Origin of the sequence: Streptomyces flavofungini, from assembly GCF_014650815.1 — a bacterium.
GTDB classification, from domain to species: Bacteria; Actinomycetota; Actinomycetes; order Streptomycetales; family Streptomycetaceae; genus Streptomyces; species Streptomyces flavofungini.
The window spans coordinates 112658-168674 of the sequence record NZ_BMVR01000005.1 but is presented as its reverse complement, the minus strand read 5'-3'; the positions used below and the strand labels follow the sequence as shown (position 1 = coordinate 168674).

Here is a 56017-nt window from a genome sequence, read left to right as displayed (position 1 = left end):
CCGGTCCGGCCGAAGGTCAGGCGGTGTCCAGGGTGCGCCGCCACGCGGCGACCGCGTCGGAGGAGACCGGCGCGTCCCACCCGTGCGGCCGGGCCGCCCCGCCGATGTGGAACGCGTCGAGCCCGGCGGCGCGGAGCCCCGGCACATGGTCGAGGCGGAGTCCCCCGCCGACCAGGATGCGGGGCTCGTACCCGGGCTCCCCCGCGCGCGCGGCCTCGGCCCGCAGCGTCGGCAGCCCCGCGTCGACCCCGGCGGCGGCCCCCGCCGTGAGGTACGTGTCGAGCCCGGGCAGATCACCGAGCTGCTTGCGCAGGGCGTCCCGGTCGGCGGCCCGGTCGATGGCCCGGTGGAACGTCCACCGGCACCCGTCCAGGACCTCCACCACCGCGTCGACGGCCGCGACATCCGCCCCGCCCGCCTCGTCGAGGAACCCGAGCACGAACTCGTCGGCCCCCGCGTCCCGCAACTCCCGCGCCCGGCGCACCAGCACGTCCACGTCCCCGGCGGCGAACCCGTCGGCGAGCCGCAGCATGACGCGCAGCGCGATGTCGACGGAGGAACGGATCTCCTGGAAGGTCGCGACGGACGGCGTGAGCCCGTCGGCGGCCATGTCGGTGACCAGTTCGAGGCGGTCCGCACCTCCGGCCTGGGCGGCGACCGCGTCCTCGGCGTCGAGGGCGATCACCTCCAGGAGCGCGCTCTTGCTCATGGCTGTCTTCCTTCTGGAGTCGGGGCCGGCTGTGGGCTGACGTCGTGCGGAGCGCCGACTACAGAAACACAGGTCTAGTCCAATTACCAGGGTACGCGCAGATCACCCCGGCGCGAATCGAACCGCACCGGGGTGATCAGGCCACGTACCGAGTTGATCAGGCCATGCGCCGCCGCACAATGCCTTGGGGCGCCGCACCATGTCCTGCGCGCCGCGCAGTGCCCGATTCCCCCACCGGCGTCAGCTCAGCGGCTGAAACCCCCGCAGCCGCAGGCTGTTGCCGACCACGAAGACCGACGAGAAGGCCATGGCGGCCCCCGCGATCATCGGGTTGAGGAGGCCCGCCGCGGCCAGCGGCAGCGCGCCGACGTTGTACGCGAAGGCCCAGAACAGGTTGGACTTGATGGTGCCGAGCGTGCGGCGCGAGAGCCGGATGGCGTCGGCCGCGGCCCGCAGGTCGCCCCGGACGAGGGTGAGGTCGCCCGCCTCGATGGCCGCGTCCGTGCCGGTGCCCATCGCGAGCCCCAGGTCGGCCTGCGCGAGGGCCGCCGCGTCGTTGACGCCGTCGCCGACCATGGCGACCGAACGCCCCTCGCCCTGGAGCCGCTTGACCACGTCGACCTTGTCCTGCGGGAGGACCTCGGCGATGACGTGCTCCGGCGCGATGCCGACCTCGGCGGCGACGCTCCGCGCGACAGCGGTGTTGTCGCCGGTGAGGAGGATCGGCGTGAGGCCCAGGTCGCGCAGGCGGCGGATGGCCTCCGGGCTGGTCTCCTTGACGGCGTCGGCGACTTCGAGGACGGCCCGCGCCTCGCCGTCCCAGGCGACCGCGATGGCCGTACGCCCGGCCGTCTCGGCCTCGTCCTTGGCCCGCTTCAGCGCGGCGGGCAGCTCCATGGCCCACTCGGCCAGCAACTGCTCACGACCCACGAGCACCGCGTGCCCCTCGACGATCCCCTGCACCCCGAGCCCGGGGACGTTCGCGAAGTCCTCCGGCACCGGCAGCGCGCCGACCCGCTCGGCGGCGCCCGCCGCGACGGCCTGGGCGATCGGGTGCTCCGAGGCGTGCTCCAGCGCGCCCGCCAGCCGCAGTACGTCGTCCTCGGTCGTGCCGTCGGCCACGTGCGCGGCGAGCAGCGTCATCCGGCCCGTGGTGACCGTGCCGGTCTTGTCCAGGACGATCGTGTCGACGCGGCGGGTGGACTCCAGGACCTCCGGGCCCTTGATCAGGATGCCGAGCTGGGCGCCGCGCCCGGTGCCGACCATGAGCGCGGTCGGGGTGGCGAGGCCCAGGGCGCAGGGGCAGGCGATGATCAGTACGGCGACGGCGGCCGTGAACGCGGCGGTGAGCCCCGCGCCGTTGCCCAGCCAGAAGCCGAGCGTGGCGACGGCGAGCGCGATGACGACGGGCACGAAGACGCCCGAGATGCGGTCGGCGAGCCGCTGGGCGGCGGCCTTGCCGTTCTGCGCGTCCTCGACGAGGCGGGCCATGCGGGCCAGTTGGGTGTCGGCGCCGACACGGGTGGCCTCGACGACGAGGCGGCCGCCGACGTTCAGGGTGGCGCCGGTGACGGCGTCGCCGGGGGCGACCTCGACGGGCACGGACTCGCCGGTGAGCATGGCGGCGTCGACGGCGGACGAGCCCTCGACGACGCGCCCGTCGGTGGCGATCTTCTCGCCGGGCCGGACGAGGAAGTGGTCACCGGCCTTCAACTCACCGACCGGAACGGTCTCTTCCCGCCCGTCCCGCACCACGGTGACGTCCTTGGCGCCCAGTTCGAGCAGCGCCTTCAGGGCCGCGCCCGCCTTCCGCTTCGACCGGGCCTCGAAGTACCGCCCGGCGAGGATGAACGCGGTGACCCCGGCCGCCGCCTCCAGGTAGATGTTCGCGGCACCGTCGCTGCGCTCGATGGTCAGCTCGAAGGCGTGCGTCATGCCGGGCGTCCCGGCGGAGCCGAGGAACAGCGCCCACAGCGACCACAGGAACGCCGCGGACGTACCGACCGATATCAGCGTGTCCATGGTGGCCGCGCCGTGCCGGGCGTTGGTGACGGCTGCCTTGTGGAAGGGCCAGGCCGCGTACGTCACCACGGGCGCCGCGAGCGTCAGGGACAGCCACTGCCAGTACTCGAACTGCAGCGCCGGGACCATCGCCATCGCGATGACGGGCACGGAGAGCACCACGGCGGTGATCAGCCGCTCCCGCAGCGGCCGCAGCGCGTCGGCGTCGGCGTCCGCACCGGCGCCCTCGCCCCCTCCCCCGCCGGGCTCCGCGCTCGGCGGCGCGGGCTCCTGGGCGGTGTACCCCGTGGCCTCCACGGTGGCGATCAGGTCGGCCACGGCGACCTCGTCACCGGCGTACGTGACCTTGGCCTTCTCGGTGGCGTAGTTGACGGTCGCCTCCACCCCGTCCATGCGGTTGAGCTTCTTCTCGATGCGGGCCGCGCACGAGGCGCAGGTCATGCCGCCGATGGCGAGTTCCACCTGCGTGGACTGCGGGATCTGCGTGGTCGACATGTCAGCCGCTCTCCTCCTGCCCGGCATACCCGGGCCCGGTATCGCTTACGAGTCCATGTATACCCCTGGGGGGTATAGCCGCGCAAGCAGCGAAGGCAGGAAAAAGACATCGGGGCGACCGCTTGACTTCATACCCCCAGGGGGTATCGTCAGTGCCATGAGGACCGGACTGAGGATCACCGCGTACGCCGCGGCCGTAGCGGCCGCCTTCACCGCCGCGTACGGCGTCGGCACGAACGTCGACACCGTGAGCAAGCCCGCGGCACACAGCGAGAAGAGCGAAGGGGGGCACGGGAAGGAGGGCGGCGGCCACGACGAGCCACCCGGCGGGGAAGCGGGCGGGGCGGCGCCCGCCGGACTCCAGGTCTCCGCCGACGGGTACGCGCTCGACCTCAAGACCCCGCGGGCGAGGGCGGGCGAGCGCACCGACCTGCGCTTCACCGTCCTGAAGGAGTCCTCGGGGGCGCCCCTGAAGACGTACAAGAAGGAGCACGGCAAGGAGTTGCACCTGATCCTCGCCTCACGGGACCTGACGACCTACCGCCATCTGCACCCCGCGCGGGCCGCCGACGGCACCTGGTCGGTCCCGGCGACGCTGCCGAAGGCCGGGGACTACCGCGTGTTCGCGGACTTCACGCCGCGGGGCGCCGACGCGAAGGTCACCCTCGGCACGGACCTGGCCGTGACCGGCCCGTACGCACCCGGGAAGCTGCCGCCGGCGACCGCGACGGCGAAGGCGCCCGACGGCTACGAGGTGCGCCTGACCGGCGGGTTGACCCCCGGAAAGCCTCGCGAGGTGACCCTCCGCGTCACCCGCGACGGCAAGCCGGTCACGGACCTCCAGCCCTACCTCGGCGCCTACGGCCATCTCGTCGCCCTGCGCGCCGGCGACCTCGCCTACCTCCACGTCCACCCGAACGGCGAACCCGGCGACGGCACCACCGAGCCCGGCCCCGAAGTGTCCTTCACGGCGACGGCGCCGAGCGCGGGGGCGTACCGCCTGTTCCTGGACTTCCGGCACGAGGGCGTGGTGCGGACGGCGGCGTTCACGGTGCGGACGGGCGGAGCGGCGCAGCCTTCGGCGGGCGAGACGGAGTCACCCCACGAGGAGCAGCCGCACGGCCACTGACCGGCTCCCGCCCCCGCCTGCGCCCCCTCAACTGAAAATGCTCAACTCCGCCCGCGTCGCCCCCGCCAGCTCGAACTCCGAGCCGGCCAGGGGGCGGCCCGCGTACAGGCGGACCAGGGTCGGAGCGTCCCCGATGTACCGGGCGGGCGGGCGGCCGCCGTCCGTCACGCCGAGGAACAACGGCTCGTCCAGGCCGTCGACATCGGCGTGCAGGGGCAGGGCCGCGCGCTGCTTGCTGAACGCGGTCAGCAGCGGCAGCGCGTCGGCGAGGCCGGCACCGCCGTACGCGCCCGGCAGGCCCCATGCGTCCCGTACGTCGCCCGCGTGCACCCACTCGCCCAGCGCGACGCCGTCGAACAGGCCCTTCGACGCGGCGATGGCCGCGCCCGCGTTCGTCATGCCGTGCTCCAGCTCGTCCACGATGCGGGAGTGGGGCCAGTGGGCGCGTTCGGCGATGTCCCGGTCGTTGCCCTCCGCCGTGAAGACCCCCTTCTCGAAGCGGCTCTCGATCACCCGGCTCAGCGCGGCCGAGCAGTGCGCGAGCACGTCGCGGACCGTCCAGCCGGGACAGCAGGTGGGGGCCTTGAACGCCTCCTCGTCGGCGGCGCGCAGGAGGGGGATCAGCGCGTCCCGCTCGGTACGCAGGAGCCGACCCGGCCGGTCGGATTCGTACGCTTCGTCGGATGTGGTCACGTCGTCGTACGTCATGGCGGCCAGCCAAGCGGGCGCTGCCGCGAATGGCAACGTCTGGGAAGGTCTCGCCTCGGCCCGCGTGCGGGTGGGTGCCCCCGCGGGCGGGCCGGATCCACGCCGATCGGCGCTCCGCGCCTCGTCCTCGATCGCCGGACAGGCTCTCCCCACCCACCCGCGGCAAGGGGTGGGGTCGGGGTGCCTCCGGCGGGGGGGCGGTCGGCGGGGGCGGTTAGGGTCGGGGGATGGGTGCTGAGGGTGTCGAGGAGCTGCGGGCGCGGTGGCGGGACGCGCTGGTCGGGGCACGAGGGACGGGTGCGGGGCCGGACCCGGCCCCGTACGGGGAGAATCTGCTGGGCCGGTGGGCGGAGCCCCACCGGCGCTACCACACCACGGAACACCTCACCGCGGTCCTCACCCACATCGACACCCTCCACTCCCACGCGACATCCCCGCACCTGGTGCGCCTCGCCGCCTGGTTCCACGACGCGGTCTACGCCCCGGACCGCTCGGAGAACGAGGAACGCAGCGCCCGCCTGGCCGAGCGGGCCCTCCCGGAGGCGGGCCTCACGCCGGCGGCGACCGCCGAGGTGGCCCGCCTGGTCCGCCTCACGACCACGCACGACCCGGCGGAGGGCGACGCGAACGGCGAGGTCCTGTGCGACGCGGACCTCGCGATCCTCGCCGCGCCCCCGGACCTGTACGCGGCCTACGCGGCAGCCGTCCGCGAGGAGTACGCCTTCGTCCCCGACGAGGCGTTCCGCGAGGGCAGGGCGAACGTCCTGCGCCAACTCCTCGCCCTGCCCCGACTGTTCCGCACGGAGTACGGCGCCACCCACTGGGAGCCCCGGGCCAGGGAAAACCTCACGACGGAGCTCGACCTGCTCACGTAGCCTCGCGCCATGCTTTTCAACGGCGGGGAACGTATCGAAGAGGCGACGGCACACGCGGTGGCGGCGCTGCGCGCGGTGGCGACGACGGAATACGACTGGACGGTGCCGGCGGGCGGCCTGGAGTGGAGCTGCCTGACCACGGCGGAGCACATCGCGAGCGACTTCACGGCGTACGCGGCGCAGCTCACCGGCCGCACGGCGGGCACCGGCGCGTACGTGCCGATGGACATCCGCCTGGACGAGGGCACCGACGCGGACGGCGCGGTCCGCGTCATCGAGGCGTCGGCGGGTCTGCTCGCGGCGGTCGTACGGACGACGCCGCGGGGCGTGCGCGGCTACCACCCGTACCCGTCCGGCAGCGCCGACGCGGCGGCCTTCGCGGCGATGGGCGTCGTGGAACTGCTCCTGCACACGTACGACGTGCTGCGCGCCTTCGACGTCGCCTACGAACCCCCGGCCGAGCTGTGCGAGGCCCTGCTGGCCCGGCAGTTCGCGGACGTGCCTCCGGCGCGCGACGGGGAGGACCACTGGCGGGTCCTGCTGTGGGCCACCGGCCGTGGCCCCCGCGAGGGGCACGGCCACCGGGAACGCTGGCGCTGGCACAACCCGCTCCATCTGCCCGCCGGGCCCGTCGAGTTGGTCGAGGTGGCCCCGGACGCCGCCGCGGATCTCGCCGAGGGCGGCACGGGTGGGTTCGTGTGGGCGGAGGGCGGGCCGTACCAGGGCTCGCGCGGGGCCGCCGGGCGCACCGCGAAGGGGTACGCCGCCGGGACGCACCGCCCCGAGTGGGGCATGTTCGCCGTCGTCCGCACCGAGGACCAGCTCGCGGTGGGCGCCATGGGGTTCCACGGGGTGCCCGGCGAGGACGGCTGGGCGGAGGTCGGCTACGACCTGGTCCCGGCGGCCCGCGGCAACGGCTACGCGACGGCCGCGTTGCAGGCACTGTCCACGTGGGCCCTGTCCCGGCCCGCGGCCCCCGACGCCACCGGCACCTCCGCAAGTCCCGCCGGTCCCGCCGGTCCCACCGTGAAGGGCCTGCGCGGCCTCGCCGACCCCGGCAACGCCCCGTCCCACGGCGTCCTGACCCGCTCCGGCTTCACCCGGGTCGCCGACCGGGGGGACGCCGCCACGTTCGAGCGCCCACGCGAGGCCTGACCCCACTGCCCCGGCCACCCGCACCGGCCACCCGGCATCCGCACCGAGCCCCCGCCCGAAAGGGAATTCCCCCGCCCCCGAACACGTTGGCGAAATTCGTGCCCTCTCGCATGCCCATAGCCGTCCACACCCTCGGCGTAGCCGTCTTCGCGCTCGGTACGAGTGAGTTCATGCTGTCCGGGCTGCTCCCGGCCGTCGCGGACGACATGGACGTCTCCGTGCCGCAGGCCGGTCTGCTGATCTCCGCGTTCGCCATCGGCATGGTCATCGGCGCCCCGCTGCTCGCGGCGGCGACCCTGCGCCTGCCCCGCCGGGCCACCCTCATCGCCCTCATCACGGTCTTCGGCCTCGGCCAGATCGCGGGCGCCATCGCCCCCTCGTACGCCGTCCTCTTCGCGTCCCGCGTCATCAGCGCCCTCGCCTGCGCCGGTTTCTGGGCCGTCGGCGCGTCCGTCGCCGTCGCGATGGTGCCGGTGACGCAGCGGGCGCGGGCCATCGCCGTGATGCTCGGCGGCCTGTCCCTCGCGAACGTCCTCGGCGTCCCCGCGGGCGCCTTCCTCGGCGACCACTTCGGCTGGCGCTCCGCCTTCTGGGCGGTCGCCGGTGCCTCCGCCCTGGCGCTCGTGGGCGTCGTCCTCCTCGTGCCCCGCATCGCCCCGCCCGCCGAACAGCCCGTCCTGCGCCGCGAACTCGTCATCTACCGGGACCGGCAGGTGTGGCTCGCCGTCGCCGTCGTCGCGCTCGCCGCGGGCGGGGTCTTCTGCGCGTTCAGCTATCTCGCGCCGCTGCTCACGGATGTGGCGGGGCTCGCGGAGGGCTGGGTGCCGGGGGTGCTCGCGCTGTTCGGGGTGGGGGCGTTGATCGGTACGGCGATCGGGGGGCGGGTCACGGACGGGCGGTTGTTCACCGTGCTGTTCAGCGGGATCGCCGCGTCCACCGTGTTCCTGGGCTCGCTCGCGCTGCTCTCCGCGAGCGCCGTCGCCGCTGTGCTGCTCGCCTTCCTGCTGGGGGTCTCCGCGTTCTACACCGGGCCCGCGCTGAACGCCCGCGTGTTCGAGGTGGCCGGGGCTGCGCCCACCCTGGCGGGGGCCACGGCCACGGCCTCCTTCAACCTCGGGAACACCGTGGGGCCCTGGATCGGGGGCAGCGTCATCGACGCGGGGCTCGGGTACGAGTCGGCCGCCTGGGCCGGGGCGGGGCTCACCGCGTTGGCCTTGGGGGCTGTCGGGGTGTCGGTGCGGGTGCGGGGGGCTGCCGGGGGCTCCCCCGTCCCGCCCCTTCCCGAAACCGGGGACCCTGCCCCCAGGCCCCCGCTCCTCAAACGCCGGAGGGGCTGAATCCCCCCGGATACCTCCCGCATACCTCCCTCACACCTCCCGGCCGGGAACGTACGGCTGTGCCTACTTCAGGAAGTCCGAGCACACGTACGTCCCGGGGCTGCCCTCGCCCTTCGGGCGGATCGAGACGCGGACATCATCCGTCCTGGTCGTACCGCTCCGGTCCGCCACCGCTCGCGCCCGCGCGATGCTGCACACGAGTTGGCCCGTGAGGTTCCGGTCCTGCACGGGTGAGCCGATGAGTTCCCCCGGCGGGACGTGGACGGTGACGTCGTCCCCGTCGACGGTGGCGTCGTAGCTGCCGTTCCGCCCCAGCAGGGTGGTGAGGCCGGAGTCGCGTTCCGCGTCGTCCGGGCCGCCCAGGAGGAGCTTGATGACGCCCTTGGGGTCGGTGACCTTGTACGCCGGGAGGTCGGGGCGGGAGACGCCCTCCAGGCGGCCCGCCTGGGAGACGAAGTACAGGCGCAGGCCCTTGGTCAGGCCCCCGGCGGACTCGCCGCCGTCCAGGACTCCGGTGGGGCGGACCCCGCATCCGGTGAGCAGCAGCACGAGCGTCAGGCCTGCCAGCGCGGCCCGCAGGGGCTCGGGCCGCGCGGACCTCGTCTCGGGCTGCGCGGACCTCGTCTCGGGCTGCGCGGACCTCGTCTCGGGCCGCGGGGATCTCATGAGGCCTCCTCTCGTGGGCGCCGCCACGGCACCCGCAACGTGAACACCGCCCCGCCCCCCGCCCTGTTCGCCGCCTCGATCGTGCCCCCGTGCAAGCGGGCGTTCTCCAGGGCGATGGCCGTGCCGAGGCCGCTGCCCTCGGAGCGGGTGCGGGCGGAGTCGGCCTTGTAGAAGCGGTCGAAGACGTGGGCGAGGGTCTCGGGCGGCAGGCCGGGGCCGCGGTCGGCGACCTCGATGGTCAGCCAGTCGCCGGACGGGTCGGTGGCGAGAGTGAGGGTCACGGGGGCGGCGCCGTGGCGCAGGGCGTTGCCGACGAGGTTGGCGACGATCACGTCGAGGCGGCGACGGTCGACCATGACCCGGATGCCGGGGCGCGGTTCGGTGTGCACGCGGTCGGTGAGGGCGCGCAGGGACAGCGTGGCGGAGACGGCTTCCGCGAGGTCGGTGGGGGTGAGGTTGAGGCGGGCGGCGCCCGAGTCGAAGCGGGACATCTCCATCAGGTCGTCCACGAGCCGGGAGAGCCTGGCGGTCTCCGCGCTGACCGTGCGGGCGGCGTGGGCCGTGTCGGGCGGCAGCGCCTCCGCGTCCTCGTCGAGGACGGTGGCGACCATCGTCATCGCGGCGAGCGGGGTGCGCAGTTCGTGCGAGACGTCGGCGACGAAGCGCTTCGCCCGTGCGTCCTGTTCGCGGAGTTCGGCGACGGACGCCTCCAGGGCGTCGGCGGTCTTGTTGAAGTCCCTCGCCAGGTCGGCGAGTTCGTCACGGCCCCGGACGCGTACCCGGGAGGTGAGGTCACCGGCGGCGTGGCGGCGGGTGGCGCGGCCCAGTTCGCGTACCGGACGAAGGACCGTACCGGCGGAGAGCAGCGCGAGGACCGCGGCGAGCAGCACCACCGGCACGATGCCGTCCCGCACCGCGTCCAGGACCCCTGCCGTGGCCTCGCTCTCCGCCCGCAGGGACGTGATGGCGAAGACGTCGAGGCCGGACGGCGCCGCGCCGTCGAAGGTGACGGGAGTGCCGACGACCAGGTACGGGCGGCCGTGCCGGTCGACGCGCTGGAAGCTCATGCGGTTGCGGTCGCGTACCGCCGCGCGCAGGGCGGGGGTGATCCGGGAGCGGTCGGCGGACGCGTCGGACGACACGGTGAGGGAGCGGTAGCGGGCCACGACCACGGCGTCGTCGCCGAGCCCGTCCGCGATGCCGGTCGCGAAGCGGGTGAGGGACAGCTCGTCGGCGGGGACGTCGAAGTCCGCGGCGGCCTGTTCGACGCGGTTCTTGAAGGCGGCGCGGACGGCGTCCTGCTTGCGTTCGAGGACGGCGGTACGGGACTCGCGGTACGCGAGGGCGGTCGCCGTGACCGCGCTGATGAGGGCGATGAGGACGAAGGCCACGACGAGGCGGGTGCGGAGGCCGACGAGACGTCGCAGCGCGCCCCGCACGCGCCGCTTCCCGGGACGGGCCACCCTCACACCGGCCCGAACCGGTAGCCGAAGCCCCGCACCGTCTGGATGTACCGCGGCCGCGCCGGAATGTCCTCGATCTTGGCGCGCAGCCTCCCCACCGCCGCGTCCACCAGGCGTGAGTCCCCGAGGAAGCCGTGCTCCCACACGGACTCCAGCAACTGTTCGCGGCTGAAGACGTGCGCCGGGGACGCCGACAGCTCCAGGAGCAGGCGCAGTTCGGTGGGCGGCAGCGCGATCCGCGCCCCGCGCTTGGCGACGGTGAGCCCGGCCCGGTCGATGACCAGGCCCGCGTGGTCCTCGCCCCGCGCCGCCTGGGACGGTTCGGCCCGCCGCAGCGCCGCCCTGATCCTGGCCTCCAGGACCGGCGCGGTCACCGGTTTGACCACGTAGTCGTCGGCACCCGCCTCCAGGCCCCGCACGATGTCGCTGTCGTCGCCCCGCGCGGTCAGCATGATCACGGGCACCGTCGAACCGGCGGCGCGCAGGCGGCGGCAGACCTCGAACCCGTCGATGCCGGGCAGCATCAGGTCGAGCACGGCCAGCTCGACGGCCGGGCCCGCCGGGTCGGCGAGCAGCGCAAGGGCGTCCTCGCCGGTGGCGGCCGTGGCGACGTCGTAGCCGTGCCTGCGCAGCACCAGCTCCATGCCGTCGCGCACGGACACGTCGTCCTCGATCAGCAGTACATGGGCCATGCGGCCGATTATGCGGGAGGGTTTGCCCTGTTCAGGCCTGGTGGCAGCGGCCGGGACCCCCGTTCTCGCGCATTGTTACGTGCTCATCATGCGGCCATGGACCGGCCACCATGTACGGGCCCGACGGTGGTCCGCATGACCTTCCACACCGCTTCCCGGAGCACCGCCCGCCGCCGCGTCGCCGCGGCCCTCGCCGCTCCCGTCCTCGCCCTCTGCGTCGCCTGCGGCGGCGGGGACGACGGCGTCAAGGACGAGGGGATCGCCTCCGCCCCCGACGGGCCGACCGCGGACGGAGCCTCCGGCAAGGACAAGGCCAAGGACAAGGGCAAGGACGGCGGCAGCGGCTCGTCCAAGCCCGCCGCCGAGGGCAAGAGCGCCTTCTACGACGCCCAGTTGACGTACGTCCGCTGCATGCGCACCAAGGCCGGACTCAAGGACTACCCCGACCCCAAGCTGAGCGGCTACCTGGACTGGCCGAAGATCGAGAAGCTCGTCGACCCGAACGGCAGGGGCGAGGAGTACAAGGGCGGCAAGAACGGCGTCTGCGCCGACGAACTCCGCGCCGCCATGAACCAGGAGCCCGAGCGCGACGCGCAGAAGGACTACGAGTCCATGCTCGCCCACGCCAAGTGCATGCGCGACAACGGCGTCTCCAAGTTCACCAACCCCACGATGTCCGGCGGCAACGTCATCCCCGGCGGCGACCCCAACCCCGCGAACCCGGCGCTCGACCAGGACTCGCCCGCCTACGAGCGGGCTGAGCAGGCGTGCGCGAGCAAGCTGCTCGAAGGCCTGGACGGGATGCAGTAGATGAGGCGGCGTACCGGACTTCTTGTCGGCGGTGCCGCCGCGGCCGCCGTCGCGGTGGGCGCGGGTGCCCTGGCGTACGACGGCGGCGACGCCGAGGGCGACCGGTCCGAGCGGCCGCCCGCCACCGCCACCATCACCCGGACCGACCTCGTGCTGTCCAAGACGGTCGACGGGAAGATCGACTACGCGCGGCGGCGCGCGGTGAAGTCCGCCGTCCCGGGCACCGTGACGGTCGCCGCTCGCGAGGGCGCCACGGTCACGCGCGGGCAGGCCCTCTACGAGCTGGACGACAAGCCGGTCACGCTCCTGTACGGACCGGTGCCCGCCTTCCGCGAGATGAAGGTCGGCGCGCGCGGCAGCGACGTACTGGAGTTGGAGCGCAATCTCGTCGCGCTCGGCTACGGCAGCGGCCTGTACGTCGACCCGCGCTACGACCGGGCGACGGCCGCCGCCGTCAAACGGTGGCAGCAGTCCCTCAACCGGACGCCGACCGGCAAGGTCGGCAAGGGAGCTGTCGTCTTCCAGCCCGAGCAGGTCAAGGTCGTCCGCGCGGACGCGGCCCTCGCCGACCAGGTCGGCCCCGACACCGCCGCCCTCACCGTCGCCTCCACCAAGCCCGTCGTCCGCGCCCGGCTCGACCAGACCGACGCCTCGCTCACCGCCGAGGGCACCAAGGTCGAGGTGGCCCTGCCCAGCGGCACGACCAGGCGCGGCCGGGTCACCGGCACCGTCAAGCCGGAGGGCTCCGGCGCGTCGGACGGGGCCGAGGACGGCATCACCGTCGAGGTCACCCTGGACGGCGGCGCCCCGGCGTCCGGCGAGGACGCGAAGGCCACGGCGAGCGTGAAGTTCGTCAGCGAGAGCCGCGAGGACGTCCTCACGGTCCCGGTGGAGGCGGTCGTCGCGCTGCGCGGCGCGAACGGCGGCTACGGACTCCAGCTCGTCCGGGGCGGTACCTCCCGGATGGTGCGGGTCGAGACGGGGATGACGGCCGACGGGCGCATCGAGGTCAGCGGGTCGGGGATCAGGGAGGGGTTGCAGGTGGGGGTGGCGACGGAATGACAAGCTCCGCGTCCGGACCGGCGCCCGACGCCCCGTCCGGTCCCCTGCCCGCACCCGACACCCACCCCGGCGCCCTGCCCGCGCCCGCACCCGACGCCCCGCCAGGCACCGCACCCGACGCCCCGCCCGACGCCCCGCCAGGCACCGCGCCCGGCACCGCTGCCGCCGTCGTCGAACTGCGCGACGTCACCAAGTCCTACCCCGGTGGCGTCCACGCCCTGCGCGGCGTCACCCTCACCGTCCGCGCCGGCGAACTGCTCGCCGTCGTCGGCCCGTCGGGCTCCGGCAAGTCCACGATGCTGCACGTCGTCGGCACCCTCGACGCGCCCACGGCGGGCACGGTCCGCGTGGCCGGGTACGACGTGGGGCGCCTGTCGGACGCGCGGCTGTCCGCGCTGCGCGCCCGCCACATCGGCTTCGTGTTCCAGCACTTCCACCTGGCGGCGGGCCGCGACGCCGTCGACAACGTCGCGGACGGGCTCCTGTACGCGGGCGTCCCCCGCACCCAGCGCCGCGCCCGCGCCCGCGCCGCCCTGGAGCGGGTCCGGCTCGGCCACCGCCTCGACCACCGGCCCGCCGAGCTGTCCGGCGGCGAGAAGCAGCGCGTCGCCATCGCCCGCGCGCTGGTCGGCGAGCCGGACCTGCTGCTCGCCGACGAGCCGACCGGCGCCCTGGACAGCGCGTCCGGCGAGGTCGTGATGGAGCTGCTGCACGAGCTGAACGCGGCGGGCACGACGGTCTGTGTGATCACGCACGACCAGGAGATCGCGGACTCGCTGCCGCGCCGGGTCCGCTTCCGGGACGGCGAGATCGTGTCCGACTCCCGCTGCCAGGAGGTGAGTTCGGCGTGAGGCCCCCGCGCGGGGACGGGCCCGCCCGCCGCCGACCCGCCCGCCTCAGACCCACCCCCCTCGCCCCCGGCGACATCCTCCGCCTCGGCGCCGTCGGCCTGCGCGCCCGCCGCGCCCGCGTCGTCCTGTCCGCGCTCGGCATCGCCATCGGGATCGCCACGATGGTCGCCGTGGTGGGCCTGTCCCAGTCCAGCAAGTCGGACCTGATGGCGCGGCTCGACCGGCTCGGCACGAACCTCCTCACCGTCGAGGCGGGCGAGGACCCGCAGGGCAACGAGCTGAAACTGCCCAAGTCGGCGGTGGCGATGGTCGAGCGGATCGGGCCGGTGCGGCACGCCACGGCGACGGCGAACGTCGACGCCCGGATCCGCCGCAGCGACGTCGTGCCCGAGGAGCGGACGGCGGGCGTCACCACCCAGGCGGCCCGCACCGACCTCCTGGCCGCCCTCAACGCCCGCGTGGCCAAGGGGACCTGGCTGAACAGGGCCAACGAGCGCCTGCCCGTCACCGTCCTCGGCGCGGTCGCCGCGCAGCGCCTCGGCATCACCGAGCCCGGCGGCAAGATCATGATGAACGACGAGTACGTCGTCGTGGTCGGCATCCTGGAGCCGGTGGAGCTGGTCCCCACCCTGGACCGGGTCGCGATGATCGGCTTCCCCGCCGCCGAGCGGCACTTCCGCTTCGACGGCCACCCCTCGATGATCTTCGAGCGCTCGCCGGACGGCACGGTCGAGGACGTCCGGGCCGTGCTCGCCCGCACGGTCAGCCCCGGCTCCGAGGGTTCCGTGAAGGTCTCCCGGCCCTCGGACGCGCTCGCCGCGAAGGCGGCCACCGACAAGGGCCTGACCACCCTGATGCTGGGCCTGGGCGCGGTGGCGCTCCTGGTCGGCGGGGTCGGCGTGGCCAACACCATGGTCATCTCGGTGCTCGAACGCCGTCAGGAGATCGGCCTGCGGCGCGCGCTCGGCGCCACCAGGAACGCGGTCCGGCTGCAGTTCCTCACCGAGTCCCTGCTGCTCTCGGCCCTCGGCGGCGCGGCGGGCGCGGCACTCGGGACGACGGCGACGTTCGGCTTCGCCCTCGCGCAGGGGTGGACGGCAGTGGTGCCGCCGTGGTCGGTGGCGGCGGGGTTCGGGGCGACGCTGTTCATCGGCGTGCTCGCGGGTCTGTATCCGGCGGTACGGGCTTCGCGGCTGCACCCGACGGTGGCACTGAACGCCACGTGAGGCGTCCGCGTCGGCCGCGTCCGGGGGGGGTGCGGCGGGAGGCCCGGGGGTGCGGCGGGAGGCCCGGGGGTACGGCGGGAGGCCCGGGGGTACGGCAGGGCGGCGGGAGGCCCGGGGAGTGCGGCGGGACGGCCGTCACCGCCCGGGCGCCGCCCCCGCCCCGCCCTTGCGCCGCCGCAACCCCGCCTCCGTCAGCCGCCGCACCAGCTCCTTGGACCCGATCTCGACCGCCCCCGCCCGCACGGCGTCCCCGTACCGGTGCGCGGGCAGGTCGTAGTGGTCCCGCTCGAAGGCCCGCTCCGGCACCCCGATCCGGGCGGCGAACGCGTGCAGCTCCTCGTACGACACATCGCTGACCAGGTGCGACCACAGGCGGCCGTGACCGGGCCAGACGGGCGGGTCGATGTAGAGGGTCACCGGGGCACCGACCCGAGCGAGCCGACGGCCGCGACCACCACGCCCGCCTTCCCGCACACCCAGTGCGGGTCGGGGCCCAACTCCGGCTCCACGTCGAGCGCGTGCGGGTCGCCCGAGCCGCACACCGGGCACAGCGGCCACCGTCCGTACCGCTCCAGGAGCGCGTCCTGTACGTCCTGCGCGACCAGCCCGGCAACGAAGTCGACGCCCTCCGGCCACTGCTCGACCCACCAGCGCCGCTGCGCCACCGAGTCCTCGACGAACGAGACGACGTCCGGCTCGGCCACCTCGTCCGCGACCAGGTCGGCGAGGACCAGCGCGCGGGCCGCGTGCAGCGCCCGCTCCAGTGGGCCGACGGGGACGGAGGATGCGGAGGAGTCCATACAGCCATTGTGCGCCCCGCCGCGCGCTGGACCGTCCGGGGCGGGCCCGGCCCGGGACGTCGGGGGTCTTGACCCCCACCCGCGCCGAAAATATCTTTCAGGAGTGACCCATGACGTGAAGGAAATTTTCGCGGGTGGCGCGCCCCCGGCCCCGGCCGCCCTCGCGGCCAAGGTCCGCACGCTCGCGCCGTCGATGACCCGCTCCATGCAGCGGGTCGCCGAGGCCGTCGCGGGCGATCCGGCCGGCACCGCCGCCCTCACCGTCACCGGCCTCGCCGAACTCACCGGCACCAGCGAGGCCACGGTGGTCCGCACCGCCCGCCTCCTCGGCTACCCCGGCTACCGCGACCTGCGCCTCGCCCTCGCCGGGCTCGCCGCCCAGCAGCAGTCGGGCCGCGCCCCCGCCGTCACCGCCGACATCGCCGTGGACGACCCCATCGCCGACGTGGTGGCGAAACTCGCCTACGACGAGCAGCAGACCCTCGCCGACACCGCCGCCGCGCTCGACACCGTCCAGCTCGGCGCGGCCGTCAGCGCGCTCGCCTCGGCCCGGCGCGTGGAGGTGTACGGCGTCGCCGCGTCCGGGCTCGTCGCCCAGGACCTCGTACAGAAGCTGCTGCGCATCGGGCAGGTCGCGCACGCGCACTCCGATCCGCACCTCGCCGTCACCAACGCGGTGACGCTCCGCGCGAAGGACGTGGCGATCGCGATCACCCACTCCGGGTCGACCGGGGACGTCATCGAGCCGCTGCGCGTCGCCTTCGAACACGGCGCGACCACCGTCGCGATCACGGGGCGGCCCGACGGCCTCGTGTCCCAGTACGCCGATCACATACTGACCACGTCCACTGCTCGTGAGAGCGAGCTGCGGCCCGCGGCGATGTCCTCGCGGACGAGTCAGCTGCTGGTCGTGGACTGCCTGTTCGTGGGCGTCGCCCAGCGGACCTACGAGACCGCGGCGCCCGCGCTCGCCGCGTCCTACGAAGCGTTGGCCCACCGGCACAGCCCCCGTGGGGGCACCGGCCGCTGAGCGCACCCCCGCCGTTCGCCGTACCGCCGCCGATCGGCCCTCGGCCTCGTCCGCAAGCGCCGGACGGGCCGAAATCACGCACCCGCCCCCCGTCCGCACCCTCCCCCGAAAGAGCCCCTCTCCATGACCTCCACCACCGACGGCTACGGCGAACTCCGCGCCCAGTTGGAGACCCTCACCACCGAGGCGTTCCGGCCCGAGCTCTCCGAGATCGACCGGCTGCCCACGGCGGAGATCGCGAAGATCATGAACGGCGAGGACGCCAGCGTGTCCACGGCCGTCGCCGCGCAGCTGCCGCGGATCGCCGCCGCCATCGACGCGACCGCGGAGCGCATGGCGCGCGGCGGGCGGCTGATCTACGCGGGCGCGGGCACCGCCGGGCGGCTCGGGGTGCTCGACGCGTCCGAGTGCCCGCCGACGTTCAACACCGACCCGGGTGACGTCGTCGGCCTGATCGCGGGCGGTCCGGCCGCCGTGGTCACCTCGATCGAGGGCGCCGAGGACCGCAAGGACCTGGCGGCCGCCGACCTGGACGCGCTCGGCCTCACCGCCGACGACACGGTGGTCGGCGTCTCCGCCTCCGGCCGCACGCCCTACGCCGTCGGCGCCGTCGAGCACGCCCGCGCCCTGGGCGCGCTGACCGTCGGCCTGTCCTGCAACGCGAACAGCGCGCTGGCCGCCGCGGCCGAGCACGGCATCGAGGTCGTCGTCGGGCCCGAACTCCTCACCGGTTCCACCCGGTTGAAGGCGGGCACGGCCCAGAAGCTCGTCCTCAACATGCTGTCGACGATCACGATGATCCGGCTCGGCAAGACGTACGGGAACCTGATGGTCGACGTGCGCGCCTCCAACGAGAAGCTGCGCGCCCGCTCCCGCCGCATCGTCGCCCTCGCCACGGGCGCGTCCGACGAGGAGATCGAGGCCGCGCTCGCCGCCACCGACGGCGAGGTGAAGAACGCCATCCTCACGATCCTGGGCGATGTGGACGGCCCCGCGGCGGCCCGCCTCCTCGCCGCGTCCGACGGGCACCTGCGGGCGGCGCTCGACAACTCCCGCAAGCAATAAGGCTTTCGCGGCTCGACTACGGCGTAAAACAGACCTTCCGGAACGTACGGGCCATAACGAAGATGCCCTTGACCGTCAGCCGGTGACGATCGAGGGAGGGAACGCGCATGCCCGAGCAGAACGCGCCCACCGAAGCCCAGGTCCAGCAGGCCCTGCGCGCCGCACCGCCGATCACGCTCGCCCCGGGTCCGAGGGAGGCCCCCACCCAGCTCCCGCCCGTGCCGCACGACGTCTGGGACCTGCCCGGCGGCACCGCCTGGGTCTACCGGGGTGAGGGCAACAGCACCCTGACCCGGCCCGTGCTCCTCGCCGACGGCTTCAACACCGGGCCGAGCACCCCCGACTTCTCCTGGGACGCGCTGGAGTACAGCGCGGCCTACCCGCTCCTGAGCGAGCTGCGCAGGCGCGGCCGGGACGTCGTCCTGGTCGGCTTCCACGAGCGCAGCGCGTCGATCCTCGACAACTCGCAGGCCGCGATCACCGCCATCCGGCGGGCCAACGACGAGCGCGTGGGCGACCACCCGCTGGCGGTCGGCGGCTTCAGCATGGGCGGCCTCGTCACGCGCTACGCCCTCGCCCGCATGGAGTTCGACGGCGCCGACCACCAGACCCAGCTCTACTTCTCGTACGACAGCCCGCACCGGGGCGCCTGGATCCCCATCGCCCTGCAGGCGTTCGCGCACTACATCCGCAAGCTCGACGCCCGCTTCTCCCACCAGATCAACAGCCCCGCGTCCCGCCAGCTCCTCGCCCAGCACATCGCCGAGTGGGAGGACATCGCCGCCCCGGACAAGGAACGCGAGGAATTCCTCGCCGAGTTGGGGCGCGTCCGCGGCTGGCCGCGGCGGCCCCGGACCATCGGCGTCGCCAACGGCGTCGGCACGGGCACCGGCAACGGCATCCGGCCCGGCGTGGACGCGGTGAAGGGCAGGGGCCTCGGCATCACCGGCACCGACCTCAACACCCAGTCCGCGGGCGACGGGCAGGTCGTGGCCACGCTCCGCGTCATCACCCTGCGGAAGCCCGACATCAAGACGTCCGGCCTGCCCGAGTTCGACGGCGCGCCCGGCGGCACCCTGGAGGGCTTCGGCATCCTCGCCGACGCCCTCAACAAGATCGCCGGACTCGGCGTCGACGTGCCCGTCCGCGAGCACTGCTTCGTGCCCGCGGTCAGCGCCGTCGCCATCCGCGACGTCACCACCCAGGACGACCTCTACGCCGACATCGGCTCCCTCGCCGCCGAGGACAGCGAGCTCGACGAGTTCAAGGTCGCGTCGCAGAACGAGCCCCACACCCACATCACCGAGGAGCTCAGCACCTGGATCCTGGACCGCCTGCCGTAGGCGGGCACCGGGGGTGGCGGCCGTCGCGGGGCGGCTGCCTCCCCCGGCACGGGGGCCCGGCGTCAGCCCGCCCATCTCCCCGACAGGAACGTCACCGCGAACAGCGTGCTCAGCGGCGCGAGCACGCAGAGCCCCGCGTACGCGCGCCACGGCGCCCGCAGGCTCCACACGGCCAGGCCCGTCCACAGCGGCCACCACAGCAGGGTGGCGCGGGGGACGGACGTGTACCAGTACGAGGTCCCGAGCGCCCAGAGGTTCAGGGCGATGTACACCGCCTCCGGCCAGCGACGCCGCCACAGCAGCCCGCCGAGCAGCGCCAACCCCACCACCATGGCGGCGAGTTCGGCCTGCGACATCAGGGCGTACCCGGTGGCGTAGCGGCCGTCGAACGCCGCGCCCCAGGTGTTGCCCCAGGCCTCCCACGGCGGGTGGAAGGTGCGGTACCAGCCCCGCTCCTGCGCGTGCTTCCACGCCATCCAGTCACCGGTGCGGTCGTACAGGTACAGCGTGTACGCGAGGGCGGGCAGCGCGGGCAGCGTCAGCCAGGGCAGCCGCCGCCAGTCGCGGCGGCCGTCGCGGGCCAGCAGGAAGTCGACGGCCAGGGCGGCGGCGAGGAAGAGCCCGCTGACCCGGGTCGCCGTGGCGCACGCGGCGAGCGTCGCCGCGAGCGGCCAGCGCCCCGACCGGGCGGCGAGCCAGGCGGGCAGCGCGAAGGCGAGGAAGAGGGACTCGGAGTAGCCCGCGGCGAGGAAGACGGCGCAGGGGGAGAGAAGGACGACGAGGACGGCACGCCGGGCGACGGCGTCGACCCCCACGCCCACGCCCGCTCCCACGCCCGGCAGCGGGACCGCGGCGCCCTGGCCCGCGCCCCTGCCCGCGCCCGCGAGCCGCGCCACGCGGGCCAGCGCCAGCATCGCGACCGCCCCCGACCCCAGTGAGATCACAAGCCCGGCCGCCACCCAGTCCGGCACGACCGCGTGCACCGCCCGCAGCGCCAGCGGGAACCCGGGGAAGAACGCCTCCTCGTTCTCCAGGCCGTCCGCATACCCCGGCGCGGGCCCGAAGTAGCCGTACTCCGCTATGTGCCGGAAGTGCGTCCAGTCCCACTGCTCCCACACCGACAACAGCCCCGGCGCCCGCTTGGCACGGGAGTTCGCGGGGAACAGCCACCCCACGCAGTACCCGGTGACGAACAGCCCGACCCGAGTGCACACGTACACCTGGAGCACGAACCGGTCGGTGCCGTCGAGCCGCCCCACGAGCCGCCGCAGGACCGCCCGGCCGCCGCCGGGCAGCCGCCGTCGCCGTCGCTCCGGCGCGCGGACGTCCGGCCAGGGCGGGCGCGGGGAGGGCCGGGTGGCGGTGCTCGCCGGTGCCGGTGCCGCGGGCATGCGTGGTCTCCGTTCGGGCGTGCGGGATCGCCCGGCGGCGCGGGGTGCGCCGCCGGTCAGGAGTGCTGCGGGGAGGGGCCGCTCAGGGGCGGGGAATCTAGTCGGGGCCGTCCGTCGACGTCGGGGGCGGCGAACTCGTGACGGCGCCTCGGTACGGGGGCGAGGTCGCGCCCTGGGTACCGGTCGTCGGGGGCGCGGTGGTCGGGTCCGGGTCGCCCGAACCGCTGGTGGCTCCCGACGAGTCGGGGGCGGTCGGGAAGTCGGACGAGCCGGGGGGCCCGCTGGACTCGGGCGGTTCGGTCGTGCTGGGGGACGAAGAGGGGGCGATGGAGTCGGTCGGGTCGGGGGCCGGGTCGCCGGACGAGGGGGCGGGCGCCGGGTCGCGGGTGTCGGCCGGGGACACCTGCTCCTCGGACCCGCCGATCCCGGCGGCGACCGCGCCGCCCATCCCGCCGCACAGCAGCACGGCGCTGGCCGCGAGCACGGCGAACCTGCGCCGCCGCACGCGCTCGCCGCGGGCGGTCACCAGGGGCGCGGGCGCGGGGGCGCTGCCGCGCTCCCCCGCCGCGGCCAGCTCCCTGAGCGCGTCCGCCAGCGGATCGTCGTGGTGGTGCTCAGTCACCGTGCGCCTCCTGGGTACGAGGGTCCTGCAAGCGGTCGGCCAGTGCGGCCCGCCCCCGGGACAGATGCGTCTTGACCGTGCCGGTGGACAGTCCCGTCTCGACGGCGATCTGCTCCACCGACAGATCGCAGATGTAGTGCAGGGCCACCGTCCGGCGCTGCTGCGGGGACAGCCCCTTCAGCGCCTCGACGAGGACCACGGAACCGGGGTCGGGGGCGCCCTCGGGCGGCGCGCCCCCATGCCGCTGCCAGGCCAGCTCGGACCGCCGCCGCCCGTGCCACCGGCGCACGGCGAGCCGCCAGGCCACGGTCCGGATCCAGGCCTCGGGCGAGGCCTCCTTGACCAGCCGCCCCCGCCTGCTCCAGGCCTTCACGAAGGCCTCCTGCACGACGTCCTGCGCCTCCTGCAGATCGCCGAGCATCACATAGAGCTGACCGGTGAGCCGCCGGACCGCGTGGGCGTAGAACTCCTCGAACTCCTCAGCGGTCAATGACGTGCTCCCCATCTGGTCGGTACATCCTCTCTAGACCAGCGGGGGTGCGTTCGGTTGACACCGGGAGGCGGATCTTTTTCGAGCGCGACGTCCCGGTGCCGTCCGCGGCGTCCCGGTGCCGCGTCCGGTGCGTCCCGGTGCCGCGTCCGGTGCGTCCCGGTGCCGCGTCCGGTGCGTCAGCTGAGCGCCGCCAGCGTCGCCGGGTCGTACGCCGTCAGCTCGTCGAAGGCGCCGCCGAGCACCTTCGCCGCCCACCGCGGGTCCGCGAGGAGGGCCCTGCCGACCGCGACGAGGTCGAACTCTTCGCGCTCCAGGCGGTCCAGGAGGTTGTCCAGGCCCCGCACCGGGGCGCCCTCGCCCTGGAAGGCGCGGATGAAGTCGCCGTCGAGGCCGACCGAGCCGACGGTGATGACCGGCTTGCCGGTGAGCTTCTTCGTCCACCCCGCCAGGTTCAGGTCGGAGTCGTCGAACTCGGGCAGCCAGTAGCGGCGGGTGGAGGCGTGGAAGGCGTCCACACCGGCCTCGACGAGCGGCGTCAGGAGCGCGTCCAGCTCGGCCGGGGTGCCGGCGAGCCGCGCGTCGTACGCCTCCTGCTTCCACTGCGAGTAGCGGAAGACGACCGGGAAGTCCGACGCGACCACCTCGCGGACCGCGGCCACGATCTCCGCCGAGAACCGGGTCCGGGCCACCAGGTCGCCGCCGTAGGCGTCCGTGCGGCGGTTGGTGCGCGCCCAGAGGAACTGGTCGAGCAGATAGCCGTGTGCGCCGTGCAGCTCGACGCCGTCGAAGCCGATGCGCTCGGCGGCCGCCGCGGCCTGGGCGAACGCCGCTATGACGGCGTCGAGGTCGGCCCGCGTCATGGCCTTGCCGGTGCCCTCGGTGCCGTCGATGCGCAGCCCGGACGGGCCGACCGGCGGGGCGTCCGCGTACGGAGGCTGGCCCGCGCTGCGCACCATGCCGATGTGCCAGAGCTGCGGCATGATCTTCCCGCCCGCCGCGTGCACGGCCGCGGCGACCTCGGCCCAGCCCGCGAGCTGCTCCACGCCGTGGAACCGCGGGATCCGGTCGCTCTGACCGGCCGACTCGTGGCCCACGTAGGTGCCTTCGGTGACGATCAGGCCGACCTGCGCGGCGGCCCGCCGGGCGTAGTACGCGGCCACGTCCGGGCCCGGGACGCCGTCGGGGGAGAACCGCCGGGTCATGGGCGCCATCACGATCCGGTTCGGCACGGTGAGGCCGCCCAGCGTGAAGGGCCGGGCCAGAATCCGGGCGGCGCGCGCGGCGGACGCAGGGGACGCAGAAGACGCGGAGGGGGCGGAGGCGGGGGTGGCGGGGGCCATGTGCGGGGCTCCTTGGCTGGCGGCGGTGGACGGAGGACGCGGGTGCCGTTCCGCTCAACTTCCGCACCGGTCGCGGCATTCCGGTCCGCGCACGCCGAAGGGGCGGCACCCTCCGCGAGGAGAGTGCCGCCCCTTCGTAAGAGCGGTACGTATCAGCTACGTACGGGAACGTCCGATCCGCGAGGATCAGAAGTCCATGTCACCGCCCGGCATGCCGCCCGGAGCGGCCGCGGCGGCCTTCTCCGGCTTGTCGGCGATGACGGCCTCGGTGGTGAGGAACAGCGCGGCGATGGACGCGGCGTTCTGCAGGGCGGAACGCGTGACCTTCGCCGGGTCGATGATGCCCTCGGCGATCATGTCGACGTAGTCACCGGAGGCGGCGTTCAGGCCCTGACCGACGGGCAGGTTGCGCACCTTCTCCACGACGACGCCGCCCTCGAGACCGGCGTTGACCGCGATCTGCTTCAGCGGGGCCTCCAGGGCCAGCTTCACAGCGGCGGCACCGGTGGCCTCGTCACCCTCGAGGTCCAGCTTCTCGAAGACCGAAGCGGCCTGGATGAGCGCCACGCCGCCACCGGCGACGATGCCCTCCTCGACGGCCGCCTTCGCGTTGCGAACGGCGTCCTCGATGCGGTGCTTGCGCTCCTTGAGCTCGACCTCGGTCGCGGCACCGGCCTTGATGACCGCAACACCGCCGGCGAGCTTCGCCAGGCGCTCCTGCAGCTTCTCGCGGTCGTAGTCGCTGTCCGAGTTCTCGATCTCGGCGCGGATCTGGTTGACCCGGCCCTGGACCTGGTCGCTCTCACCGGCGCCGTCGACGATGGTCGTCTCGTCCTTGGTGATGACGACCTTGCGGGCGCGGCCGAGCAGGTCGAGACCGGCGTTCTCCAGCTTGAGGCCGACCTCCTCGGAGATGACCGTGCCACCGGTGAGGATGGCGATGTCGCCGAGCATGGCCTTGCGGCGGTCGCCGAAGCCCGGGGCCTTGACGGCGACGGACTTGAAGGTGCCGCGGATCTTGTTGACGACCAGCGTGGACAGGGCCTCGCCCTCGACGTCCTCGGCGATGATCAGCAGCGGCTTGCCCGACTGCATGACCTTCTCCAGGAGCGGAAGGAGGTCCTTCACGTTGGAGATCTTGGAGTTGACGATCAGGATGTACGGGTCGTCGAGCGACGCCTCCATACGCTCCATGTCGGTGGCGAAGTACGCCGAGATGTAGCCCTTGTCGAAGCGCATGCCCTCGGTGAGCTCAAGCTCCAGACCGAAGGTCTGGGACTCCTCGACGGTGATGACGCCTTCCTTGCCGACCTTGTCCATGGCCTCGGCGATGAGCTCGCCGATCTGGGTGTCGGCGGCGGAGATGGAGGCCGTCGAAGCGATCTGCTCCTTGGTCTCCACGTCCTTGGCCTGCTCGAGCAGGGCGCCGGAGACGGCCTCGACGGCCTTCTCGATGCCGCGCTTGAGGGCCATCGGGTTGGCGCCGGCCGCGACGTTGCGCAGGCCTTCCTTGACGAGCGCCTGGGCGAGGACGGTCGCGGTCGTCGTGCCGTCACCGGCGACGTCGTCCGTCTTCTTCGCGACCTCCTTGACCAGCTCGGCGCCGATCTTCTCGTACGGGTCCTCGAGCTCGATCTCCTTGGCGATGGACACACCATCGTTGGTGATCGTGGGGGCGCCCCACTTCTTCTCGAGGACGACGTTGCGACCCTTGGGGCCCAGGGTCACCTTGACGGCGTCGGCGAGCTGGTTCATGCCGCGCTCGAGGCCGCGCCGTGCCTCCTCGTCGAACGCGATGATCTTGGCCATGTGAAGTGGTCCTCCCGGACGGGGTGGAAAAGCAAACGGACCGTGCAGGTGCCCGCGACGGACGGCCCCCGAGCCGCGTGGTTCCTTGCCCCACCCGGCCCCCGGACCTCACCGACCCGATCCAAGTTCTGTCACTCTCACTCGTAGAGTGCTAACGCCAATGATTAGCACTCGACCCCCGAGAGTGCAAGGTCGCTTCGAAGAAGCGTCGATGTGGGGTGGTGGTCGGGCGACGGGCGGGCGCAAGGTCGCTTCGAAGAAGCGTCGATGTGGGGTGGTGGTCGGGCGACGGGCGGGCGCAAGGTCGCTTCGAAGAAGCGTCGATGAGCAGCGATGGGCGGGCGCGAGGTCGCCCCCGCGTCCCGCACGCAGGGCCCGCGTCCCGACGGAACGCCCGATCTTGTAACGACGAAGGGCCCGCGCCCCGTTCCCGGGGTGCGGGCCCTTCGTCTGCGTCGCGTCGGTGGCCGATCGCGTCAAGCCGCTCAGACGGCGAGCTTGACCATGTCCGCCTGCGGACCCTTCTGGCCCTGCGAGATCTCGAACTCGACTCGCTGACCTTCTTCCAGGGTGCGGTAGCCGTCCATCTGGATCGCGCTGTAGTGGACGAATACATCCGCACCACCGTCGACCGCGATGAAGCCATATCCCTTCTCCGCGTTGAACCACTTGACGGTGCCCTGAGCCATGCCTAACTCCCCTATTACTGGCCCTTGCGCAGACCCGCACTTCGCGGACCTGGGTCAGACCTCACCCCCCACGGGTTGGGGGTGTGCGCCGGAACGCGTCGACCGCGGCTGAATGTATCTGTCCAACTGCCCTCTGCAACAGGTCAATCGGACGAGAATTCTGGGCACGCCCGATCGGAGATATCCGGAGAATTCCACGGGAGTCAGGGCAAGTCGGGCCCGACAAATGCCACATGGGGCTCAAATAGGCAGCACACTTTGGCTACTTCTTGTCGGCTCCGCGGCCGACTTCGAATATGCGCGCGGCACTGCTGGCGCTGAGAACGTCGTTCCATTCCCAACTGTACCGCGCTCAACCATACAGAATTGCCCCCTCCGCTTCTCTCGCGGAGGGGGCAATTCTCGTAACGCTGTGTACGTCACGCGGGAGTGGGCGATCAGCAGCCGCCGGCGACGGCCGGAATGATCGAGACACCGGCGCCGTCCGGCGTCGCCGTCTCCAGGCCCTGCTCGAACCGCACGTCGTCGTCGTTCACGTACACGTTCACGAACCGCCGCAGCTTGCCCTGGTCGTCCAGGACCCGGGCGGCGATGCCGGTGTGGTTCTTCTCCAGGTCGGCGATGACCTCACCGAGCGTCGCCCCCTCGGCGGCGACCTCGGCCTGACCACCGGTGTAGGTGCGAAGAATGGTGGGAATGCGGACGTTGACACTCATGGGTTCACCTCAGGGGTACGGGGATGAGGGGCGCCCCTGAAAGGGGCGCGGGGAACTGCGCGATCAGCCACCGCGCTCCCGCAGCGAGCACGGTGTGCCAGGCCCTACGGCGCCTGACCGGCGAGCCCCGCGGAGCGGAACGCATCAAGGCTGGGCTTGATCGTGGCGGTCGCCTGGGACCTCTCGGCGACCGCGTCGAGAGTCTTCAGGCCGTCGCCGGTGTTCAGCACCACCGTGGTGAGGGTCGGGTCGATGAGCCCGGCGTCCACCAGCTTCTTGGTGACACCGACCGTCACACCCCCGGCGGTCTCGGCGAAGATCCCCTCACTCCGGGCGAGCAGCTCGATCGCGTCGACGACCTGCTCGTCGTCGACGTCCTCCACCGCACCACCCGTGCGGCGCGCGATGTCGAGGACGTACGGCCCGTCGGCCGGGTTGCCGATGGCGAGGGACTTGGCGATGGTGTCCGGCTTCTGCGGCCGGACGACGTCGTGGCCCGCCTTGAACGCGGTGGACACCGGCGAGCACCCCGCCGCCTGCGCCCCGAAGATCTTGTAGGGCCTGTCCTCGACCAGGCCGAGGGCGATCAGCTCCTTCAGACCCTTGTCGATCTTCGTGAGCTGGGAGCCGGAGGCGATGGGGATGACGAGCTGGTCGGGCAGCCGCCAGCCGAGCTGCTCGCAGATCTCGTACGCGAGGGTCTTGGAGCCCTCGCCGTAGTACGGCCGCAGGTTGACGTTGACGAAGCCCCAGCCCTCGCCCAGCGGATCGCCGATCAGCTCGGAGCAGAAGCGGTTCACGTCGTCGTAGTTGCCCTCGATGCCGACGAGCTCGCCGCCGTACACCGCGGCCATGACGACCTTGCCCTGCTCCAGGTCGTGCGGGATGAACACGCAGGAGCGGAAGCCCGCGCGGGCGGCGGCGGCGCCGACGGCACCGGCGAGGTTGCCCGTGGAGGAGCAGGACAGCGTGGTGAAGCCGAAGGCGCGCGCGGCTTCGAGGGCCTGCGCGACGACGCGGTCCTTGAAGGAGTGCGTGGGGTTGCCAGAGTCGTCCTTGACGAACAACTTGCCCTGCTCGACGCCCAGTTCACGGGCCAGGTTGTCGGCCTTGACGAGCTTGGTCCAGCCGGGGTTGAGGTTCGGCTTGTCGGCCACGTCGGCGGGGACGGGCAGCAGCGGGGCGTACCGCCAGATGTTGGCGGGGCCGGACTCGATCTGCTTGCGCAGGCTCTCCGGGTCGCCGAGGGGCAGGTCGTAGGCCACTTCGAGGGGACCGAAACACTCGGCGCAGGCGAAGATGGGGCCGAGGTCGAAGCGGGTTCCGCACTCGCGGCAGGAGAGCCCGGACGCGGGTCCGAGATCGACGGTGTCCGCGGAAGGCGTGGTGGTGGCGACAGTCTGCACAGCCATGGAGGCGAGGCCCTTTCTCCTCATCTTCCTCGCGGCGCATCTCGCCACGAGACGGAATTGGCACCTTCCCGAGCCGGGAGCCCCGCGACGCCGAGCACCATGGACGTCATGCACGTCCACGTGGTTCGCGTACGAGACCGGCTGGAGGGTTGCCGGGGCTTCAACGGGCCGTATCCCTCTGCCCCTCTGGATGAGCGGTATTCGATTGTGACGCCCGGGACCCCGACATGCGATGGTCACCGGCGTTGTTCAAGACTGTAACCGAAGCCTTGGACCCTTGAGATAGTCGTCCGATGCGCGAGATGGATCACAACCGGGAGGACGCGCGTGCTGGAAGAGGTCGAGCGCTGGCTGAGCAGGCGTTCCTGGTCGGTCGCCGACCGCACCCTGGGCACCCTGACAGCCGCCAAGCGTGACCTCGGCACCTCGGTGAGCGTGGTGCTGCCCGCCCTCGACGAGGAGCAGACGGTCGGCGGGATCGTCGCCGAGATCCGCCGGGAGCTGATGGAGCGGGTGCCGCTCGTCGACGAACTCGTGGTGATCGACTCCGGCTCCGCGGACCGCACGGCCGAGGTCGCCGCGGCCGCCGGGGCGCGGGTCGTGCACCGGGACGGGATCCTGCCGCGCCTGCCCGCCGTACCGGGCAAGGGCGAGGTCCTGTGGCGTTCCCTGCTGGTCACGCACGGTGACATCGTGGCGTTCGTCGACGCGGACCTGAAGGAGTTCTCGGCCGACTTCGTCTCCGGCATCGTGGGACCGCTGCTCACGGAGCCGGACGTGCAGTTCGTGAAGGCTATGTACGACCGCCCGATGACGGTGTCCGACGGCCCCGCGGCCGACGGACCGGCGTCCGGCGCGACGGCCGGGCAGGGCGGCCGGGTCACCGAGCTGATGGCGCGGCCGCTGCTGAACATGCACTGGCCGCAGCTCGCCGGGTTCGTGCAGCCGCTCGGCGGCGAGTACGCGGCCCGCAGGTCGCTCCTCGAACGCCTCCCCTTCCCCGTCGGGTACGGCGTGGAGCTCGGCCTGCTCGTCGACGCGCTGCACACCGTGGGCCTGGACGCGCTCGCGCAGGTCGACGTCGGGGTGCGCAGGCACCGGCACCAGGACGGGCAGGCGCTCGGACGGATGGCCGCGGCGATCTACCGCACCGCGCAGCTGCGGCTCGCCCGCGCCCATCTCGTACGCCCCGAACTCACCCAGTTCGTCCGCGGCGAGCACGGCTTCGAGCCGCGGACGTACGCGGTGGACACCGAGGAGCGGCCACCGATGGTGGAGGTCGCGGAGTACGCGGAGCGACGGGTGGCCTGACCCGAGGGTGCCGGGCCGGGCGGGGGCGCCTTTCGCGCGGGGTGGGCCGGGGTGCCCTTCGCGCGGGGCGGGCGGGGGCGCCGGGCGGGCCGTATACGGTCCGCCCGCCGCTCGTGCGCGGGCCGCGGAGGGCCCGCCTCCGGCCGGGCCGCTCAGGGATGTGACGTTCCCCGGCCGGACGTTTGAGCGTTTCCGCGAGCGGCTAGGTTTCGGCACATGGCTTCCGAGCAGGCGGGCGCAGCCCAGGTCCTCGTCGCGTCCAACCGCGGCCCGGTGACGTACTCCCTCGGCGCCGACGGGACGCTCGACGCCAAGCGCGGCGGCGGCGGGCTCGTGTCGGGGCTCAGCGCCATCGGGGACGAGGCCGACGCCCTGTGGGTGTGCTCGGCGCTCGGCGACGGCGACCGGGAGGCCGTGCGGCGCGGGGTCGGCGAGCCCGGGGTGCGGATGCTCGACATCGACGCCGCCGTGCACGCCGACGCGTACAACGGCATCGCGAACTCGGTGCTGTGGTTCGTGCACCACATGCTGTACCAGACGCCCCTCGAACCCGCCTTCGGGCCGGAGTTCCGCGCCCAGTGGGCCGCGTACGAGACGTACAACCGGGCCTTCGCCGAGGCCCTCGCGCACGAGGCGGCGCCGGGCGCGGCCGTCCTCGTGCAGGACTACCACCTGGCGCTGGTGCCCGGCATGCTCCGCGAACTCCGCGCCGACCTGCGCATCGGGCACTTCTCGCACACGCCTTGGGCGCCCGTCGACTACTTCCGGCTGCTGCCCGACGACATCGCCGAGCAACTGCTGCGCGGCATGCTCGGCGCGGACCGGCTCGGCTTCCTCACCGGACGGTGGGCGGACGCGTTCACCGCGTGCTGCGTGGCGGTCCTCGGCGGTACGTCGGGGACGCGCATCGGGGTGCACGGGCTCGGGGCCGACGCGGACTTCCTGCGGGAGCGGTCGCGGCGGCCCGACGTCGAGGAGCGCCTGGCCGCGCTGCGGGAGCAGATCGGGCCCGACCGGAAGATCATCGTCCGGGTGGACCGGACCGAGCTGTCCAAGAACATCGTGCGCGGACTCGGCGCCTACCGGCAGCTGCTCGCCGAACGGCCCGAGTGGCGCGAGCGGGTCGTGCACGTCGCCTTCGCCTACCCCTCCCGGCAGGACCTCGCCGTCTACTGCGACTACACCGCGGAGGTGGCGCGGGTCGCCGAGGCCATCAACTCCGCGTACGGCACCGCCGGCTGGACGCCGGTCGTCCTGCACGTCAAGGACGACTTCGCGCGCTCCCTCGCCGCGTACCGGCTCGCCGACGTCGCCCTCGTCAACCCCATCCGCGACGGCATGAACCTCGTCGCCAAGGAGGTCCCCGTCGTCTCCGACGAGGGCTGCGCACTGGTCCTCTCCCGCGAGGCGGGCGCCCACGAGGAACTCGCCGAGGACGCGCTCACCATCAACCCGTACGACGTCTCCGCCACGGCAGCGGCCCTCCACGAGGCCCTGGTGATGCCCCCCGAGGAACGCGCCGAACGCACCAAACGCCTGGCCGCGGCCGCGACCGCCCTCCCCCCGGCCCAGTGGTTCCTGGACCAACTCCAGGCCCTGACCACCTGAGCCGACGGTCCCGTCAGGGCAGTCGGGCCGCCAAGGCCGACAGCAGGGCCACCACACCGGCGGGGCCCTCGGTCACCACGTCCGCCCGGTCGGCCAGCTCCACGACCTCGGGGCTGCCGCTGCACACCAACAGCCCCCGCACCGCCCCGTCCGAGCGCAATTTCTCGACCGCCGTGAAGGCGGGCAGGTCCCCGAGGTCGTCCCCGGCGTAGAGGACGGACTCGGCGCCCACTTCGCGTACGTAATCGACAAGAGCGACCCCCTTGTCGACGCCGGGCGGGCGCAACTCAAGGACGAGGCGCCCGGGTTCGACGATCAGCCCGTGCCGGGAGGCGAGCTCACCCAGCGGCCCCCGCAACCCGTCGAACGCGGCCTGCGGATCCCGCGCCCGCCGCGTGTGGACGGCGACAGCCCGCCCCTTCTCCTCGATCCACGTCCCCCGCCACGCCCCGATCGCGTCCAGGAACCCGGGCAGTTCGGCCCGCACGGCGGCCACCCCGGGATGCGGCTCCGCGGCCTGCACGGTCCCGCTGACGGCGTCCCACCGCTCGGCCCCGTAGTGCCCGAGCACGACGAGGTGCTCAAGACCGCGCACCCCGGCGAACCCGCCGTAGCGCACAGCGACCCCCGCGGGCCGCCCGGTGACGACGGCGACGGAGCGGACCTTCGGGGCGAGCGAGGCCAGCGCGGGCACGGCGCCGGGGTGCGCCCGGGCCAGCTCGGGGTCGGGCACGATCGGAGCCAGCGTGCCGTCGAAGTCGAGGGCGATCACGGCCCGTTCGGGCCGGGCCAGGATCGCGGCGAGTCCGTCCCGCCCGGCGGGATTCGGCGGCTGCGGCAGGGAGTGCGTCGGGTCACCCATGGGCCAGACCTTAACGTCAACGCTCGGCGCGCCGCGCCTGTCGGACCCGTCGCAGTCGGTTCACGGTGACCGGATCGTGGGCGAGGGCCCGCTGGTCGTCGAGGAGGGCGTTCAGGAGCTGGTAGTAGCGGACGGGGGCGAGCCCCAGCTCTTCCCGGACGGCCCGCTCCTTGGCCCCGGGCCCGGCCCAGTTCCGCCGCTCAAGCGCGAGCACGGCCTTGGCACGCTCCGAGAGCTCGCCGGGACCGGAGCACTCACCCGGCTCGGGGGGCCCGCCGGAACCGGGCCGCGCGTCGTCCGTCATGGCACCCACGCTAACCCGGGTGCCCCTGCCTCACTGCGCGCTCTCCTCCGCGGCCGCCTTCGACTCGATCTGCCCGAGGATGGCCGCGGGGTCGCCGTTCTTGTCGACGGTCTTGCCGATGTACTTCTTGACCTGCACGGAGACCTGCGCCCAGGACGTCTTGCCGACCGGGTACAGCTGCGAGGCGGGCAGTTCCTTCAGGAACTCGCCGAGCTTCGCGGAGTCCTCCTTGTTCCCCGCCATCTCCTGCGACGCCGACGTGGTGACGGGCAGCAGGTCGTACTCGCGGGAGAAGTCGAGGACGTTCTTCGTGCTGTAGACGTAGTCGAGGAACTCGCCGATCTGCTTGCGGTGGCCGTTCTGCTTGAAGGCCATCATCCAGTCGGCGACACCCATCGTGGACTGGGCCTTGCCGTTGATGCCGGGCATCGGCACCATGCCGTACTTCAGGCCCTTCTTCGCGGCCATCTGCATCAGCGTGGGGTGCCCGTTGAGCATGCCGACGTCACCGCGGGTGAAGGCGGCGAAGGCCTCGGCGCGGTCGAGCTCGCCGGGCGCGGTGGGGCCGGTGAGCCCCTTGCCGACCAGCTCGTCCTTCAGCCACTTGAACGTCGTGACGTTCGGCTTGGAGTCGATGTCGTACGAGCCGACGTTGTCGGTGTAGCCGCCGCCCCCGCTGAGCAGCCACTGCATCGTCTCGGCCTGCGCCTCCTCCGGGCCGAGCGGCAGCGCGTACGGGATCTTCACGCCGCGCGCCTTCAGCTTCTGCGCGGCGGCCTGCAGCTCGGTCCAGCTCTGCGGCGGCTTGATGCCCGCGCTCTTGAACAGCTTCTCGTTGAAGAAGAGCAGGCGCGTGGACGCGGCGAACGGCATGCCGTACTGCACCCGGTTCACCTCGCCGGCCTTCGAGAGGGGGGCGAGGAAGTCGGCCTGGGTGGGGATGGAGAGCAGGTCGTCGGCGGAGTACAGCTTGTCCTGCGCGGCGTAGTCGGCGTACGCGCCGATCTGGGCGAGGTCGGGGGCGTTCCCGTCCTTCACCATCTCCTTGACCTCGCGGTCGACGTCCGTCCAGGAGTGCACGGTCACGTCGACCTTGATGCCCGGGTGCTCGGCCTCGAACTTCTTCGTCAGCTCGCCCCAGTACTTCTTGGAGCTGTTGGCCGAGGAGTCGCCGTAGTCGGCGGCCACGAGTTTGAGGGTGACGTCACCGTCGTCGCCGGAGTCGCCGCCGCAGCCGGCGAGCAGCGCCGTCATGCTCAGTGCGGCCACCGCCGCGGTCAGACCTGTCACGCGCCGCTGCACTGCTGTTTCCCACCCTCGTCGTACGTACTGAACCGCGAGTTTCCCCCGCGTCCGGATACAAGGTCTACACCACCCGAGTATCACTTCTGCAACGGCCTTGGCTTATTGCCCCGCGGCGAGCGGGCGGCCGGGGGCCAGGGGGCGCACCGCGAGGCCCGCCCCGCCCCCGCAGGCGCCGCGCCGGAACAGGTGGACTAGACCTCTCGCGGGTCACACGCGACACTGTCCCCGTGAGACATGTCATCGCCCTGGACGTGGGCGGCACCGGAATGAAGGCCGCCCTGGTCGGGGCGGACGGCACGCTGCTCCACGAGGCCCGCCGCCCCACCGGCCGGGACCGCGGCCCGGACGCGGTCGTGGCGTCGATCGTGGAGTTCGCGGCCGACCTGAGGGCCCACGGCCTGGCGCACCTGGGCGAGCCCGCGGCCGCGGCCGGCGTGGCCGTACCGGGCATCGTGGACGCCGACCACGGCATCGCCGTGTACGCGGCCAACCTCGGCTGGACCGACGTACCGCTCCGCGACCTCCTGAGCACCCGCCTGGAAGGCATCCCCGTGGCGCTCGGCCACGACGTGCGCACGGGCGGCCTCGCCGAGGGCCGCGTGGGCGCGGGCAAGGGCGCCGACCGCTTCCTCTTCGTCCCCCTGGGCACCGGCATCGCGGGCGCGATCGGCATCAACGGCACGATCGAGCCGGGCGCCCACGGCTCCGCGGGCGAGATCGGCCACATCGTCGTACGCCCCGGCGGCCCGCCCTGCGGCTGCGGCCAGCGCGGCTGCCTGGAGCGCCTGGCCTCCGCGTCCGCGGTGAGCAAGGCCTGGGCGGAGGCCAGCGGCGACCCGAACGCGGACGCCGCGGACTGCGCGAAGGCCGTCCGCTCCGGCGACCCGCGCGCCCTCGCCGTCTGGCAGAACGCGGTCGACGCCCTGGCCGACGGCCTGCTCACCGCCCTCACCCTCCTGGACCCGCACACCTTGATCATCGGTGGCGGTCTCGCGGAGGCCGGGGAAACCTTGTTCACACCGCTGCGCGCGGCCGTCGCCGCCCGCGTGGTCCAGTTCCAGACGCTGCCGGAGATCGTCCCGGCGGCACTCGGCGACGCTGCGGGCTGCCTGGGCGCGGGCCTGCTCGCGTGGGACCTGCTCGACGCCACCGCACCCGGCACGACCGACACCACCGCACGCACCACCACGCCCGGCACCACCACCAACCCCGCGACCCCGACTCCCCGGAGGTAACCACCTGATGGCCACTAGCAAGGTTCTAGCCGGTGCCCAGGTGGTACTGCCCACCGGCACCGTCCAGAACGGCCGAGTGATCGTGACGGACGACGGCCGTATCGCCGGGAGCGCTCCCGCGGAGGCCGAGACGATCGACCTGACCGGCCACTGGCTGGTCCCCGGCTTCGTCGACATCCACAACCACGGCGGCGGCGGCGCGTCCTTCACCAGCGGTACGGCCGACGACATCCTGCACGGCGTGCACACGCACCGCCTGCACGGCAGCACGACGGTCGTGGCCTCGACGGTCACCACCGACATGGACGCCCTCGCGCAGCGCGCGGGCCTGCTCTCCGAGCTGGCCGAGCAGGGCGACATCGCGGGCGTCCACTTCGAGGGCCCCTTCATCTCCCCGTGCCGCAAGGGCGCCCACAGCGAGGCCCTGCTGCGCGACCCGGACCCGGCGGAGGTCCGCAAGCTCATCGACGCGGCCCGCGGCCAGGCCCGGATGGTCACGCTCGCCACCGAGCTGCCGGGCGGCCTGGACTCCGTACGCCTCCTCGCCGAGCACGGCGTGATCGCGGCGATCGGCCACACGGACGCCACCTACGAGCAGACGACGGCCGCCATCGACGCGGGCGCCACCGTCGCCACGCACCTCTACAACGCCATGCCCGGCCTCGGCCACCGCACCCCCGGCCCCATCGCCGCCCTCCTGGAGGACGAGCGGATCACCGTCGAGCTGATCAACGACGGCACGCATCTGCACCCGGCCTCCTTCCAGCTCGCCTTCCACCACGCGGGCGCCGACCGCGTCGCCCTCATCACGGACGCGATGGACGCGGCGGGCTTCGGCGACGGCACGTACCACCTGGGCCCGCTGGAGGTCGAGGTGAAGGACGGCGTCGCCCGGCTCGCCGAGGGCGGCTCCATCGCGGGCTCCACGCTGACCCTGGACCGCGCGTTCGAGCGGTCGGTGACCGTCGACGGGCTGCCCGTCGAGGACGTGGTCGCCGCGATCTCCGCGAACCCGGCCAAGCTCCTCGGCATGTACGACCGCGTCGGCTCCCTGGAGCCGGGCAAGGACGCGGACGTCGTGGTCCTGGACGCCGGGTTCAAGCTCAAGGGCGTGCTGCGCAAGGGCGAGTGGGTCATCGAGCCCTGACCGCACGGGGTGCCCGCGCGGGAATCCCGTGGTCACCTGTATGAGGAACCCCTATGAGGAACCCGTGAGGAAATGCCCTCCGGGGCGAGGCGGTTGGTCCAAGCCCTGGGCCAACCGCCTTCTTTTTGGCATGATCAGGCCCCGAAAGCCGCACACAGCACGCAGTTGGCGGATCCGTGGTCCCGGGGGTGAAGCAGTGATCGTCACGGTCACGCTGAACGCCGCCCTGGACCTCACGTACAAAGTCCCCGCCCTCGTCTCGCACACCTCGCACCGCGTCACCGAGGTGACCGAACGCGCGGGCGGCAAGGGCCTGAACGTCGCCCGCGTCCTCGCCGCCCTCGGCCACGACGTCACGGTGACCGGCTTCGCGGGCGGCGACACCGGCCGCACCCTGCGCGACCACCTCGCGGGCGTGCCCGGCGTCCGGGACGGCCTGCGCCCCGTCGCGGGCGCCACCCGCCGCACCCTGGCCGTCGTGGACGCCCGCACCGGCGACACCACCCAGCTCAACGAGCCGGGCCCGACCGTCTCCCCCGCCGAATGGGCCGGATTCCTCACCTCCTACGAGGAGTTGCTGGCCGACGACGACGTGACGGCCGTCGCCCTGTGCGGCAGCCTCCCGCCCGGCGTACCGGTGGGCGCGTACGCCCTCCTGGTCCGCGCCGCGCGCGCCGCCGCCGTACCCGTACTCCTCGACACCAGCGGCGAACCCCTGCGCCGCGGCGTCGCCGCCCGCCCCGACATCGTCAAGCCGAACGCCGACGAACTGGCCGAACTCACCGGCGCCCACGAGCCCTCCCAGGCCACCCGCGACGCCCGCCGCCGCGGCGCCCACGCCGTCGTCGCCTCCCTCGGCCCCGACGGCCTCCTCGCCCGCACCCTCGAGGGCACCTGGCACGCCAAGCCCCCCGGCCCGGTCCACGGCAACCCCACCGGCGCGGGCGACTCGGCCGTGGCGGGCCTCCTCTCCGGCCTGGTCCGCCACCTGCCCTGGCCGGACCGCCTGTCCCGCGCGGTGGCCCTGTCGGCGGCGACGGTCGCGGCGCCGGTGGCGGGCGAGTTCGACGCGGCGGTGTACGAGGAGGTCCTGCCGAAGGTCGCGATCACGGGCACGCCGACCGCGGCGTAGGCCCTCGTCGAAGCCCGTCCGGCGCTTGCGGACGAGGCGCGGGGCGCCGATCGGGGCGGGGCGCCGATCGGGGCGGGGCGCCGATCGGGGCGGGGCGCCGATCGGGGCGGGGCGCCGATCGGGGCGGGGCGCCGATCGGGGCGGGGCGCCGATCGGGGCGGGATCGGGATGGGGGCGGGATGGGGGCGGGACTCGGGAGAGCCCTACTCCTTGACGTGCCCCGCCTTCAACCACACCCGGTCGAGCACAGCGTCACACTTGTCCCCGTCCTGGCAGGACACGGTGACCGTATTGGTGCCCTTGTTCAGCTCGACGAAGGCGAACGTCTTGGTCCAACCCTTGTCCCAGGCCCCGTTCTTCGCCCCGGCGAAGTTGTCCATGTTGAGCTTCCGCCCGGACGCGGTCCCGTTGATCCCGAGCGTCGTCTCGGCCGCCTTGCCAGGCACGGAGTACCCCACGAAAACGGTGTAGGCCCCGCTCTTGGGAATCCCGTCAACGGTCCAGGTCACCTGCGCCCCGGGCTTGTTGAGCCCGGCGACGTACACCCCACCCGAGGACTCCGCGCCCTCGATGTCGGAGGCGGTGGTGGTCCCGCCCTCCAACTTCAGGGCCTTGGCATCGGACTTGGGCAGCTCGGCGTCGTCCTTGTCGTCGCCCTTCGACGCGGAGGGGCTGGGCGGCTCGGTCTCGGACTGGCTGACCTTGGAGCCGGGCTTCTTCGCGTCGTCACCACTGTCACCGTCGTCCTTGCCGAAGACCATCGCGGCCCCGATGCCGACGGCGACGACAGCGACCACAGCGATGGCCCCGATGAGCAGCCCCTTGGTGTTGGGCCCCCGCCCACGTCCACCACCGCCACCGTGGGCGCCCGAGCCGGGCGCCCCGGGCCCGCCGGCCTGCCGCATGGACGCGGTGACTCCGGGCTGCGCCTCGGGCGCGGCGTAGTGGGCGCTGGGCTGCCCGTAGGCCTGCTGCGGCGCCTGCCCGCCCTGCTGGCCGTACGCGGGCTGCTGACCGTATGCGGGCGCCTGACCGTAGCCGGGCGCCTGCCCCTGCGGCTGCTGCCCGTACTGGCGCTCTCCGACCGCACGTACGTGGTTGTACGAGGACCGCGGCCCCGGGTAGCCGTACCCGCCGCCCGAGGGCGGTGTCGCACCGGCCGCCTGGCCGTCTGCGTACAGGTAGCCGAACGGGTCGTCATCGCCCTCTGGCGCGCGCGGCGTGTGCTCGCCGTTATTGCCGGGCGTCATTCGCAGGTCACTCCCTCGCATCGCGGATGCGGGCGAGCCTACCCGTTCCGGGTGACCGCCCGAGTTGACGTTGACTTCTTCCAGGACATCGGCGGTCTCGCCCGCCGGGGCGCCCGCTCCGGTGCGGCCCGCGCACCGCGCCGGGCGCCGCATCCGTTACTGCGCAGGGGAGTTCGCATACCGCGCAGGAGAGTTCGCACCCTGCCGCGTGCGCCGTCCACACCCGGCGCGCGTACGTGGTCTCACGCTCACCCGGCCCGCCGGTGCTGCTTGGCCCGCGACCTTTTCTCCACGTACATCCGCTGGTCGGCGGAGTGCAGCACTTCGTCCGCCGACATCCCGCAATGTGCCCATCCGATGCCGAAGCTGGCGCCGACGCGCACCGCGCGCCCGTCGACCCTGATCGGCGGGATGATCGCGTTCCGCAGCCGCACCGCGAGGTCCTGCGCATCGGCCCGGCCGAGCCCGTCGGCGAGCACCACGAACTCGTCGCCACCGAGCCGCGCCACCGTGTCCCCGTCACGGACACCGCTGGTCAGACGGCGTGCGACCTCGATGAGGACGGCGTCGCCGGTGTGATGCCCGAAGCGGTCGTTGATCGACTTGAAACCGTCCAGGTCGCAGAAGAGAACGGCGAGACCCTTGGTGCCGTCGTCGGGGGCGCTCTCCTCGGGCGGGGCGACTGTATGGACGTGGTGGTCAAAGCCGTCGCCCTGCGCCCCCGCGTGCGCGCCCCCTGAGGGCGCGTGCCCGTGCCCCAGGGCATGCCCCGGCGCGTACAGGCCGCTGTTGTCGTACGCCGCGTCCAGCGAGTCCACCGTGGACGGCTGCCCCGCGTGCGGCCGACGACAGAGCCGGGAGCTGAGCCGGGCGCGCAGCTCGGCGGAGTTCGGCAGTCCGGTCAGCGAATCGTGCGAGGCGCGGTGCGCGAGCTGCAGCTCACGGCGCTTGCGCTCTTCGATGTCCTCGACGTGCGTGAGCAGGAACCGGGGCCCGTCCGCGGCGTCCGCCACCACCGAGTTCCGCAGCGACACCCACACATACGTCCCGTCGCGCCGCGCGAACCTCAGCTCCGCCCGCCCGCCCTCCGCCGACGTACGCAGCAGCGTCCCGATGTCCTCGGGGTGGACCAGGTCGGAGAACGAATAGCGGCGCATCGCGGACGCGGGGCGGCCGAGCAGGCGGCACAGCGCGTCGTTCGTCCGCAGGATCCGGCCGTGCTGGTCGCCGCCCATCTCGGCGATCGCCATGCCGCTGGGCGCGTACTCGAAGGCCTGCCGGAAGCTCTCCTCGCTGGCCCGCAGCGCCTGCTGCTCGCGCTCCAGGCGGACCAGGGCGCGCTGCATGTTGGCCCGCAGACGGGCGTTGCTGATGGCGATGGCGGCCTGGAAGGCGTACATCTGCAGCGCCTCGCGCCCCCACGCGCCGGGGCGCCGCCCGTTGCGCGGCCGGTCCACGGAGATCACGCCGATCAGCTCACCGCCGGACGACCCCGTCGCGTACATCGGCGCGAACAGCCGGTCGGAGGGGTGCCACTCATCCTCGAAGCGCGGTTCGGGGCCCTCGGTGTACCACTGCGGCACGTCGTCCTCGTCGAGGACCCAGCCCTCCGTGTACGGGATGAAGCGCAGCGCGCCCCACGCCTCGCCCATGGCCAGCCGGCGCTCCCAGGACTCGCGGGAGCCGACACGGCCGGTGATCAGGGCCTCGGCGGCCGGGTTGCCCGCGAACGCGGCGACGACGAGATCGCCGTCCGGGCGTACGAGATTGACGCACGCCAGTTCATAGCCAAGGCCGTTGACCACGCCGTCGGCGACGGTCTGCAGCGTGTCCGCGAGACTGCGGGCCGTGTTGAGGTCCGCAACCACCTGATGCAGCTGCCGCAGGGTCGCAAGACGGACGTACGGCTCCGACTCGGTCTCCATGCTCGCTCTCCCCGAGACCTCGACAGCAACTCCAGGATCCGCAGCGTCCTCAGTGTCCGTAACTCTGAATCTCTTGACTGTGACTCTGAATCTCTGACTCCGCTGTGCGTTCCTTCGCGCCCCGTCGCGCTGTGGCGCCCCAGCGTCTGTGCCTGTACGTGCCTGTTCCGTGCCTGTCCGATTGCCACCGTCACTGAATCACAGCGAGCTGCCCACCCGGTACACAGGGTCAACAAAATATGGGCCCTGTGACTCAAGTCACAGGTGAGGGGTCCGATTTGAGCCCTGAAGTTGAGCCCGATTTGAGCTACGAGGAGCGTGGGGCGCCGGAGTCCTAGGTCTCGTCCTAGGTCCCCCCTCGGTCCGGGGGCCGATGCGGATAGCCCGACGCCGCGACTAGCGTCAACAGCGTGGCTCCCGATCTGACCCTCAAGACCCAGACCCCGGCCCGGACTCCGTCCACCCCTCATCCTGTGGGGGTGAGCAACGACGAGTTCCGCGCCGCCATGTCCCGCCTGGCCGCGGGCGTGGTCCTGGTGACGGCCCAAGAGCCCCCGCTGGACCCGGACGACCCGACGGCCCCGGGCGGCGAGGACATCGGCATGACGGCGACGGCCTTCCTCTCCGTGTCCCTGGACCCTCCCCTGGTCATGGTCAGCCTGCGCGCGGGCTCCCGCATGGACGACCTGCTCGCGGAGCAGCCGCTGTGGGCGGTGTCGGTCCTGACCGAGAGCCAGCGCCACATCGCGGGCCGCTTCGCCATGAAGGGCCGCATCAGCGACCGGCTCCTCTTCGAGGACATCCCCTACGTACGCGGCGGCATCACCCACGCCCCCCTGGTCGGCGGCGCCCTCGCGACCCTCGAATGCCGCACGGAACAGACCGTGACAGCGGGCGATCACACCCTGGTCATCGGCCGCGTCCTGACAGCGGAACTGCCCAGCGCGGACGGCGGCCCCCTCCTGTACTTCAAGGGCCGCTACCGACAACTGGGCTGACCGTCCCGAACCACCGGGCCAGCCCACCAGCCCACCAGCCCACCAGGGCACCAGGGCACCAGGGCACCAGGGCACCAACCGTCCTGGACCCGGGTTACCCCCAGTCCTTCCCCGACCGCCCCTGCTTCGTCTCCCCGCGCCGCTTCTTCTCCCGCAGGCGCCGCTCGTTGATCCCCCGCGGGATCCGGGTGGCGCGGCGCGGCTTGGGCGGCGGAGCGGTGGCCTCCGCCAGCAGGGAGGCGAGGCGGATCGCCGCCATCTCCCGGTTCCGCCACTGCGACCGGTGCTCACTCGCCCGTACGCTGACGACGCCACCCACGAGCCGCGACTCCAGCCGTTCGAGCGCACGCTGCTTCCACACCTCGGGCAGCGCCTCCGTGCGCGCGAGGTCGAAGCGCAGCTCGACCTGCGAGTCACTGGTGTTGACGTGCTGCCCGCCGGGCCCCGAGGACCGCGAGAAACGCCACATCAGCTCGGCCTCGGGCAGCGAGACGGAGCCACGGATGACGTAAGTGCGCTGACCGGACATGTGCTCCATGGTCCCGCGTCCGAACGCCCCACGTCACCCACTTTTCCCCGCCCGCACCCCGCCGCGCCCACGGATCCCCCTCCAGGCCCTCTCGGGGCCCACATCAAGGTCCCCATCAGGGTCCGCATCAGGGTCCGCATCAGGGTCCGCATCAAGCAAGTAAAGAAAGTAAAGACAGTCCTCGGCATATGGAACCTTCGATACCCCCATCGGCGTTCATAGGGGTGTCGGTAGCTTCGTCCCAGCACGAAGCCCGCAAAGTACGCACGTACTAAACGGTTGTACTCACGCAACTAGGAAGGGACTCCCAACAATGGCTGTAAGCCTGTCCAAGGGCGGCAACGTCTCGCTCACCAAGGAGGCACCTGGCCTGACCGCCGTCACGGTCGGCCTCGGCTGGGACGTCCGCACCACCACGGGCACCGACTTCGACCTGGACGCCTCCGCCATCGCGGTGAACCCCCAGGGCAAGGTCTACTCGGACGCCCACTTCGTCTTCTTCAACAACAAGGCGACGCCGGACCAGACCATCGTCCACACCGGTGACAACGTCACCGGCCAGGGCGAGGGCGACGACGAGCAGATCAACGTCAACCTCGCGGGCCTCCCCGCCGACGTCGAGAAGATCGTCTTCCCGGTCTCCATCTACGACGCCGAGAACCGCTCGCAGAACTTCGGCCAGGTCCGCAACGCGTTCATCCGCATCGTGAACCAGGCCGGCGGCGCCGAGATCGCCCGCTACGACCTCTCCGAGGACGCCGCCACCGAGACCGCCATGGTCTTCGGCGAGCTGTACCGCAGCGGCGCCGAGTGGAAGTTCCGCGCCGTCGGCCAGGGCTACGCCTCCGGCCTCGTCGGCATCGCGCAGGACTTCGGCGTCAACGTCTGAGGTTCCTCCGCCTAGCGGACCAGCACCAAGCAAGGGCCCCGACCATCCCCGGTCGGGGCCTTTCGCATGCCCCAACACCCCCGCCCTGGCACTAGCCCACCTCTCCCACTATTCTAATTTCCCAACTAGTCGAGCAGCCGACAAACGCGAGCGAAGCCAAGCAGCGCCGCAACGTGACGACGAGCGAAGCAGGACCGGAGGGCGAAGCGTGACCAGAGCGGCGAGGAGGCATCCCCAAACCCCGGAGCCAGCACGGGCAGCACCCCCAGCCGGGGCCGCCGCCCCGGGGACCAGCACCCCCGGGACCAGCACCACGGGGACCACCTCCGCAGAGACCTCCGCCGCAGGCACCGGCAGCACCGACAGCGGCAGCGGCAGCGGCAGCACAGGCGCCACCGGGACCGGCACCGGCACCACCGGGACCGGGACCACCAACACCGCCTGGACCCGAGCCGTACTCCCCCTCTGCCTCCTCGCCATCCTCGACACCGAGAAGCAGAGCTACGGCTACGCCCTCCTCAACCACCTCGCCACCGCAGGCCTCCACGGAGTCAAGGCCGCCACCCTCTACCCGGCCCTCACCCGCCTCGAAGAGGACGGCTCCGTCGAGATCGAGTGGGGCGCCGGCGAGGGCGGCCCCGGCCGCAAGTACTACCGCATCACCGACGCGGGCCGAGCCCGCCTGCACCACGACCGCACCGCCTGGGCCTCCTTCACCCACTCCGTCGCCACCCTCACCGGGACCACCGCACCCGGCACACCCGGTGAACCCGACGGCCCCGGTGAACCTGCCGCACCTGGCACAGCACGACCCGCAGCCCACGCGGGAGAACCGGGGAACTCGATATGACCAAGAACCACCAGCCGAAGCCCACTTGGGAGCGCAAGGGCGACGAGGACTGGGCCGCCACCGTCCACGTCCGCCTCGTCCTCGACCACGACGCCCCCTCCGACCTCGCCGACGAAGTCCTCGCCGAGGCACACCAACTCGTCCACGAGGAAGGCCTCCCCGCCCTCGACCTCCTCGGCGACCCCGTCACCTACGCCCAGACCGTCGCCGACGAACGCATCCCCGAAGAACACCGCGCCCGCATCGACGCCCACGGCCTGACCCCCGGCGAACGCGTCTCCGGCTCTTTCCTCTCCCTCGGCTTCTCCGGACTCCTCTTCTGCGGCCTCCAGTGGCTGAGCGGCGGCCTCTGGGTCGGCATCGGCTGGCCCTCCCTCACCGTCACCTCAGCCATCGTCCTCGGCACCACGCTGGCCGCCGGGGCTCTCGGCGCCCACGCCGCCGGCCGGATTCGCGGCTCCTGGTACTTCGCCGCGGCCGCAGCCGGATCGGTGTGCGCGGGAGTCGGCGCCGCCCCCCTCGTCCCCGCGGGCCAACTGTTCGCCGTACCCGCCCCCGCCCTGATGCTCGCCTTCGTCGCCCTCATCACCGCGGCCGTGAAGTTCCCCGACACCACCATCGACCGCTGGTTCACCCTCACCCCCTCCGGCCCTGACGACGAGGCCTGGTTCACCCGCCTCGACGGCCTCCTGCGCGGCCGCCACGCCATGCCGTCCGCCCAGGCCCGCGACCACGTCCGCGAGGCCCGCCACCACCTCGCCTCGCCCCCCGGCGCCGAACCGGCCACCGATGTCTTCGGCGACGTCGAGGTCTACGCCCTCCGCCTCTCCGAAGGCCCCCGCCGCAGCCAACGCTTCGCCCGCCGCGAGTTCTACGCCTCCGGCTTCCTAGCCCTCTGCCTCACCGTCATGCTCATCGGCAACCTGACCGAACCCGACCCCTCCCCCTTCTGGATCGCCGGCAACGTAGCCGCCCTCGGCGCAATCCTCTGGTCCCTCCGCAGCGAATGGCACCGCTCCACCACCCGCAACCGCCCCACTACCCCGAGCCCCGGCAACCCCCCGTCCCCCGACTCACCGTCCTAGCCGGACCTCAACTCACCGCCCTGACCCTGACCCTGACCCCAGCCCTGGACGCGGCCCTGACCTCGGCCTTGGACGCGGCTTCCTCCCTGTCAGCCGGCCCGCGCCCCTGCCCGGACAGCTAGCCTGCGCCGCATGATCCTCGAACCACTCTCCTTCACCGCCGACGGCACCTCCCCCGGCGGCCTGCCCGGCCCCCTCCTCACGGAACTCACCGCCCTCTACGCCTCCAACCACGAGTTCTTCGCACTCAGCGGAGACTTCCCGGATGCGCATCACATCAACGCCGAACAGGTCGCCACCGCACTCGCCGACGAACTCTCCCAACCCGGCGCCGAAGTGCTCCTCGGCCGTTCCGAAGGCCGACTCATCGGCGTCGTCGTCACCCTCGCCCACCACCCCGACCCGGCCGACCCTGACCCTTGGATCGGCCTCCTCCTGGTGGACGCCCGAGTCCAACGCACCGGCTTGGGCCGCCAGTTGGCCACCACCACCGAGGAACGCCTCCGCTCCATGGGGCGCACCGCCGTACGCCTCGCTGTCCTCGACAACAACCCGAAGGGCCTCGCCTTCTGGACCGCCCTCGGCTACGAACTCCTCGACCATCGCGAGGACACCCAACTCGGCCGCCGCTGCGCCGTATTGCGCAAGCCCCTGTAAGCCGGTGGCGCCGAGCGGCTCAAGTGGTGGCACCGTCCTGCACGTATGCACCCTGCACGTCCGCGCCTTGTGCATCTGCGCCCTGTGGATCTACGGCTTGTCTGGCTTCCCGTCCCCGTAAAGCCAGTCCGCCCATACCTGCTTCAGTTCCTCACGCGACGCGTCGTCCCCCGCGTGCTCCTCGACGTACGTCGTGAAGTCCTTCGTGTTCGCGTTTCCGTGGCGATAGGTCTTCGTCCAGCCCTTGATGATGGCGTAGAAGGTATCGTCGCCGACCGTCTCGCGGATCTTGTGGATCACCATCGCACCCCGGTCGTACACCGGTTCATCCGAGATGCTCGCGGCGTCCGACTGCTTGGCCGGCGGGAAGTCCCAGATGGCTTCGTCTTCGTCCTGCTCGTACAGCGCGTCGAAGATGTCCTGCGTGCTGTCCCCTCCGTTGTCCTCCTCCCACAGCCACTCCGCGTAGCTCGCGAAGCCTTCGTTCAGCCACATGTCCTGCCATGTCTTCGGCGTGACCGAGTTGCCGAACCACTGGTGTGCCAGCTCGTGGACGAGCGTCGACGTGTTGGCCTCGGAGACGGGGAACACCGGCTTGGTCTGGGTCTCCAGGGCGTAGCCCAGGCCCACCCGGTCGTCGACGATCGCTCCGGTCGAGGAGAAGGGGTAGGGGCCGAAGTTGAGCTCCGCCCAGTCCATGATCTCGGGGATCTTCGCGAGGACCTTCTCGGTCTTCTTGTACTTGCCGTCCGGCAGGGTGGGGTCGATCGCTGTGAACACCGGGATGCCGGAGTTCGACTTGGCCGTCATCGACTTCTTCGTCTCGAACTTACCGATCGCCACGGTCGCCAGATAGCTGGCCATGGGCTCGGCGTTGTGCCAGGCGAACGTGGTGCGGCCGTTCGTCGTGGTCTCATGCGTCAACTCGCCGTTGGAGATCGCCTTCAGCCCCTTGGGCACGGTGATCCTTATGTCGTATGCGGCCTTGTCGCTCGGGTGGTTGTTGCTCGGGAACCACGCCATCGAACCGGCCGGCTCGCCGACCGCGATCGCACTCTCCTCCCCCTTCAGCCAGCCTTCCTCGGCGTCGTCCGCATCGATGACCGTCTGCGGCGTCCCGGAGTAGCGAACGGTCGTGCGGAACGTCTCGCCCCGGTCGAGGTCGTCACGCGGGCGCACCGTCAGCTCGTCACCGGCGCGGTTGAAACGGGCTTCCTTGCCCTCGACGGTGACCTGTTTGACGTCCAGGCCCTTGAGGTCGAGGTTGAAGGCGCTGAGCTTCTTGGTGGCGCGGGCCGTGATCTCCGCCGTGCCGGTGAGGTGGCGGTTCTCCGGGTCGTAGCCGAGGGTCAGGCCGTAGTGCGCCACGTCGTATCCCCCGTTTCCGAGCTTGGGGAAGAACGGGTCGCGGACACCTGCGGCGCCGGGGGTTCCGTCGACGCCGCCACCGGTGCAGGCGGTGAGGGCGGTCAACGTCAGGGCAGCCAGGGCTGCGGGAGCGATACGGCGGGCGCGGGGCCCCCTGGTCAGAGGGGCGGTGGCTCGGTAGTTCACCTCGGTGATCCTATGGCCACCGCCCCGCGAGACCTCATGCCAGGGGCGTCACCTGAGCGGCATCCACTCGGGCAGGAGCAGGTCAGCGGCTGAGCGCCGCCACTCCGGCCTTCGCGAACTTCTCGTCCAGGTCACCGCTCGGCGCGCCCGCCACGCCTATGCCCGCGACCGGGGCGCCCTTGGCGGTGACCGGGGCGGCGCCCGCCAGGAACAGCGTGCCGGGGATGTCCTTCAGGTTCGGCGTCTGAGTGAGGCGCTTGGCGAGCTCGGAGGTGGGGGCGTTCCACGACACCGCCGTGTAGGCCTTGCGCTCGGCGGACTCGTACGACTGCGGGCCGGCGCCGTCGCCGCGCAGCGTGACGATGGTGTTGCCGTTGCGGTCGACGACGGCGACCGTCACGCGCTGGTTCTCCCTCTTCGCGGCGTCCAGCGCGGCCTGCGCGGCCTTGGTCGCGGCGGCCGTGCTGAGGTGCGTGGAACTGGTGAGGTTGCGGTTGCCGGCGTCGGCGGTCACGGCGGCCTTGGCGGCGGCGTCCGGCGTCCCGGCCGTGGCCGAGACCGTGCCGAACGTCGCGGCGGCGACCGTGGCGAGGGCTGCGGCCGTAGTAAGGAATCGGGTGCGCGGGGAGAGCTGCTTCATCGACTTCATGTCCGTTGGCTCCTGTGCGGATGCGGGCTGTTGAGAATGAGCGGCGAGTCGTTCCCCGCCACGCAATCCATCGTCCGGCCGCTGAACGCCTCTTTTCGTCGGCGATACGGCTGCCTGCCGCGCACGAATCGGCTGACGGCCATGTCAACCGATCGGTTGATCCGGGTGCACGGCGCCGCGAGCCAGAATGGGGATGTCTTCCCAGTTCAGGCGTGTGCGATCAGGTGTGTGCGGTCCTGCGCGTCATCGTGTGAGGTCAAGCGTGCGAGCGAGTCCCGCTTGCGAGCGAGCCAAGCGCGTCGGATCGAGCGCACGGGACCAAGTGCGCAGGACCAGGCGCACCGGGTCGAGCACGCGGGACCAGGTGCACGGAATCGGGCGCACGGGATCAGGCCCGTGCGGTCATACGCGAGCGGCGGCCGAGAAGGAGGCCAGCGTGGAACGGCACACAGACGGCCTCGGCGCTGTCGAGCAGAACCCTGACGGCCTCAGCGCCGTGGATCAAGGCAAGGACGGCCTGCGCGGAGCACGGCCGGATGAGGGCGGCGCCCACGCCGTGGATCAACAGACGGCCGGCCTCCACCCCGTGGACCCCGAGTCGCGCTGGCTCGGCCCCGTCATGCACACGGCGTTCTTCCTCCTCCTCGCTGCCTCCCTCGCCCGCTTCCTCCTCCGCCACCCAGGCGAACCTCGCACCCCAGGCGTCGTCGCCCTGTCCGTAGCCCTCGCCGTCCTCTATCTCCTCGGACCCGCGCCGGGCGCCCAGCCCAGCACCCGCCGCCCACTCTGGATGGGCTCAGTGGTCGGCGCGTGGGTGGTCCTCGTCGTCCTCGCCCCGAGCTTCGCGTGGTGCGCGGTGCCCCTGTTCTATACGGGACTGCGCACGCTCCCGACACGAGCGGCGCTCGTCCTGGTCACGACCCTCACCGCCCTCGTGGTCGCCGCACAGCTCAGACTCGCCGGCAGCTTCGACCCGAACCTGGCCTTCGCGCCACCCGCCGTCGCAGCCGTGGCCACCGCCGTGTTCATCCACATGCAGCGGCAGACAGCACAGCAGCGCGCACTGATCGACGACCTGATCCGCACCCGGCGCGAGCTGGCCGCCACCGAAAGACGCGAGGGCGCCCTCGCCGAGCGCCAACGCCTGTCGATGGAGATCCACGACACCCTGGCCCAAGGCATGTCCAGCCAGCAGATGCTGCTGCAGGCCGCCGACCGGGTGTGGGACGCCGACCCGGCGACAGCCCGCACCCACATCCGGACAGCGGCGGCCATCACCGAGCGCGGGCTGGCAGAAGCCCGCCGATTCGTCCACGACCTGGCACCCGCGGACCTCGCGGACGCCGGCTCCGACGACGGCGAAGCCCTGCCATCGGCCCTCAGAACGCTGGCGGCACGCGAATCAGAAGCCGAGCTGTCGATCCGCTTCCACGGCGAGGGCAAGCCCGTCCCCCTACCTGGCAGAGCCCAGTCGGCCCTGCTCCGGATCGCGCAGGGCGCGCTGGCGAACGTACGCGAGCACGCGGACGCGAGCGCGGCGGCGTTGACACTGACGTACCTGGACGACCAGGTGGTCCTCGATATCGCGGACAACGGGAAAGGGTTCTTGGTCGCGGGGGACGGTGCAGGATTCGCTGGGGCGCGGAACGAGCAGGTCTCTGGGGCTGGGAATGATGGCGGCGGCGCCGCCTTCATGGGCGACGCACGAAGCGCGGGCCTTAGGGACGGCGTCAGAAGAGCCGAAGCTGCGGACGACGTGCGCGAGGCCGAGGCCTCGGCGGACGACGCGCGCGGAGCCAAGGTCTCGGACGGCGCGAGAAGAACCGAGGCTGTGGAGGGCCCGCGTGGGGCTGCCACCGCAGGCGGTCGGCGAGGGGGCGGTTCGCGTGAGCCGGTTGCGCGGGCCGAGCGGGGGCATGGGCTGCCCGCGATACGGGCTCGGGCGCGGCAGCTCGGGGGGACGTTGACAGTGGAGTCGGCGCCGGGTGAGGGGACGGTTCTGTCGGTCTCGATCCCGTTGCCCGCGCATGCGGCCACAGGCACAGGCACTCCCACAACGACGCCTTCGCCCACTCCGGCGTCCTCGCCTCAGCCCTCGTCTCCGGCCTCGCCGTCGCTTCCGCCCGACCCGTCGGCGTCGACCTCGACTTCGACCTCGACCTCGACCTCGACCTCGACCTCGACCTCGACCTCGACCTCGACATCAGCCTCGGCGGCGCCACCGTCCCGGTCCACGGCATCGCCCCCGTCCACACCGCCGACCCAAGCCGCACCACCGTCCCCGTCCCCGTCCCCGTCGTCCACCCCGCCACCCGCGTCCCCGCCACCCTCCGACCCGCCGTCATCCGGGAGTGCCCATGAGCAGTAGTACGCCCACGAGTGAGCCGGTACGGCTTTTGGTGTGTGACGACCATGTGGTGGTGCGTGCCGGGTTGTTGGCGCTGCTGGCCAGTGCGTCCGGGATCGAGGTGATCGGCGAGGCCGGGACGGGTGAGGAGGCGGTGGCTCTTGCGGCCAAGCTGGCTCCGGACGTGGTGCTGATGGACCTGCAGCTGGGGCCGGGGATCGACGGGGTGGAGGCGACACGTCGTATCGCGGCCGGTGAGCGTGGGGCCGAGGGCGGCGACAACGGCAGCGGTGCCAGTGCCGGTGCCGGTGAAGGGGGTGGCGGTGGTGGGGCGCCTCGGGTTCTGGTTCTCACCACGTATGACACCGATGCTGACATCACGCGGGCCATTGAGGCCGGGGCGACGGGGTATTTGCTGAAGGCCGAGCGGCCCGAGGAGTTGTTCGCGGCGATTCATGCGGCGGCGCAGGGGCGTACGGCGTTGTCACCGCCTGTCGCGTCCCGGGTGATGGCGCAGATGCGGGAGCCGCGGCCCACGCTCACAGCCCGGGAGCTGGACATTCTCAAGCAGCTCGCGCAGGGGATGGGTAATCGGGAGATCGCGCGGACGCTGTTCATCAGTGAGGCGACGGTGAAGACGCACCTGGGGCGGATCTACGACAAGTTGGGGGTGGATACGCGGGCGGGGGCGGTGGCGGTGGCCAAAGAGCGGCGGTTGCTTCCCTGAGGGTGGCCCGAGGGCGTGTCCGGGAGTTTGAGGGCGTGGCCAGGGGCCCGAGGGTGCGCCCCGGGAGCCTTGAGCGTGCCTCGCGGCGGCCCGAGGGTGGGCTGGGTGAGTGAGGGCAGGTGGGTGCCGTCTGGTGCGGTGGGTCGGGTGGTGCGGTGGGGGTGGTGGGGAGCGTGGCACCATCGGGCGGGTGCTCGATATTGGTTATGCCCTTTCTCGCCGTTTTCCGGATCCGCCGCAGATGGACTATCGGGGGGCGGATGTTCATGCGCTGCGGCACGACCTGTTCTGCGGGGATGTGTATTTGGCGGACACCAAAGCGGACCGGGAGGTGGGGACGGCGTGGGGGTGGGTGCCGGTGCTCGACTTCGCTTGGGCGCTGTGCGACATCGTGGAGCAGCTGGACCGGGATCCGCTGGGGAGCCGGGCGTCGCGGTCGCAGTATGCCGAGCTGGACTTCACGGAGTCGACGGACCGGATGCTGTTCGAGCGGCGGTTCGGGTGGGTGGACATCGAGGCGGACTGGATGAGGGTGGAGGAGCAGCCGCTCACGTTCTCGCACGGGGAGCTGCGGAAGGAGGCGCGGGATTTCCTGCACGACTTGTTGGCCGACCTCATCGACATGCATGAGGAGCTGGGGGCGAATCCGGTGATCTGGACGTTGCAGGCACGGTTTCCGCGGGTGGGGTGACGTCGGGTTCGGAGGGTAGGTCGGCAGCTGCGGGCGGGGGCCCGTAGGGGGATGTCACATTCGGGGTGGGGGCGTGCGTCGTAGGGGTGAACGCGTTCTCGTGCCCGTGAGGGTTGACTGAAACGGAGGCCGCCCATGGCCCGCGCCACCCGTGCTCCCCACTCCCCCGACCGTTCCCAGGCACACATCACCGTGGTGGGTGGTGGGTTCGCCGGGCTCACTGCCGCCATTACGGCGGCGGAGGCCGGTGCACGAGTCACGTTGCACGAGGCGCACCACACGTTGGGGGGTAGGGCGCGGACGGCGGAGGGGGAGTACAAGACGAATGAGGGGCCGCATGCGCTGTACAGCGGTGGGCCGCACTGGACGTGGCTGAAGCAGCGGGGGCTGATCGGGGACCTCGCGCCGATCCCGCCGATCGAGGGGACGCGGCTGCGGCTTCGCCACCATGGGGCGCTGCGGCGGACGCCGCCGTTCGCGATGCTGAAGTTGCTGCGGAGGTCACCGGAACAGGCGCCGGTGGATGTGGACTTCGCGACGTGGGCGGGCGCGCAGGTGGGTGAGGAGGGCGCGCGGGCGGCGGCGCACTACTCGGCGGTGGCGTTGTTCCACCACGACCCCGGTTCGCTGTCGGCGCGGTTTGTGCACACGCGGTTGCGCCGGGCGGCGAAGTTCCCGCCGGAGGCGCACTATCCGGTGGGTGGCTGGGGTGCGGTGGTCGACCGGATGGCGGGCTTGGCGTGGAACCTGGGGGTGCGGGTGGAGACGCTGGCTCGGGTGGACGACGTCGGGGAGTTCGCGGATCGGGGCCCGGTCGTCGTGGCGACGTCGCTGGACGCGGCGCGGCGGCTGCTGAAGGACGAGTCGCTGCGGTGGGAGAGCGGGCGTACGACGCTGGTGGATGTGGCGGTGCGGAGCCGTCGGGGGGACTTGTTCGCGGTGTCGGATCTGGATGAGACGGGGTGGGTGGAGCGGTTCACGACGCAGGACCGTACGCTCGCGCCCGCTGGTGAGCAGCTCATCCAGGCCCAGATTCCGATCGGCCCGAAGGAGTCCAAGGCGGACGGTGTCGCCCGCGCCGAGGACCTGCTCGACCTCGGCTTCCGGGACTGGCGCGAGCGCGTGACGTGGCGGCGGGCGAGCGTGGCGAACGGCCGCACCGGGGCGCTCGACCGTCCCGGGACCACCTGGCGCGACCGGCCGACGGTGGACCGGGGTGGGGACGTGTATCTCGCGGGGGACCAGGTGGCGGCGCCCGGGCTGCTGTCGGAGGTGTCGTTCAACAGCGCGATCGAGTCGGTGACGCTGGCGCTGACCAGGAGGAGGGGGCTGTCCGGTGGGGGGCGGCCGAGCGATGAGACCCCCTGGGTTGACCTCAAGTCTGCTTGAGGTTGAAGAGTGGCGAGGGTCAGTAGTCCGGCAGTCCGGCAGTCCGCGAGTAGCCCGGTGGGCCGCCAGCAAGTCCGGGCGAACCCCTCCGCAGCCCGGACGGACCCGAGAGTTCGAACGGACCCGACAGTCCAGACGGACCTGACAGCCCGGACGGACCTGACAGCCCGGATGGACCTGACAGCCCGGATGGACCCGACGCCACCCGCAGGGAGACCTCATGCACGCCGTCCGCCTCCACACCTTCGGCCCCGCCGAGAACCTCACGTACGAGAAGGTCGAGGATCCCCGGCCGACGGCGGGGCAGGTGCGTATCGCCGTCGCCGCGGCGGGAGTTCACCTCGTCGACACGGCGATCCGCGCGGGCGAGAAGGGGCCGCTGCCGGAGTTGCCCGCGTTGCCCACGGTCCCGGGCCGGGAGGTCGCCGGAACCGTCGAGTCCGTCGGTGCGGGCGTGTCCGCGGACTGGCTCGGCAAGCGCGTGGTCACGCACATCGGCTTCGCGCCCGGCGGGTACGCCGAGCTGACCGTGACGGACGAGGCGCGGCTGCACGAACTCCCCGAGGGCCTGGACTTCGCGGAGGCGGTGGCGTTGATCGGGACGGGCCGGACGACGATGGGAATCCTGCAGTTCGTGGAGTTGGACAAGGAATCGGTGGTGGTGATTCCGGCGGCGGCGGGCGGGATCGGGACGCTCCTTGTGCAGTACGCGAAGCATGCCGGGGCGACGGTGGTGGGCTTGGCGGGCGGGCCCGCGAAGGTGGCGCGGGTGCGGGACAACGGGGCGGATCTGGCGGTGGACTACACCGACGCGGGGTGGCCGGACGAGGTGCGGGCGTATCTCAAGGGGCTCGGGGGCGACGGGGCCGATGAGGGTGGGCGCGGCGACGGCGGGCACGCGGACGGCGGGCGCGGAAACGACAGCCGCACGGACGACAGCCGCGGAGACGGTGGGCGTGGAGGCGGCGGGCGCACGGCGACGGTCGTGTTCGACGGGGTCGGCGGAGCCGTGGGGCGGGCGGCCGTGGAGCTGCTGGGGGCAGGCGGGACGCATGTGACGTTCGGGTGGTCGGGGAAGGAGGGACCGGTGGCGCTCGGCGAGGACGAGCGCGCGGAGCGGGGGATCACGCAGGTCAGCCCGTTGGGGGCGGCGATGTTGGAGAGGGCGGGCGGGGAGAATCCGGTGCGGGTGCTTGAGCTCGCGGCGCTGGGGGCGTACGCCGAGGGGTACTTCACGCCGTCGGTGCAGCGGTTCCCGTTGCGGGAGGCGGCCGCGGCGCATCGGGCGCTGGAGTCCCGGGGGACGTCCGGGAAGGTGGTCCTGATCCCGTAGCCACAGGTCGGGCCAGGTCGGCCCAGGTCACGGCGCCAGGGCCGTGGGCCGCCCCGGACCACCGTCGCCCGGGCGGTGGCGAAAACAAGATGCTCGTACGACATACGGGAACTACCGTCCGTTATATGGACTCCGCGCGCCCCGCCACGCACCCCACCGCACCCCAAGCCACCGCGCCCTCAGCCGCCGCACCCCAAGCCACCACGCCCCGCACCACCACCCTCACCATCCGCCCCCTCCCCGAGACCGACATCGACCGCGCCCTCGACCTGGCGTACCTCGTCTTCCATGACACGCCCGAGGAAGAGAAGCGCAAACACCACCACGACCTGCTGCTCGGCTGCGACCGCATCGGCGCGTACGACGGGGACGCCCTGGTCGGACTGATCGCGGCGTTCCGGTTCACGGTGTCGGTACCGGGCGGCGAACTCCCCTGCCCCGGCCTGACGTTCGTCTCCGTGGCGCCGACGCACCGGCGCCGCGGCGTGCTCTCCGGGATGATCGCGAAGCTGTACGAGATGTGCCGGGAGGACGGCCGCCCGGTGGCCGCGCTCTGGGCCTCCGAGGACGCGATCTACGGCCGTTTCGGCTTCGGCCCGGCCACCCACGGCAACACCGTCGAGGTCAACTCCGAGCGCCCGCTGGCCCTGCGCATCACCCCGGACGACGGCCCCCTGCGCCTGGTCGACCCGGCGAACGCCCCGGCCCTGCTCGGCCCGTACTACGACCGCACCCGCGCCGACCGCGGCGGCCGTGTCGCCCGCAGTGAGGCGTGGTGGAGCGAGGAGTGGCTGGTCGAGGAGGACGAGGAGGACGACGAGCTGTCGCCGCCGCGGGTGGTCGTGCTCGGCGCCCGGGCCGACGCCACGCAGCCCGACGCCACGCAGCCCGAGGCCGCCCAGGCCGACGCCACACAGGCCGCCGCCGCCCAGGCCAACCCCGACGCCACCCGAACCCCCGCCCCCACCCCCACCCCCATCACCGGCTACGCCGTCTACCGCACCAAGACCCGCGACGACGCCCCCGGCCTGGTCCGCCTCGACGAGCTGGAGGCCGACACCCCCCAGGCCGCCGCCACCCTCTGGCGCTACCTCGCGAACATCGACCTCACGGGCCTGATCCGTGCCTGGGGCCGCCCCGTGGACGACCCCCTGCTCCTGTTCGCCGCGGACCGCGACCAGGTCCGGGTGACGGGCCACTTCCCGGCGCTGTGGCTGCGGCTCGTGGACGTACGCGCCGCGCTCCTCGCCCGCGCCTGGGCCGCCCCGGCCGACCTCGTCCTACAGGTCACGGACGCCCAAGTCCCGGCGAACGACGGCCGCTTCCGCCTGACGGTGTCGGGGCAGGACGCCCCGTACGAGGGCACGCGAGCGCCCGGCGAGGAGGCGGACACGTACAAGACGACGTACGAGCCCACCAGCGCCCCCGCCGACCTCACCATCGAGGTGCGCGACCTGGGCGCCGCCTACCTGGGCGGCACCCGGATCACGGCGGCCGTCCGGGCGGGCCTGGCCACGGAGCACACGCCGGGCACGGCGGCCGCCCTGGACGCGGCCCTGCGCACGGCCCATCTCCCCCACACCGCGGACGAGTTCTGACGGCCGGGTTCCGGAAGGCCGGGCTCCAAGAGCCGGGGCTTCCGGAAGCCGCACGCTGCAAGCCGCGCACTACGAGCCCCGCGCTGCAAGCCGCACGCTGCAAGCCGCGCACTACGAGCCGCACGCTAAAACCCGCGTTCTACGAGCCGAGTGCGGTCAGGGCCCCGTCCGTCAGCCGATACACCGTCCACTCGTCCTGCGGCCGCGCCCCCATCGCCTCGTAGAACGCGATGGACGGCGCGTTCCAGTTCAGGACGGACCACTCAAGCCGCTCGTAGCCGCGCTCGACGCAGATCCGGGCCAGCTCCCGCAGCAGCGCCTTCCCGTGGCCGCCGCCGCGCGCCTCGGGGCGTACGTACAGGTCCTCCAGGTAGATGCCGTGCACCCCGCGCCACGTGGAGAAGTTCAGGAACCACACGGAGAAACCGACGGGCACCCCCGTCGCGTCGTCCACAGCGATGTGGGCGTACGCGGCGGGCCGCTCGCCGAACAGCGCCTCGTGCAACTGGGCCTCGGTGGCGCGTGCCTCCTGCGGCTCCTTCTCGTATTCGGCGAGTTCGCGGACAAGGGTGTGGATGAGCGGAATGTCATCGGGCGTGGCGGTACGAATCATGCGCGCAGCAAGCCACAGGCCCCGGCGCCGGGTCAACCACCGTTCCACCGCCCGCAAAACCGCCACGGCCCGCACCACCGCCCTGCTCCTCCTCGCCACCACCCTGATAGGCGCTGCCC

General features: G+C 72.6%; 53 protein-coding genes and 1 riboswitch (1 of these 54 only partly in view). Of the genes, 28 read left to right on the top strand and 25 right to left on the bottom strand.

Annotation, left to right across the window (positions count from 1 at the left end; genetic code table 11):
* Window positions 1–16: 16 nt before the first annotated feature.
* Together IE274_RS14190 and IE274_RS14185 are read right to left on the bottom strand one after the other, a co-directional pair.
* Window positions 17–709 carry a copper homeostasis protein CutC gene (locus IE274_RS14190; RefSeq protein ID WP_190116075.1) on the bottom strand — a complete coding sequence of 231 codons (693 nt, stop codon included), beginning with the start codon at window positions 707–709 and terminating at the stop codon, window positions 17–19.
* A gap of 240 nt (window positions 710–949) precedes the next feature.
* Window positions 950–3226: a heavy metal translocating P-type ATPase gene (locus tag IE274_RS14185; protein ID WP_190116074.1), complete on the bottom strand. Its 2277-nt coding sequence runs from the start codon at window positions 3224–3226 to the stop codon at window positions 950–952.
* Window positions 3227–3383: 157 nt separating this feature from the next.
* Between IE274_RS14185 and IE274_RS14180 the strand changes: the two genes are divergently transcribed.
* The gene (locus tag IE274_RS14180) at window positions 3384–4355 is read left to right on the top strand and encodes a DUF8832 domain-containing protein (protein ID WP_190116073.1); all 972 of its coding nucleotides are present in this window, start codon (window positions 3384–3386) and stop codon (window positions 4353–4355) included.
* 27 nt (window positions 4356–4382) lie between these two features.
* Here IE274_RS14180 and IE274_RS14175 read toward each other — a convergent pair whose 3' ends face one another.
* Window positions 4383–5063 carry a maleylpyruvate isomerase family mycothiol-dependent enzyme gene (locus IE274_RS14175; protein WP_190116072.1) on the bottom strand — a complete coding sequence of 227 codons (681 nt, stop codon included), beginning with the start codon at window positions 5061–5063 and terminating at the stop codon, window positions 4383–4385.
* Window positions 5064–5290: 227 nt separating this feature from the next.
* Between IE274_RS14175 and IE274_RS14170 the strand changes: the two genes are divergently transcribed.
* From IE274_RS14170 to IE274_RS14160, 3 genes are all read left to right on the top strand, one after another.
* Complete coding sequence (locus tag IE274_RS14170) at window positions 5291–5938, top strand: HD domain-containing protein (protein ID WP_190116071.1); 648 nt, start codon at window positions 5291–5293, stop codon at window positions 5936–5938.
* A 9-nt stretch (window positions 5939–5947) separates the two neighbouring features.
* Window positions 5948–7093 carry a GNAT family N-acetyltransferase gene (locus IE274_RS14165; RefSeq protein ID WP_190116070.1) on the top strand — a complete coding sequence of 382 codons (1146 nt, stop codon included), beginning with the start codon at window positions 5948–5950 and terminating at the stop codon, window positions 7091–7093.
* A 110-nt stretch (window positions 7094–7203) separates the two neighbouring features.
* A complete protein-coding gene (locus IE274_RS14160) occupies window positions 7204–8430 on the top strand; it encodes a Cmx/CmrA family chloramphenicol efflux MFS transporter (RefSeq protein WP_229909536.1) in 1227 nt (408 codons plus the stop codon).
* A 63-nt stretch (window positions 8431–8493) separates the two neighbouring features.
* On the opposite strand, the gene IE274_RS14155 is transcribed toward IE274_RS14160, so the two are convergent.
* From IE274_RS14155 to IE274_RS14145, 3 genes are read right to left on the bottom strand one after another with little or no spacing between them, the layout of a single operon-like run.
* Window positions 8494–9096 carry a hypothetical protein gene (locus tag IE274_RS14155; protein ID WP_229909535.1) on the bottom strand — a complete coding sequence of 201 codons (603 nt, stop codon included), beginning with the start codon at window positions 9094–9096 and terminating at the stop codon, window positions 8494–8496.
* Complete coding sequence (locus IE274_RS14150) at window positions 9093–10565, bottom strand: ATP-binding protein (protein WP_229909534.1); 1473 nt, start codon at window positions 10563–10565, stop codon at window positions 9093–9095. The genes IE274_RS14155 and IE274_RS14150 overlap by 4 nt, the downstream gene beginning before the upstream one ends.
* Window positions 10562–11251, bottom strand: coding sequence for a response regulator (locus tag IE274_RS14145; RefSeq protein WP_190116068.1), 690 nt, complete (start codon window positions 11249–11251; stop codon window positions 10562–10564). The genes IE274_RS14150 and IE274_RS14145 overlap by 4 nt, the downstream gene beginning before the upstream one ends.
* Before the next feature lie 135 nt (window positions 11252–11386).
* On the opposite strand from IE274_RS14145, the gene IE274_RS14140 reads away from it, so the two are divergent.
* Genes IE274_RS14140 through IE274_RS14125 form a run of 4 tightly spaced genes read left to right on the top strand, consistent with a single transcriptional unit; the run spans window position 11387 to window position 15200 of the window.
* Window positions 11387–12061 carry a hypothetical protein gene (locus tag IE274_RS14140; protein WP_190116067.1) on the top strand — a complete coding sequence of 225 codons (675 nt, stop codon included), beginning with the start codon at window positions 11387–11389 and terminating at the stop codon, window positions 12059–12061.
* Window positions 12062–13123, top strand: a complete 1062-nt coding sequence (locus IE274_RS14135; protein ID WP_190116066.1) for a peptidoglycan-binding protein — start codon at window positions 12062–12064, stop codon at window positions 13121–13123.
* On the top strand, window positions 13120–13974 hold the full coding sequence (locus IE274_RS14130) for an ABC transporter ATP-binding protein (protein WP_229909533.1): 855 nt from the start codon (window positions 13120–13122) through the stop codon (window positions 13972–13974). Before IE274_RS14135 ends, IE274_RS14130 begins: the two co-directional genes overlap by 4 nt.
* Window positions 13971–15200, top strand: coding sequence for an ABC transporter permease (locus IE274_RS14125; protein ID WP_190116065.1), 1230 nt, complete (start codon window positions 13971–13973; stop codon window positions 15198–15200). Before IE274_RS14130 ends, IE274_RS14125 begins: the two co-directional genes overlap by 4 nt.
* A gap of 135 nt (window positions 15201–15335) precedes the next feature.
* Here the strand turns inward: IE274_RS14125 and IE274_RS14120 are convergent, their stop codons facing one another.
* Window positions 15336–15617, bottom strand: a complete 282-nt coding sequence (locus IE274_RS14120; RefSeq protein ID WP_190116064.1) for a DUF4031 domain-containing protein — start codon at window positions 15615–15617, stop codon at window positions 15336–15338.
* Entirely contained in the window at window positions 15614–16000 is a 387-nt protein-coding gene (locus IE274_RS14115) for a DUF8819 family protein (RefSeq protein WP_190116063.1), read from the bottom strand. Before IE274_RS14115 ends, IE274_RS14120 begins: the two co-directional genes overlap by 4 nt.
* 103 nt (window positions 16001–16103) lie before the next feature.
* Here IE274_RS14115 and IE274_RS14110 point away from each other — a divergent pair, with 103 nt between their 5' ends.
* From IE274_RS14110 to IE274_RS14100, 3 genes are all read left to right on the top strand, one after another.
* On the top strand, window positions 16104–17030 hold the full coding sequence (locus IE274_RS14110) for a MurR/RpiR family transcriptional regulator (protein ID WP_190116062.1): 927 nt from the start codon (window positions 16104–16106) through the stop codon (window positions 17028–17030).
* Between the two features lie 123 nt (window positions 17031–17153).
* Window positions 17154–18095: an N-acetylmuramic acid 6-phosphate etherase gene (murQ, locus tag IE274_RS14105; RefSeq protein ID WP_190116061.1), complete on the top strand. Its 942-nt coding sequence runs from the start codon at window positions 17154–17156 to the stop codon at window positions 18093–18095.
* A 107-nt stretch (window positions 18096–18202) separates the two neighbouring features.
* Complete coding sequence (locus tag IE274_RS14100; protein WP_190116060.1) at window positions 18203–19438, top strand: esterase/lipase family protein; 1236 nt, start codon at window positions 18203–18205, stop codon at window positions 19436–19438.
* 62 nt (window positions 19439–19500) lie between these two features.
* On the opposite strand, the gene IE274_RS14095 is transcribed toward IE274_RS14100, so the two are convergent.
* The 8 genes from IE274_RS14095 to thrC form a co-directional block, all read right to left on the bottom strand.
* Entirely contained in the window at window positions 19501–20829 is a 1329-nt protein-coding gene (locus IE274_RS14095; RefSeq protein ID WP_190116059.1) for a mannosyltransferase family protein, read from the bottom strand.
* Window positions 20830–20926: 97 nt separating this feature from the next.
* Window positions 20927–21451 carry a hypothetical protein gene (locus tag IE274_RS14090; protein WP_190116058.1) on the bottom strand — a complete coding sequence of 175 codons (525 nt, stop codon included), beginning with the start codon at window positions 21449–21451 and terminating at the stop codon, window positions 20927–20929.
* Window positions 21444–21941 carry a SigE family RNA polymerase sigma factor gene (locus tag IE274_RS14085; protein WP_190116057.1) on the bottom strand — a complete coding sequence of 166 codons (498 nt, stop codon included), beginning with the start codon at window positions 21939–21941 and terminating at the stop codon, window positions 21444–21446. Before IE274_RS14085 ends, IE274_RS14090 begins: the two co-directional genes overlap by 8 nt.
* Before the next feature lie 179 nt (window positions 21942–22120).
* Window positions 22121–23284 carry an NADH:flavin oxidoreductase gene (locus tag IE274_RS14080; RefSeq protein ID WP_190116056.1) on the bottom strand — a complete coding sequence of 388 codons (1164 nt, stop codon included), beginning with the start codon at window positions 23282–23284 and terminating at the stop codon, window positions 22121–22123.
* Between the two features lie 186 nt (window positions 23285–23470).
* Entirely contained in the window at window positions 23471–25093 is a 1623-nt protein-coding gene (gene groL, locus IE274_RS14075; protein WP_190116055.1) for a chaperonin GroEL, read from the bottom strand.
* 485 nt (window positions 25094–25578) lie between these two features.
* Window positions 25579–25782 carry a cold-shock protein gene (locus tag IE274_RS14070; RefSeq protein WP_005315736.1) on the bottom strand — a complete coding sequence of 68 codons (204 nt, stop codon included), beginning with the start codon at window positions 25780–25782 and terminating at the stop codon, window positions 25579–25581.
* A gap of 437 nt (window positions 25783–26219) precedes the next feature.
* Window positions 26220–26498, bottom strand: a complete 279-nt coding sequence (locus IE274_RS14065; RefSeq protein WP_190116054.1) for a ubiquitin-like small modifier protein 1 — start codon at window positions 26496–26498, stop codon at window positions 26220–26222.
* Window positions 26499–26602: 104 nt separating this feature from the next.
* Window positions 26603–27934 (bottom strand): threonine synthase, encoded by a 1332-nt coding sequence (gene thrC / locus IE274_RS14060; protein ID WP_190116053.1) that lies wholly within the window; start codon window positions 27932–27934, stop codon window positions 26603–26605.
* Window positions 27928–28107: riboswitch (SAM riboswitch) on the bottom strand. Its footprint overlaps the gene before it by 7 nt.
* A 130-nt stretch (window positions 28108–28237) precedes the next feature.
* Between thrC and IE274_RS14055 the strand changes: the two genes are divergently transcribed.
* The gene (locus tag IE274_RS14055; RefSeq protein WP_190116052.1) at window positions 28238–29221 is read left to right on the top strand and encodes a glucosyl-3-phosphoglycerate synthase; all 984 of its coding nucleotides are present in this window, start codon (window positions 28238–28240) and stop codon (window positions 29219–29221) included.
* A 216-nt stretch (window positions 29222–29437) separates the two neighbouring features.
* The gene (locus IE274_RS14050; protein ID WP_190116051.1) at window positions 29438–30829 is read left to right on the top strand and encodes an alpha,alpha-trehalose-phosphate synthase (UDP-forming); all 1392 of its coding nucleotides are present in this window, start codon (window positions 29438–29440) and stop codon (window positions 30827–30829) included.
* Between the two features lie 13 nt (window positions 30830–30842).
* On the opposite strand, the gene otsB is transcribed toward IE274_RS14050, so the two are convergent.
* Genes otsB through IE274_RS14035 form a run of 3 tightly spaced genes read right to left on the bottom strand, consistent with a single transcriptional unit; the run spans window position 30843 to window position 33297 of the window.
* Window positions 30843–31691, bottom strand: a complete 849-nt coding sequence (gene otsB / locus IE274_RS14045) for a trehalose-phosphatase (protein ID WP_190116050.1) — start codon at window positions 31689–31691, stop codon at window positions 30843–30845.
* A gap of 16 nt (window positions 31692–31707) precedes the next feature.
* Window positions 31708–31995: a DUF3263 domain-containing protein gene (locus tag IE274_RS14040; RefSeq protein ID WP_190116049.1), complete on the bottom strand. Its 288-nt coding sequence runs from the start codon at window positions 31993–31995 to the stop codon at window positions 31708–31710.
* A gap of 30 nt (window positions 31996–32025) precedes the next feature.
* Entirely contained in the window at window positions 32026–33297 is a 1272-nt protein-coding gene (locus tag IE274_RS14035; RefSeq protein WP_443732136.1) for an extracellular solute-binding protein, read from the bottom strand.
* A 230-nt stretch (window positions 33298–33527) separates the two neighbouring features.
* Here IE274_RS14035 and IE274_RS14030 point away from each other — a divergent pair, with 230 nt between their 5' ends.
* The 3 genes from IE274_RS14030 (at window position 33528) to IE274_RS14020 (ending at window position 36814) form a co-directional block, all read left to right on the top strand.
* Window positions 33528–34535: an ROK family protein gene (locus IE274_RS14030; RefSeq protein WP_190116048.1), complete on the top strand. Its 1008-nt coding sequence runs from the start codon at window positions 33528–33530 to the stop codon at window positions 34533–34535.
* Between the two features lie 7 nt (window positions 34536–34542).
* Window positions 34543–35682, top strand: coding sequence for an N-acetylglucosamine-6-phosphate deacetylase (nagA, locus tag IE274_RS14025; protein WP_190116047.1), 1140 nt, complete (start codon window positions 34543–34545; stop codon window positions 35680–35682).
* A gap of 196 nt (window positions 35683–35878) precedes the next feature.
* Window positions 35879–36814 carry a 1-phosphofructokinase family hexose kinase gene (locus IE274_RS14020; RefSeq protein WP_190116046.1) on the top strand — a complete coding sequence of 312 codons (936 nt, stop codon included), beginning with the start codon at window positions 35879–35881 and terminating at the stop codon, window positions 36812–36814.
* A gap of 203 nt (window positions 36815–37017) precedes the next feature.
* Here the strand turns inward: IE274_RS14020 and IE274_RS14015 are convergent, their stop codons facing one another.
* Together IE274_RS14015 and cdgB are read right to left on the bottom strand one after the other, a co-directional pair.
* A complete protein-coding gene (locus tag IE274_RS14015) occupies window positions 37018–38064 on the bottom strand; it encodes a carbohydrate-binding protein (RefSeq protein ID WP_190116045.1) in 1047 nt (348 codons plus the stop codon).
* A 248-nt stretch (window positions 38065–38312) separates the two neighbouring features.
* Entirely contained in the window at window positions 38313–39989 is a 1677-nt protein-coding gene (cdgB, locus tag IE274_RS14010; RefSeq protein WP_190116044.1) for a diguanylate cyclase CdgB, read from the bottom strand.
* Between the two features lie 479 nt (window positions 39990–40468).
* On the opposite strand from cdgB, the gene IE274_RS14005 reads away from it, so the two are divergent.
* Window positions 40469–40987, top strand: a complete 519-nt coding sequence (locus IE274_RS14005; RefSeq protein ID WP_372446993.1) for a flavin reductase family protein — start codon at window positions 40469–40471, stop codon at window positions 40985–40987.
* A 94-nt stretch (window positions 40988–41081) separates the two neighbouring features.
* Here IE274_RS14005 and arfB read toward each other — a convergent pair whose 3' ends face one another.
* Window positions 41082–41525: an alternative ribosome rescue aminoacyl-tRNA hydrolase ArfB gene (arfB, locus tag IE274_RS14000; RefSeq protein WP_190116043.1), complete on the bottom strand. Its 444-nt coding sequence runs from the start codon at window positions 41523–41525 to the stop codon at window positions 41082–41084.
* A 304-nt stretch (window positions 41526–41829) separates the two neighbouring features.
* Between arfB and IE274_RS13995 the strand changes: the two genes are divergently transcribed.
* From IE274_RS13995 to IE274_RS13980, 4 genes are all read left to right on the top strand, one after another.
* Window positions 41830–42405, top strand: a complete 576-nt coding sequence (locus IE274_RS13995; RefSeq protein ID WP_190116042.1) for a TerD family protein — start codon at window positions 41830–41832, stop codon at window positions 42403–42405.
* A gap of 208 nt (window positions 42406–42613) precedes the next feature.
* A complete protein-coding gene (locus IE274_RS39455) occupies window positions 42614–43255 on the top strand; it encodes a PadR family transcriptional regulator (RefSeq protein ID WP_229909532.1) in 642 nt (213 codons plus the stop codon).
* Complete coding sequence (locus tag IE274_RS13985) at window positions 43252–44340, top strand: hypothetical protein (protein WP_190116041.1); 1089 nt, start codon at window positions 43252–43254, stop codon at window positions 44338–44340. The genes IE274_RS39455 and IE274_RS13985 overlap by 4 nt, the downstream gene beginning before the upstream one ends.
* Window positions 44341–44472: 132 nt before the next feature.
* Complete coding sequence (locus IE274_RS13980; protein WP_190116040.1) at window positions 44473–44997, top strand: GNAT family N-acetyltransferase; 525 nt, start codon at window positions 44473–44475, stop codon at window positions 44995–44997.
* A 90-nt stretch (window positions 44998–45087) separates the two neighbouring features.
* On the opposite strand, the gene IE274_RS13975 is transcribed toward IE274_RS13980, so the two are convergent.
* Together IE274_RS13975 and IE274_RS13970 are read right to left on the bottom strand one after the other, a co-directional pair.
* Window positions 45088–46551, bottom strand: a complete 1464-nt coding sequence (locus IE274_RS13975) for a M1 family metallopeptidase (RefSeq protein ID WP_190116039.1) — start codon at window positions 46549–46551, stop codon at window positions 45088–45090.
* Between the two features lie 82 nt (window positions 46552–46633).
* Window positions 46634–47191, bottom strand: coding sequence for a GlcG/HbpS family heme-binding protein (locus IE274_RS13970; protein ID WP_190116470.1), 558 nt, complete (start codon window positions 47189–47191; stop codon window positions 46634–46636).
* 445 nt (window positions 47192–47636) lie between these two features.
* Between IE274_RS13970 and IE274_RS40380 the strand changes: the two genes are divergently transcribed.
* From IE274_RS40380 to IE274_RS13940, 6 genes are all read left to right on the top strand, one after another.
* Window positions 47637–49568 (top strand): sensor histidine kinase, encoded by a 1932-nt coding sequence (locus IE274_RS40380; RefSeq protein WP_372446994.1) that lies wholly within the window; start codon window positions 47637–47639, stop codon window positions 49566–49568.
* Entirely contained in the window at window positions 49558–50274 is a 717-nt protein-coding gene (locus IE274_RS13960; RefSeq protein ID WP_190116038.1) for a response regulator, read from the top strand. Before IE274_RS40380 ends, IE274_RS13960 begins: the two co-directional genes overlap by 11 nt.
* Before the next feature lie 190 nt (window positions 50275–50464).
* Window positions 50465–50965 (top strand): hypothetical protein, encoded by a 501-nt coding sequence (locus tag IE274_RS13955; protein WP_190116037.1) that lies wholly within the window; start codon window positions 50465–50467, stop codon window positions 50963–50965.
* A 135-nt stretch (window positions 50966–51100) separates the two neighbouring features.
* Window positions 51101–52354, top strand: coding sequence for an NAD(P)-binding protein (locus IE274_RS13950; RefSeq protein WP_190116036.1), 1254 nt, complete (start codon window positions 51101–51103; stop codon window positions 52352–52354).
* Between the two features lie 220 nt (window positions 52355–52574).
* A complete protein-coding gene (locus tag IE274_RS13945; protein WP_190116035.1) occupies window positions 52575–53687 on the top strand; it encodes a zinc-binding dehydrogenase in 1113 nt (370 codons plus the stop codon).
* Between the two features lie 125 nt (window positions 53688–53812).
* Complete coding sequence (locus IE274_RS13940; RefSeq protein ID WP_190116034.1) at window positions 53813–55285, top strand: GNAT family N-acetyltransferase; 1473 nt, start codon at window positions 53813–53815, stop codon at window positions 55283–55285.
* Window positions 55286–55424: 139 nt separating this feature from the next.
* Here the strand turns inward: IE274_RS13940 and IE274_RS13935 are convergent, their stop codons facing one another.
* Entirely contained in the window at window positions 55425–55898 is a 474-nt protein-coding gene (locus IE274_RS13935) for a GNAT family N-acetyltransferase (RefSeq protein ID WP_190116033.1), read from the bottom strand.
* A gap of 113 nt (window positions 55899–56011) precedes the next feature.
* Here IE274_RS13935 and IE274_RS13930 point away from each other — a divergent pair, with 113 nt between their 5' ends.
* Window positions 56012–56017, top strand: partial view of an endo alpha-1,4 polygalactosaminidase gene (locus IE274_RS13930; RefSeq protein WP_190116469.1) — the 5' end (the start) only. It continues 204 nt past the right edge of the window; the window shows 6 of its 210 coding nt (coding positions 1–6); it begins with the start codon at window positions 56012–56014; its stop codon lies beyond the right edge, outside the window.

What these genes read in the sequence shown, in the direction of transcription:
- IE274_RS14190 (WP_190116075.1), bottom strand. Translation starts at nt 709, where the DNA reads ATGAGCAAGAGCGCGCTCCTGGAGGTGATCGCCCTCGACGCCGAGGAC.
- IE274_RS14185 (WP_190116074.1), bottom strand. Translation starts at nt 3,226, where the DNA reads ATGTCGACCACGCAGATCCCGCAGTCCACGCAGGTGGAACTCGCCATC.
- IE274_RS14180 (WP_190116073.1), top strand. Translation starts at nt 3,384, where the DNA reads ATGAGGACCGGACTGAGGATCACCGCGTACGCCGCGGCCGTAGCGGCC.
- IE274_RS14175 (WP_190116072.1), bottom strand. Translation starts at nt 5,063, where the DNA reads ATGACGTACGACGACGTGACCACATCCGACGAAGCGTACGAATCCGAC.
- IE274_RS14170 (WP_190116071.1), top strand. Translation starts at nt 5,291, where the DNA reads ATGGGTGCTGAGGGTGTCGAGGAGCTGCGGGCGCGGTGGCGGGACGCG.
- IE274_RS14165 (WP_190116070.1), top strand. Translation starts at nt 5,948, where the DNA reads ATGCTTTTCAACGGCGGGGAACGTATCGAAGAGGCGACGGCACACGCG.
- IE274_RS14160 (WP_229909536.1), top strand. Translation starts at nt 7,204, where the DNA reads ATGCCCATAGCCGTCCACACCCTCGGCGTAGCCGTCTTCGCGCTCGGT.
- IE274_RS14155 (WP_229909535.1), bottom strand. Translation starts at nt 9,096, where the DNA reads ATGAGATCCCCGCGGCCCGAGACGAGGTCCGCGCAGCCCGAGACGAGG.
- IE274_RS14145 (WP_190116068.1), bottom strand. Translation starts at nt 11,251, where the DNA reads ATGGCCCATGTACTGCTGATCGAGGACGACGTGTCCGTGCGCGACGGC.
- IE274_RS14140 (WP_190116067.1), top strand. Translation starts at nt 11,387, where the DNA reads ATGACCTTCCACACCGCTTCCCGGAGCACCGCCCGCCGCCGCGTCGCC.
- IE274_RS14135 (WP_190116066.1), top strand. Translation starts at nt 12,062, where the DNA reads ATGAGGCGGCGTACCGGACTTCTTGTCGGCGGTGCCGCCGCGGCCGCC.
- IE274_RS14130 (WP_229909533.1), top strand. Translation starts at nt 13,120, where the DNA reads ATGACAAGCTCCGCGTCCGGACCGGCGCCCGACGCCCCGTCCGGTCCC.
- IE274_RS14115 (WP_190116063.1), bottom strand. Translation starts at nt 16,000, where the DNA reads ATGGACTCCTCCGCATCCTCCGTCCCCGTCGGCCCACTGGAGCGGGCG.
- murQ (WP_190116061.1), top strand. Translation starts at nt 17,154, where the DNA reads ATGACCTCCACCACCGACGGCTACGGCGAACTCCGCGCCCAGTTGGAG.
- IE274_RS14100 (WP_190116060.1), top strand. Translation starts at nt 18,203, where the DNA reads ATGCCCGAGCAGAACGCGCCCACCGAAGCCCAGGTCCAGCAGGCCCTG.
- IE274_RS14095 (WP_190116059.1), bottom strand. Translation starts at nt 20,829, where the DNA reads ATGCCCGCGGCACCGGCACCGGCGAGCACCGCCACCCGGCCCTCCCCG.
- IE274_RS14080 (WP_190116056.1), bottom strand. Translation starts at nt 23,284, where the DNA reads ATGGCCCCCGCCACCCCCGCCTCCGCCCCCTCCGCGTCTTCTGCGTCC.
- groL (WP_190116055.1), bottom strand. Translation starts at nt 25,093, where the DNA reads ATGGCCAAGATCATCGCGTTCGACGAGGAGGCACGGCGCGGCCTCGAG.
- IE274_RS14070 (WP_005315736.1), bottom strand. Translation starts at nt 25,782, where the DNA reads ATGGCTCAGGGCACCGTCAAGTGGTTCAACGCGGAGAAGGGATATGGC.
- IE274_RS14065 (WP_190116054.1), bottom strand. Translation starts at nt 26,498, where the DNA reads ATGAGTGTCAACGTCCGCATTCCCACCATTCTTCGCACCTACACCGGT.
- thrC (WP_190116053.1), bottom strand. Translation starts at nt 27,934, where the DNA reads ATGAGGAGAAAGGGCCTCGCCTCCATGGCTGTGCAGACTGTCGCCACC.
- IE274_RS14050 (WP_190116051.1), top strand. Translation starts at nt 29,438, where the DNA reads ATGGCTTCCGAGCAGGCGGGCGCAGCCCAGGTCCTCGTCGCGTCCAAC.
- otsB (WP_190116050.1), bottom strand. Translation starts at nt 31,691, where the DNA reads ATGGGTGACCCGACGCACTCCCTGCCGCAGCCGCCGAATCCCGCCGGG.
- IE274_RS14040 (WP_190116049.1), bottom strand. Translation starts at nt 31,995, where the DNA reads ATGACGGACGACGCGCGGCCCGGTTCCGGCGGGCCCCCCGAGCCGGGT.
- nagA (WP_190116047.1), top strand. Translation starts at nt 34,543, where the DNA reads ATGGCCACTAGCAAGGTTCTAGCCGGTGCCCAGGTGGTACTGCCCACC.
- IE274_RS14015 (WP_190116045.1), bottom strand. Translation starts at nt 38,064, where the DNA reads ATGACGCCCGGCAATAACGGCGAGCACACGCCGCGCGCGCCAGAGGGC.
- cdgB (WP_190116044.1), bottom strand. Translation starts at nt 39,989, where the DNA reads ATGGAGACCGAGTCGGAGCCGTACGTCCGTCTTGCGACCCTGCGGCAG.
- arfB (WP_190116043.1), bottom strand. Translation starts at nt 41,525, where the DNA reads ATGGAGCACATGTCCGGTCAGCGCACTTACGTCATCCGTGGCTCCGTC.
- IE274_RS13995 (WP_190116042.1), top strand. Translation starts at nt 41,830, where the DNA reads ATGGCTGTAAGCCTGTCCAAGGGCGGCAACGTCTCGCTCACCAAGGAG.
- IE274_RS13985 (WP_190116041.1), top strand. Translation starts at nt 43,252, where the DNA reads ATGACCAAGAACCACCAGCCGAAGCCCACTTGGGAGCGCAAGGGCGAC.
- IE274_RS13980 (WP_190116040.1), top strand. Translation starts at nt 44,473, where the DNA reads ATGATCCTCGAACCACTCTCCTTCACCGCCGACGGCACCTCCCCCGGC.
- IE274_RS13970 (WP_190116470.1), bottom strand. Translation starts at nt 47,191, where the DNA reads ATGAAGCAGCTCTCCCCGCGCACCCGATTCCTTACTACGGCCGCAGCC.
- IE274_RS13960 (WP_190116038.1), top strand. Translation starts at nt 49,558, where the DNA reads ATGAGCAGTAGTACGCCCACGAGTGAGCCGGTACGGCTTTTGGTGTGT.
- IE274_RS13950 (WP_190116036.1), top strand. Translation starts at nt 51,101, where the DNA reads ATGGCCCGCGCCACCCGTGCTCCCCACTCCCCCGACCGTTCCCAGGCA.
- IE274_RS13945 (WP_190116035.1), top strand. Translation starts at nt 52,575, where the DNA reads ATGCACGCCGTCCGCCTCCACACCTTCGGCCCCGCCGAGAACCTCACG.
- IE274_RS13940 (WP_190116034.1), top strand. Translation starts at nt 53,813, where the DNA reads ATGGACTCCGCGCGCCCCGCCACGCACCCCACCGCACCCCAAGCCACC.
- IE274_RS13935 (WP_190116033.1), bottom strand. Translation starts at nt 55,898, where the DNA reads ATGATTCGTACCGCCACGCCCGATGACATTCCGCTCATCCACACCCTT.